This window comes from Alterinioella sp. B-7 (assembly GCF_056857775.1).
The window spans coordinates 527,248-581,326 of sequence record NZ_JBSXNT010000039.1 but is presented as its reverse complement, the minus strand read 5'-3'; the positions used below and the strand labels follow the sequence as shown (position 1 = coordinate 581,326).

Annotated in this window: 61 protein-coding genes (2 of these 61 running past the window's edge); 32 read left to right on the top strand and 29 right to left on the bottom strand. The window is 67.6% G+C overall.

Annotated features, from left to right (window positions below):
- The 5 genes from AC13C7_RS17830 to AC13C7_RS17810 all read right to left on the bottom strand — a co-directional run.
- A protein-coding gene (locus AC13C7_RS17830; RefSeq protein WP_172318046.1) for an efflux RND transporter periplasmic adaptor subunit crosses the window boundary here: on the bottom strand, positions 1-323 show its 5' portion. 1,138 nt of this gene lie to the left of the window's left edge; 323 of the gene's 1,461 nt are visible here — the first part of the coding sequence; its start codon is at positions 321-323; its stop codon lies beyond the left edge, outside the window.
- A gap of 84 nt (positions 324-407) precedes the next feature.
- Entirely contained in the window at positions 408-962 is a 555-nt protein-coding gene (gene moaB, locus AC13C7_RS17825; RefSeq protein ID WP_482868267.1) for a molybdenum cofactor biosynthesis protein B, read from the bottom strand.
- Positions 963-975: 13 nt separating this feature from the next.
- A complete protein-coding gene (locus AC13C7_RS17820; protein ID WP_482868266.1) occupies positions 976-1,509 on the bottom strand; it encodes a hypothetical protein in 534 nt (177 codons plus the stop codon).
- On the bottom strand, positions 1,506-2,105 hold the full coding sequence (locus AC13C7_RS17815) for a metallophosphoesterase family protein (RefSeq protein WP_482868265.1): 600 nt from the start codon (positions 2,103-2,105) through the stop codon (positions 1,506-1,508). Before AC13C7_RS17815 ends, AC13C7_RS17820 begins: the two co-directional genes overlap by 4 nt.
- A complete protein-coding gene (locus AC13C7_RS17810) occupies positions 2,106-2,885 on the bottom strand; it encodes a uracil-DNA glycosylase (RefSeq protein WP_172318054.1) in 780 nt (259 codons plus the stop codon).
- Positions 2,886-2,939: 54 nt separating this feature from the next.
- On the opposite strand from AC13C7_RS17810, the gene AC13C7_RS17805 reads away from it, so the two are divergent.
- Positions 2,940-3,392: a GNAT family N-acetyltransferase gene (locus tag AC13C7_RS17805; protein ID WP_172318056.1), complete on the top strand. Its 453-nt coding sequence runs from the start codon at positions 2,940-2,942 to the stop codon at positions 3,390-3,392.
- Positions 3,389-3,742 carry a VOC family protein gene (locus tag AC13C7_RS17800; protein WP_172318058.1) on the top strand — a complete coding sequence of 118 codons (354 nt, stop codon included), beginning with the start codon at positions 3,389-3,391 and terminating at the stop codon, positions 3,740-3,742. The genes AC13C7_RS17805 and AC13C7_RS17800 overlap by 4 nt, the downstream gene beginning before the upstream one ends.
- A gap of 70 nt (positions 3,743-3,812) precedes the next feature.
- Here the strand turns inward: AC13C7_RS17800 and AC13C7_RS17795 are convergent, their stop codons facing one another.
- Positions 3,813-4,625 carry an alpha/beta fold hydrolase gene (locus AC13C7_RS17795; protein ID WP_172318060.1) on the bottom strand — a complete coding sequence of 271 codons (813 nt, stop codon included), beginning with the start codon at positions 4,623-4,625 and terminating at the stop codon, positions 3,813-3,815.
- A 123-nt stretch (positions 4,626-4,748) separates the two neighbouring features.
- Between AC13C7_RS17795 and AC13C7_RS17790 the strand changes: the two genes are divergently transcribed.
- The 6 genes from AC13C7_RS17790 (at position 4,749) to plsY (ending at position 9,141) form a co-directional block, all read left to right on the top strand.
- Positions 4,749-5,696, top strand: coding sequence for an aspartate carbamoyltransferase catalytic subunit (locus AC13C7_RS17790; RefSeq protein WP_172318062.1), 948 nt, complete (start codon positions 4,749-4,751; stop codon positions 5,694-5,696).
- Complete coding sequence (locus AC13C7_RS17785; RefSeq protein ID WP_172318064.1) at positions 5,689-6,084, top strand: hypothetical protein; 396 nt, start codon at positions 5,689-5,691, stop codon at positions 6,082-6,084. Before AC13C7_RS17790 ends, AC13C7_RS17785 begins: the two co-directional genes overlap by 8 nt.
- 66 nt (positions 6,085-6,150) lie before the next feature.
- Complete coding sequence (locus AC13C7_RS17780; protein ID WP_482868264.1) at positions 6,151-6,696, top strand: hypothetical protein; 546 nt, start codon at positions 6,151-6,153, stop codon at positions 6,694-6,696.
- On the top strand, positions 6,693-7,250 hold the full coding sequence (locus tag AC13C7_RS17775; RefSeq protein WP_446118000.1) for a hypothetical protein: 558 nt from the start codon (positions 6,693-6,695) through the stop codon (positions 7,248-7,250). Before AC13C7_RS17780 ends, AC13C7_RS17775 begins: the two co-directional genes overlap by 4 nt.
- Entirely contained in the window at positions 7,247-8,533 is a 1,287-nt protein-coding gene (gene pyrC / locus AC13C7_RS17770) for a dihydroorotase (RefSeq protein WP_482868263.1), read from the top strand. The genes AC13C7_RS17775 and pyrC overlap by 4 nt, the downstream gene beginning before the upstream one ends.
- On the top strand, positions 8,530-9,141 hold the full coding sequence (gene plsY, locus AC13C7_RS17765) for a glycerol-3-phosphate 1-O-acyltransferase PlsY (RefSeq protein WP_172318072.1): 612 nt from the start codon (positions 8,530-8,532) through the stop codon (positions 9,139-9,141). Before pyrC ends, plsY begins: the two co-directional genes overlap by 4 nt.
- Positions 9,142-9,170: 29 nt before the next feature.
- Here the strand turns inward: plsY and AC13C7_RS17760 are convergent, their stop codons facing one another.
- The 5 genes from AC13C7_RS17760 to AC13C7_RS17740 form a co-directional block, all read right to left on the bottom strand.
- Positions 9,171-9,563 carry a DUF6693 family protein gene (locus AC13C7_RS17760; RefSeq protein ID WP_482868262.1) on the bottom strand — a complete coding sequence of 131 codons (393 nt, stop codon included), beginning with the start codon at positions 9,561-9,563 and terminating at the stop codon, positions 9,171-9,173.
- A gap of 86 nt (positions 9,564-9,649) precedes the next feature.
- Positions 9,650-10,051, bottom strand: a complete 402-nt coding sequence (gene fosX / locus AC13C7_RS17755; RefSeq protein ID WP_482868261.1) for a FosX/FosE/FosI family fosfomycin resistance hydrolase — start codon at positions 10,049-10,051, stop codon at positions 9,650-9,652.
- A 7-nt stretch (positions 10,052-10,058) separates the two neighbouring features.
- Positions 10,059-11,429, bottom strand: a complete 1,371-nt coding sequence (locus AC13C7_RS17750) for a glutamate--cysteine ligase (protein WP_482868260.1) — start codon at positions 11,427-11,429, stop codon at positions 10,059-10,061.
- 62 nt (positions 11,430-11,491) lie between these two features.
- Complete coding sequence (locus tag AC13C7_RS17745; RefSeq protein WP_474887319.1) at positions 11,492-11,998, bottom strand: hypothetical protein; 507 nt, start codon at positions 11,996-11,998, stop codon at positions 11,492-11,494.
- On the bottom strand, positions 11,995-12,753 hold the full coding sequence (locus AC13C7_RS17740; RefSeq protein WP_482868259.1) for a 16S rRNA (uracil(1498)-N(3))-methyltransferase: 759 nt from the start codon (positions 12,751-12,753) through the stop codon (positions 11,995-11,997). Before AC13C7_RS17740 ends, AC13C7_RS17745 begins: the two co-directional genes overlap by 4 nt.
- Before the next feature lie 12 nt (positions 12,754-12,765).
- Between AC13C7_RS17740 and ubiA the strand changes: the two genes are divergently transcribed.
- From ubiA to AC13C7_RS17725, 3 genes are all read left to right on the top strand, one after another.
- Positions 12,766-13,725: a 4-hydroxybenzoate octaprenyltransferase gene (ubiA, locus tag AC13C7_RS17735; RefSeq protein ID WP_482868258.1), complete on the top strand. Its 960-nt coding sequence runs from the start codon at positions 12,766-12,768 to the stop codon at positions 13,723-13,725.
- 63 nt (positions 13,726-13,788) lie between these two features.
- Positions 13,789-15,723 carry an OmpA family protein gene (locus AC13C7_RS17730; protein ID WP_446249194.1) on the top strand — a complete coding sequence of 645 codons (1,935 nt, stop codon included), beginning with the start codon at positions 13,789-13,791 and terminating at the stop codon, positions 15,721-15,723.
- On the top strand, positions 15,720-16,046 hold the full coding sequence (locus tag AC13C7_RS17725; protein ID WP_172318086.1) for a hypothetical protein: 327 nt from the start codon (positions 15,720-15,722) through the stop codon (positions 16,044-16,046). Before AC13C7_RS17730 ends, AC13C7_RS17725 begins: the two co-directional genes overlap by 4 nt.
- Before the next feature lie 296 nt (positions 16,047-16,342).
- Here the strand turns inward: AC13C7_RS17725 and AC13C7_RS17720 are convergent, their stop codons facing one another.
- The 7 genes from AC13C7_RS17720 to AC13C7_RS17690 form a co-directional block, all read right to left on the bottom strand.
- Complete coding sequence (locus AC13C7_RS17720) at positions 16,343-16,810, bottom strand: molybdenum cofactor biosynthesis protein MoaE (RefSeq protein WP_482868257.1); 468 nt, start codon at positions 16,808-16,810, stop codon at positions 16,343-16,345.
- A 5-nt stretch (positions 16,811-16,815) separates the two neighbouring features.
- Complete coding sequence (gene moaD, locus AC13C7_RS17715) at positions 16,816-17,064, bottom strand: molybdopterin converting factor subunit 1 (RefSeq protein ID WP_446169468.1); 249 nt, start codon at positions 17,062-17,064, stop codon at positions 16,816-16,818.
- The gene (gene pgsA, locus AC13C7_RS17710) at positions 17,057-17,728 is read right to left on the bottom strand and encodes a CDP-diacylglycerol--glycerol-3-phosphate 3-phosphatidyltransferase (RefSeq protein ID WP_482868256.1); all 672 of its coding nucleotides are present in this window, start codon (positions 17,726-17,728) and stop codon (positions 17,057-17,059) included. The genes moaD and pgsA overlap by 8 nt, the downstream gene beginning before the upstream one ends.
- A 168-nt stretch (positions 17,729-17,896) precedes the next feature.
- On the bottom strand, positions 17,897-19,765 hold the full coding sequence (gene uvrC / locus AC13C7_RS17705) for an excinuclease ABC subunit UvrC (protein ID WP_172318094.1): 1,869 nt from the start codon (positions 19,763-19,765) through the stop codon (positions 17,897-17,899).
- A gap of 337 nt (positions 19,766-20,102) precedes the next feature.
- Positions 20,103-21,065 carry a calcium/sodium antiporter gene (locus tag AC13C7_RS17700; protein ID WP_172318871.1) on the bottom strand — a complete coding sequence of 321 codons (963 nt, stop codon included), beginning with the start codon at positions 21,063-21,065 and terminating at the stop codon, positions 20,103-20,105.
- Between the two features lie 7 nt (positions 21,066-21,072).
- Positions 21,073-21,258, bottom strand: coding sequence for a hypothetical protein (locus tag AC13C7_RS17695; RefSeq protein ID WP_172318096.1), 186 nt, complete (start codon positions 21,256-21,258; stop codon positions 21,073-21,075).
- A 4-nt stretch (positions 21,259-21,262) separates the two neighbouring features.
- On the bottom strand, positions 21,263-22,060 hold the full coding sequence (locus AC13C7_RS17690; protein WP_482868255.1) for a S49 family peptidase: 798 nt from the start codon (positions 22,058-22,060) through the stop codon (positions 21,263-21,265).
- Positions 22,061-22,180: 120 nt separating this feature from the next.
- On the opposite strand from AC13C7_RS17690, the gene modA reads away from it, so the two are divergent.
- The 3 genes from modA to modC are packed head-to-tail and all read left to right on the top strand — an operon-like array spanning position 22,181 to position 24,680.
- Positions 22,181-22,933: a molybdate ABC transporter substrate-binding protein gene (gene modA, locus AC13C7_RS17685; protein ID WP_482868254.1), complete on the top strand. Its 753-nt coding sequence runs from the start codon at positions 22,181-22,183 to the stop codon at positions 22,931-22,933.
- Positions 22,933-23,622 (top strand): molybdate ABC transporter permease subunit, encoded by a 690-nt coding sequence (modB, locus tag AC13C7_RS17680; RefSeq protein ID WP_172318873.1) that lies wholly within the window; start codon positions 22,933-22,935, stop codon positions 23,620-23,622. The genes modA and modB overlap by 1 nt, the downstream gene beginning before the upstream one ends.
- Positions 23,619-24,680: a molybdenum ABC transporter ATP-binding protein gene (modC, locus tag AC13C7_RS17675; RefSeq protein ID WP_482868253.1), complete on the top strand. Its 1,062-nt coding sequence runs from the start codon at positions 23,619-23,621 to the stop codon at positions 24,678-24,680. Before modB ends, modC begins: the two co-directional genes overlap by 4 nt.
- 170 nt (positions 24,681-24,850) lie before the next feature.
- On the opposite strand, the gene AC13C7_RS17670 is transcribed toward modC, so the two are convergent.
- The 3 genes from AC13C7_RS17670 to AC13C7_RS17660 form a co-directional block, all read right to left on the bottom strand.
- The gene (locus AC13C7_RS17670; protein WP_482868252.1) at positions 24,851-25,654 is read right to left on the bottom strand and encodes a 3-hydroxybutyrate dehydrogenase; all 804 of its coding nucleotides are present in this window, start codon (positions 25,652-25,654) and stop codon (positions 24,851-24,853) included.
- A complete protein-coding gene (locus tag AC13C7_RS17665; protein ID WP_482868251.1) occupies positions 25,651-27,117 on the bottom strand; it encodes a class I adenylate-forming enzyme family protein in 1,467 nt (488 codons plus the stop codon). Before AC13C7_RS17665 ends, AC13C7_RS17670 begins: the two co-directional genes overlap by 4 nt.
- A gap of 85 nt (positions 27,118-27,202) precedes the next feature.
- Positions 27,203-29,242, bottom strand: coding sequence for an oxidoreductase (locus AC13C7_RS17660; protein WP_482868250.1), 2,040 nt, complete (start codon positions 29,240-29,242; stop codon positions 27,203-27,205).
- A 126-nt stretch (positions 29,243-29,368) separates the two neighbouring features.
- Between AC13C7_RS17660 and AC13C7_RS17655 the strand changes: the two genes are divergently transcribed.
- The 5 genes from AC13C7_RS17655 to AC13C7_RS17635 are packed head-to-tail and all read left to right on the top strand — an operon-like array spanning position 29,369 to position 32,884.
- Positions 29,369-29,959: a TetR/AcrR family transcriptional regulator gene (locus AC13C7_RS17655; RefSeq protein WP_482868249.1), complete on the top strand. Its 591-nt coding sequence runs from the start codon at positions 29,369-29,371 to the stop codon at positions 29,957-29,959.
- Positions 29,956-30,708 carry an enoyl-CoA hydratase/isomerase family protein gene (locus AC13C7_RS17650; RefSeq protein WP_482868248.1) on the top strand — a complete coding sequence of 251 codons (753 nt, stop codon included), beginning with the start codon at positions 29,956-29,958 and terminating at the stop codon, positions 30,706-30,708. The genes AC13C7_RS17655 and AC13C7_RS17650 overlap by 4 nt, the downstream gene beginning before the upstream one ends.
- Entirely contained in the window at positions 30,701-32,182 is a 1,482-nt protein-coding gene (locus AC13C7_RS17645) for a class I adenylate-forming enzyme family protein (protein ID WP_482868247.1), read from the top strand. Before AC13C7_RS17650 ends, AC13C7_RS17645 begins: the two co-directional genes overlap by 8 nt.
- Positions 32,175-32,528, top strand: a complete 354-nt coding sequence (locus AC13C7_RS17640) for a MaoC family dehydratase (protein ID WP_172318116.1) — start codon at positions 32,175-32,177, stop codon at positions 32,526-32,528. Before AC13C7_RS17645 ends, AC13C7_RS17640 begins: the two co-directional genes overlap by 8 nt.
- Positions 32,528-32,884 carry a hotdog family protein gene (locus AC13C7_RS17635; RefSeq protein ID WP_214647412.1) on the top strand — a complete coding sequence of 119 codons (357 nt, stop codon included), beginning with the start codon at positions 32,528-32,530 and terminating at the stop codon, positions 32,882-32,884. The genes AC13C7_RS17640 and AC13C7_RS17635 overlap by 1 nt, the downstream gene beginning before the upstream one ends.
- 2 nt (positions 32,885-32,886) lie before the next feature.
- On the opposite strand, the gene AC13C7_RS17630 is transcribed toward AC13C7_RS17635, so the two are convergent.
- Genes AC13C7_RS17630 through AC13C7_RS17605 form a run of 6 tightly spaced genes read right to left on the bottom strand, consistent with a single transcriptional unit; the run spans position 32,887 to position 38,449 of the window.
- A complete protein-coding gene (locus tag AC13C7_RS17630) occupies positions 32,887-33,729 on the bottom strand; it encodes an alpha/beta fold hydrolase (protein WP_482868246.1) in 843 nt (280 codons plus the stop codon).
- Entirely contained in the window at positions 33,651-34,703 is a 1,053-nt protein-coding gene (locus tag AC13C7_RS17625; protein ID WP_482868245.1) for a branched-chain amino acid ABC transporter permease, read from the bottom strand. Before AC13C7_RS17625 ends, AC13C7_RS17630 begins: the two co-directional genes overlap by 79 nt.
- A gap of 1 nt (position 34,704) precedes the next feature.
- Entirely contained in the window at positions 34,705-35,736 is a 1,032-nt protein-coding gene (locus tag AC13C7_RS17620) for a branched-chain amino acid ABC transporter permease (protein ID WP_482868445.1), read from the bottom strand.
- Positions 35,736-36,458: an ABC transporter ATP-binding protein gene (locus AC13C7_RS17615; RefSeq protein ID WP_482868244.1), complete on the bottom strand. Its 723-nt coding sequence runs from the start codon at positions 36,456-36,458 to the stop codon at positions 35,736-35,738. The genes AC13C7_RS17620 and AC13C7_RS17615 overlap by 1 nt, the downstream gene beginning before the upstream one ends.
- On the bottom strand, positions 36,451-37,215 hold the full coding sequence (locus AC13C7_RS17610; RefSeq protein ID WP_482868243.1) for an ABC transporter ATP-binding protein: 765 nt from the start codon (positions 37,213-37,215) through the stop codon (positions 36,451-36,453). Before AC13C7_RS17610 ends, AC13C7_RS17615 begins: the two co-directional genes overlap by 8 nt.
- Before the next feature lie 58 nt (positions 37,216-37,273).
- Positions 37,274-38,449, bottom strand: coding sequence for a substrate-binding domain-containing protein (locus AC13C7_RS17605; RefSeq protein ID WP_482868242.1), 1,176 nt, complete (start codon positions 38,447-38,449; stop codon positions 37,274-37,276).
- A gap of 157 nt (positions 38,450-38,606) precedes the next feature.
- Between AC13C7_RS17605 and AC13C7_RS17600 the strand changes: the two genes are divergently transcribed.
- The 4 genes from AC13C7_RS17600 to AC13C7_RS17585 are packed head-to-tail and all read left to right on the top strand — an operon-like array spanning position 38,607 to position 42,253.
- The gene (locus AC13C7_RS17600; RefSeq protein WP_172318132.1) at positions 38,607-38,987 is read left to right on the top strand and encodes a Rieske 2Fe-2S domain-containing protein; all 381 of its coding nucleotides are present in this window, start codon (positions 38,607-38,609) and stop codon (positions 38,985-38,987) included.
- Entirely contained in the window at positions 38,984-40,204 is a 1,221-nt protein-coding gene (locus AC13C7_RS17595) for an aromatic ring-hydroxylating oxygenase subunit alpha (RefSeq protein WP_482868241.1), read from the top strand. Before AC13C7_RS17600 ends, AC13C7_RS17595 begins: the two co-directional genes overlap by 4 nt.
- Before the next feature lie 9 nt (positions 40,205-40,213).
- Positions 40,214-41,665, top strand: coding sequence for a glutamine synthetase family protein (locus AC13C7_RS17590; RefSeq protein WP_482868240.1), 1,452 nt, complete (start codon positions 40,214-40,216; stop codon positions 41,663-41,665).
- A gap of 3 nt (positions 41,666-41,668) precedes the next feature.
- On the top strand, positions 41,669-42,253 hold the full coding sequence (locus AC13C7_RS17585) for a hypothetical protein (RefSeq protein WP_482868239.1): 585 nt from the start codon (positions 41,669-41,671) through the stop codon (positions 42,251-42,253).
- On the opposite strand, the gene AC13C7_RS17580 is transcribed toward AC13C7_RS17585, so the two are convergent.
- The gene (locus AC13C7_RS17580; protein WP_482868238.1) at positions 42,193-43,074 is read right to left on the bottom strand and encodes a LysR family transcriptional regulator; all 882 of its coding nucleotides are present in this window, start codon (positions 43,072-43,074) and stop codon (positions 42,193-42,195) included. The genes AC13C7_RS17585 and AC13C7_RS17580 overlap by 61 nt on opposite strands.
- A 203-nt stretch (positions 43,075-43,277) precedes the next feature.
- Between AC13C7_RS17580 and AC13C7_RS17575 the strand changes: the two genes are divergently transcribed.
- A complete protein-coding gene (locus AC13C7_RS17575) occupies positions 43,278-44,912 on the top strand; it encodes a hydantoinase/oxoprolinase N-terminal domain-containing protein (RefSeq protein ID WP_482868237.1) in 1,635 nt (544 codons plus the stop codon).
- A complete protein-coding gene (locus AC13C7_RS17570; RefSeq protein ID WP_482868236.1) occupies positions 44,909-46,468 on the top strand; it encodes a hydantoinase B/oxoprolinase family protein in 1,560 nt (519 codons plus the stop codon). Before AC13C7_RS17575 ends, AC13C7_RS17570 begins: the two co-directional genes overlap by 4 nt.
- A 4-nt stretch (positions 46,469-46,472) precedes the next feature.
- Here AC13C7_RS17570 and AC13C7_RS17565 read toward each other — a convergent pair whose 3' ends face one another.
- The gene (locus AC13C7_RS17565; protein WP_482868235.1) at positions 46,473-47,234 is read right to left on the bottom strand and encodes an IclR family transcriptional regulator; all 762 of its coding nucleotides are present in this window, start codon (positions 47,232-47,234) and stop codon (positions 46,473-46,475) included.
- Between the two features lie 130 nt (positions 47,235-47,364).
- Here AC13C7_RS17565 and AC13C7_RS17560 point away from each other — a divergent pair, with 130 nt between their 5' ends.
- The 7 genes in view from AC13C7_RS17560 to AC13C7_RS17530 are tightly spaced (at most 37 nt apart) and all read left to right on the top strand, a layout consistent with a single transcriptional unit that may run on beyond the window.
- A complete protein-coding gene (locus tag AC13C7_RS17560; protein WP_482868234.1) occupies positions 47,365-48,141 on the top strand; it encodes a creatininase family protein in 777 nt (258 codons plus the stop codon).
- Positions 48,138-49,448 carry an amidohydrolase family protein gene (locus AC13C7_RS17555; protein WP_482868233.1) on the top strand — a complete coding sequence of 437 codons (1,311 nt, stop codon included), beginning with the start codon at positions 48,138-48,140 and terminating at the stop codon, positions 49,446-49,448. The genes AC13C7_RS17560 and AC13C7_RS17555 overlap by 4 nt, the downstream gene beginning before the upstream one ends.
- Complete coding sequence (locus AC13C7_RS17550) at positions 49,445-50,842, top strand: FAD-binding oxidoreductase (protein ID WP_482868232.1); 1,398 nt, start codon at positions 49,445-49,447, stop codon at positions 50,840-50,842. Before AC13C7_RS17555 ends, AC13C7_RS17550 begins: the two co-directional genes overlap by 4 nt.
- Before the next feature lie 3 nt (positions 50,843-50,845).
- Entirely contained in the window at positions 50,846-51,427 is a 582-nt protein-coding gene (locus AC13C7_RS17545) for an NAD(P)H-dependent oxidoreductase (RefSeq protein ID WP_172318154.1), read from the top strand.
- The gene (locus AC13C7_RS17540) at positions 51,427-52,257 is read left to right on the top strand and encodes an ABC transporter ATP-binding protein (protein ID WP_482868231.1); all 831 of its coding nucleotides are present in this window, start codon (positions 51,427-51,429) and stop codon (positions 52,255-52,257) included. Before AC13C7_RS17545 ends, AC13C7_RS17540 begins: the two co-directional genes overlap by 1 nt.
- Positions 52,257-53,096 (top strand): ABC transporter permease, encoded by an 840-nt coding sequence (locus tag AC13C7_RS17535; protein WP_482868230.1) that lies wholly within the window; start codon positions 52,257-52,259, stop codon positions 53,094-53,096. Before AC13C7_RS17540 ends, AC13C7_RS17535 begins: the two co-directional genes overlap by 1 nt.
- Positions 53,097-53,133: 37 nt before the next feature.
- A protein-coding gene (locus tag AC13C7_RS17530; protein WP_172318158.1) for a hypothetical protein crosses the window boundary here: on the top strand, positions 53,134-54,079 show its 5' portion. 203 nt of this gene lie beyond the right edge of the window; only the first 946 of its 1,149 coding nucleotides appear in the window; its start codon is at positions 53,134-53,136; its stop codon lies beyond the right edge, outside the window.

Sequence of the window (54,079 nt, the reverse complement as noted above, 5' to 3'; positions counted from 1 at the left end):
AGCAAAAGCTGCCCTGCCTCGACCGCGCCGCCATCCTCGAACCCCTCGGCCAGTTCCAGCACGGTGCCCGCGGCGGGCGCGCGCAGTTCCAGGGTGCGGCGGCTTCGGATCTCGCCAAAGGCGGTCAGGATGGGCACCGTATCCACGGGCTCCAGCGTCACCACCTCCGCCGTGAACACCCGTTCACGGGCCTCTGCCGGGCGCCCCTCCTCGGACCAGCGCGCCTGCAACGCGGTCCATACCGAATTGCCCGCCAGGGCAAGCAGCGCCACTGTCAGCGAAATCAGGAACAGCCCCGCAAGGGAGCGGCGGAAAAAGCGCATCGGCCAGACCTTCGGCAATCGGTTCAGGCTATAGATAGAGTGTGCCCGCGAGAGGGCCAAGTAAAGCTTGCACGATCAGCCGCGTCATTTCCGTCGCTTGTGTTCATCGAGGCGCGGGAAAATCTCGACAAAGTTGCACGGGCTGTGGCGATAATCCAACTGCCAGTGCAGGATCTCGTCCCAGGCGTCCTTGCAGGCCCCGCTGGATCCCGGCAGCGCGAAAAGATAGGTGCCGTTCGCCACGCCGCCGGTGGCACGGGACTGCACCGCGCTGGTGCCGATCTTCTGGTAGGAGACCAGCGAGAAGATGGTGGCGAAGGCCTCGATCTCCTTCTCATAGACATCGCGATGCGCCTCGACCGTCACGTCACGGCCCGTCAGCCCGGTGCCCCCGGTGCTGATCACCACGTCGATCTCGGGGTCGGCGCACCAGGCGCGCAGTTGGTCGGCGATCTCGGCCCGCTCATCGCGCAGGATGGTGCGCGCGGCCAGGATATGGCCGGCCTTCTCGATCCGTCCCTGCAACACGTCGCCGGACTTGTCCTGGTCCAGCCCCCGCGTGTCCGAGACCGCGAGGATGGCGATACGCACGGGGATGAAATCCCGGTCGGGGTTCAGGCGATGCGGCGGGGTGGTCATGGGGCTTTGGCTTTCAGAAACAAGGGTCAGAGACAGGCAGGCGCGGGGTGGCAAGGGCGTTATCCAGCCAGAGCTGCCCTTCCGGCGTTCGGAGGAACTGCCGCAGGAACAGCGCATGTTCGGTCAGCCCGCAGATCAGCACATCGCCCATCCGGGTCCGTACCAGCGCCTCGAACCGTTCGGCGACGGTGGCGACGTCGGTAGGATCGGGCCGGACCCCGGCGGCATAGACGGGGATCAGCCGGGCGATGGCAGTGTCGACGGCATCCGCGCCACCGGGGCTCAGCGCGCCGGGACAGATCCGGGCGGCGGCGCTCAACTCGGCGAGGCCATTGGCAAGACAGCCAAGCGCATCCCCCGGATCGCGGGCGTCGATCAACGCGCCCTCCGCATCGAGGGTCAGCACAACGCCGCCCTCCAGCGTGATCCGCGACGTCTCCGGCCCCCCATCCAGATGCGCCGCGATCACCGCGTCGTAATCGACCAGGCCAAGCGGATCGGCCCCGGCGGGCAGGGTCATCAAGGCAAGCGCGGCAAGCCACCTCATGGGGTGACCTCATACCAATGCACAGTGGGGCCGAGATTGACGACAAGGGTGCCCCCGATCCGCCCCTCCTGCCCCCAGGCCTCGTGGATATGCCCGCAGAGCGCCAGTTTCGGCTGCAAGCGTTCGATCGCGGCGCGGATCGCGGCCGAACCGACGCTGGCCCCGGTCGCGGTGCGGTCGGCCAGCCCCTTGGGCGGCGAATGGGTCAGCAGCAGATCCGCCCCGGTGCAGCGGTCCAGCAGCAGCGTGGCGGCGTCCTCGTCCATCTCGACGGACCAGTCCCCGAAGGGCGATAGCGGGACGCCATAGCCAAGACCAAAGATGCGCAGGCCCTGTTCCTCCAGGCCCTGCCCATGCAGCACCCGCATATTGGCCCGCGCGGCGGCGCGCAGTTCCTCGGCGGTTTCATGGTTGCCCGGCACCATGATCAGCGGCGCGGCGAGGTCCGCCAGCATCTCCATCGCCTCCGCCAGCCCCTCGCGGAAACCGCAGAAATCGCCCGCGCCGAGAACGAGGTCGGCATCGACGCTGGCCGCGACCAGATCGGCGGCACGGGCACGCGACAGGTGCAGGTCGGAGAAGGCGAGGATACGCATCTACCCCTCCAACCGTGCCTTGAGAGCCAAGAGATCGGCCCAGGCCTCGCGCTTCATCAGCGGCTGGCGCAAGAGGAAGGCGGGGTGGAACATCGGCAGCGCGGGACGGCCCTGCACCTCGGTCCAGGTCCCCCGCAGCCTTGTGATGCCGCGCTGGCCGATGAGGGCCTGACACGGGATATTGCCCATCAGCACGACGATTTCCGGTGCGACCAGCTCGATATGGCACTTCACGAAGGGCAGCATCATGTTCATCTCGGGCAGGGTCGGGTCGCGGTTCTGCGGCGGGCGCCAGGGCAGGATATTGGTGATGTAGAGCGCGGTTTCCGCGTCGGGGCTGGCCCGGTTCAACCCGATGGCGTCGAACATCCGGTCCAGCATCTGCCCTGCGCGGCCCACGAAGGGCTTGCCCGCGCGGTCTTCGTCCCGGCCCGGTGCCTCGCCCACGATCATGACGCGCGCGGCGGGGTTGCCATCCGCGAAGACGAGGTTCGTGGCCCCCATGCGCAAGTCGCAATGCGGGAACCCCTCCAGTTCGGCGCGCAGGCTGTTCAGGTCGCCCGCCCGCGCGGCGGCATTGCGCGCCTCGACCACCGGGTCGGGCCCCTCCCGCGGCTCAGGCGCGGCCACGGTCGGCGCGGCTTTGGGCGCGGGTGCGGGGGCCGCTTCGGGCAATTCGTAGCGATTGAGCGGCGCCTCCCCGATCGCCTCATCGGCACCAAGTTCCACCTGCCATTGCAGCAGGGATTTCAGGGCATGAAAGTCGGTCGCGGGGTCCATTGCGCCAAGCTACGCCCGCTTGCGGCCAAGGACAATGGGAGTCAGACTGCCCCGATGACCGATCTCGTGATCCGCCCCGCCAGGCCCGAAGATGCGCCCGCGCTGACGCGCGCCATCGTGGCGGCCTATGCCGTCCATGACGGGCGTGGCCTGACCCTGCCGCCCGTGGCCGACGGCGTGCCCGAGGCCATCGCGGGCACACCGGTTTTCGTGGCGGAAGAGGCGGGAGAGATCCTCGGTGGTATCATCTTGCGGATGGACGAGGGCGCACAGATCGAAAACGTCGCGGTGACGGCGGCGGCGATGGGCAGAGGCGTCGGCAAGGCCCTGATCGCGCGGGCCGAGGAGGCCGCGCGCGCGGCGGGCCATGACAACCTCGCGCTGGCCACGCATGAGGCTTTGACCGAAAACCTCGCCCTCTATGCGCGGCTCGGATGGGCCGAAACCGGCCGCGAGGGGCAGAAGGTTCTGATGCGCAAACCCCTCACGAAAGGCGCACCGACATGACCGTAAGACGCATCGTCACCAATATCGCCGCCGATGACGTGGATGGCGTCGCCGGGTTCTATGCCGCCCTGTTCGGGCTTCGGAAGGTCATGGATCACGGCTGGATCGTGACGCTGGCCGGAGCGGAGGGCGCGCCGGTCCAGCTGAGCATCGCCAGCGAAGGCGGCTCCGGCACGCCGGTGCCTGACGTCTCCATCGAGGTCGAGGATGTCGATGCGCTTCATGCCCGCGCCACCGATATGGGGGCCGAGATCGCCTATCCCCTGACCGACGAGCCCTGGGGCGTGCGCCGCTTCTACCTGCGCGACCCGGCGGGGCGGCTGGTCAACGTGCTGGCGCATCTGGCTTGAGGGGGGAAGCGCCTTCCAAGGCGCTCATGAGCAATTTCGAAATTGCTCGGGCCAGATCGACGGCAGCATGTCACGCCTGCCGCAGCACCGGCCCCACCACTTGCGCGAACCCCGCCGCATCCTCGGCCATCAGGCCATGGCCCACCCCCGGCACCACATGAACGCCGACGCCATGGGCGCGCAACAACGCGGGGTCGGGCGCGTCCGGCATTACCTTTCCGGTCGTGCCCGGAAAACTCCGTTCGCCATAGACGAAATGCCGCTCCAGCCTCAACGCCAGGAACCGCGCCTCGAACCCCTCCTCCAACGCCACCAGCATCACCGAATTGTCATGCAGCGCGCCGGGATCGACCCCGCCCCGCGCGGCTTCCAGGAAATTGGCGAAGACATCGCCCGCCATCACCGCCGCGTGCCGACGCGCCAGCATCTCCGCGTAGCCGCCATTCACGAAATCCTCCCGGTCGAACCCGGCAATGGCCCGTGTCGCGGCGCCCCCGCCCGGTGTCACGTTGCCCTCGCAGACGATGAGCCGCGCCACCAGGTCGGGCCGCGCAAATGCCAGCGCGATCCCCACGGTGCCGCCCATGGAATGACCCAACACGCAGACCGGCCCTGTCCCCGCCGCCTCCAGCACCGCGACGACCGCCTCCACATGCTCGGCCAGCGACGAGCCGAACAGGGCCGAATGCCCGCTGAGGCCCGATCCGACGTAATCCAGCATAAGCGCCCGTCGCCCGCGCAATTCCGGCTGCATCATCATCGGCAGGAAGGTTGGCAGCGCGGCCGAGCTCAATCCCGGCAGGCAGAGGATCGGCCGCCCCTCGCCCGGCAATTCGCTCCAGCGAATGACCGTGTCCCATTTCGGCAGCGCCAGGTTGTGCATGTCGCCCTCCCCCGCCCCACCATCGCGCCGGACTGGCCATCGCGCAAGCGCGCCTTGTCGGCCCCGCGCCTCTTTCCTATAAGCGGCGGGACCGGGCACGCCGGTGGCCAAGGGATCGGGCGCATGACATTTTCCAAACGTCACCTTCTGGGGATCGAGCCGCTGTCGCCGCCCGAGATCACCACCCTCCTCGACCTCGCCGACCGCTACGCCGAGCGGGAGCGCACGACCGACAAGCACGCCACCGCGCTGGCCGGGATGACCCAGATCAACATGTTCTTCGAGAACTCCACCCGCACCCAGGCCAGCTTCGAGATCGCGGGCAAGCGGCTTGGCGCGGATGTGATGAACATGGCGATGCAGACCAGCAGCGTGAAGAAGGGCGAGACCCTGATCGACACCGCGCTGACGCTGAACGCGATGCACCCCGACCTGCTGGTCGTGCGCCACCCGCATTCCGGTGCGGTGAACCTGCTGGCGGAAAAGGTCAATTGCGCGGTGCTGAACGCGGGCGACGGGCGGCATGAGCATCCGACCCAGGCGCTGCTGGACGCGCTGACCATCCGCCGCCGCAAGGGCCGGCTGCACCGCCTCAACATCGCCATCTGCGGCGACATCGCGCATAGCCGCGTGGCGCGGTCCAACATCCTTCTTCTGGGCAAGATGGAGAACCGGGTGAAACTGATCGGCCCGCCCACATTGATGCCCGCGGGCGTCGCCGATTGGGGGGTCGAGGTCTATGACGACATGGCGCGCGGGCTGGAGGGCGCGGATGTGGTGATGATGCTGCGCCTGCAACGTGAGCGCATGGATGGCGGCTTCATCCCGTCGGAGCGCGAATATTACCACCGCTACGGGCTGGATGCCGAGAAGCTGGCCTGCGCCAAGGAGGATGCCATCGTCATGCACCCCGGCCCGATGAACCGGGGGGTGGAGATCGACGGCACCATCGCCGATGACATCAACCGAAGCGTGATCCAGGAGCAGGTGGAAATGGGCGTCGCCGTGCGCATGGCGGCGATGGACCTGCTGGCGCAGAACCTGGCTGCGGAGCGGGCGGCCCATGCCTGACACCACCTTCCACGCCGACCGCATGACCTACTGGCGCGCCCATGCCTGGCTGGCCGCCCTTGCCATGGCCGTGGGCATGGGCGTGCTGTGGCTGATGGACAACCCGCATGTCTGGACCGGGGCCGTGGGCGGCCTCTTTGCCGTCGCCGTGCGCGCCTTCTACCTCGCCTCGGACGAGGCCCGCGCCGAATGGACCCTGACCGGGACCGAGATCATCGGCCCCGAATCCCGCCGCATCCCGCTGGCCGAAATCGCAAAGGTCCGCACCCTTGGCAGCGCGGTGCAGATCATCACCCATGCTGGCGACAAGCACCTGATGAAATACATGGCCAGCCCCCGCGACGTGGCCGCAAGGATCGAGACCGCCGCCCGAGGGAGTGCACCATGAGCATCCGCTTGCCCGCTGCGCCCCCCGAGGCCACACTCGTGACCAGAAGCCAGGAGGTATCCCGCGATGACCGACGATCTTGACGTCCCCACATCCCTGCGCACGGTCTGGGTGTTCCGGGTCGATCTGCCGCAAGAGGCGCTGGAAGGCTTCCAGGAGGAGGGCGAGACCGGCACCACCCCCATCGCCGAGGCCGTGGGCGCGGGCCCGCTCGATCCCGATTACTACGAGCTTTTCGACGCCGCCTCGATCCTCGATTACGGCATGGCGGCCTATCTGACCGAGGCAAACGGCATGAACCCCGACGATGTGGGCCCGGATGCCGAGACGCTGGACGCGCTGACCGGTCCTGTCCTGCTGCTCTTCGATGCCGCCCTGCCCGAAGGGACCGCGCGGATCGCCCCTTCCGCCCCCCTCACCCTTGTCGGCCGCTACGAGGAGAAACCGCGCTTTTCCGTCGCGCCGCCGCTGCAATCCGAGGCCGCCGCAGGCGTCATCGGCGACGCGCCCGCGGATGCCCCGCAACCGGGGCGCCCCGGCTCCATCGCCTCGCTCGTGCTGGTCGCGGTGATCGTGCTGGCGGGGCTGCTGATCTGGGCCGCATTGCGATGATCGAGAACACGCATCCGCAGGGCTGGCAGGGCCTTTTGGCACCGGGCGAGACAATCCTCTGGCAGGGCCAGCCCGGCACCGGCATCCGCTGGCGCAGCCTGGCCTCGCCGCTGACGCTGATGGGGGCGTTTTTTACCGGCTTCTCGCTCTTCTGGATCAGCATGGCCACGTCGATGACCCGCGGCGCGGATGTGCCGTTTCCGTTCCAGATCTTCCCGCTCTTCGGCCTGCCCTTCCTGGCTATCGGTCTCTACATGCTCGGCGGCCACGCGATCTGGGACACGATCAAGCGCGCGGGGACGCATTACACGCTGACCAACCGCACCGCCTTTGTCGGCGTGAACCTGCTGATGCGGCGCACGCTGCTGAGCTACCCGATCGACCGGATGGACCGCGTCCTGCTGGAGGATGGCAGCCCCGGATCGGTGATCTTCTCGGGCGTGCAGGGCCGTGGTGCGACCCGCCCCGGCTTCTACCTGATCGACGACGCGCGCGAGGTCTACCGGATGCTGCGCGACGCCCGCAGCGCGCTGACACAAGGCAACACCGCATGACCACGCTTCTGGAAAACGCCCGCCTGATCGACCCCGAGGCCGACAGCGACACGCGCGGCTGGCTGCTGATTTCGGATGGCGTGATCGCCGGGATCGGCACCGGCAGCCCGGAAGGGATCGAGGCCCGCACGCGCATCGACTGCAACGGCCAGGCCCTGGCCCCCGGCATCATCGACATCGGCGTCAAGACCTGCGAACCGGGCGAACGCCACAAGGAAAGCATCCGCACGGCGGGGCTGGCGGCAGCGGCGGGCGGCGTCACCACCATGGTCACCCGCCCCGACACCACGCCCGCGCTGGACACGCCCGAGGTGCTGGCCTTCGTGCGGCGGCGCGGGGCCGAGGTGGCGCGCGTCCGCATGTTGCCGATGGCCGCCCTGACCAAGGGCCGCGCCGGGGCCGAAATGACCGAGATCGGGTTCCTGATGGACGCGGGCGCCGTCGCCTTCACCGATTGCGACCACGTGGTGCGCAACCCCAAGGTGCTTGCGCGTGCCATGACCTATGCCCGCTCCCTGGGCGCGCTGATCATCGCGCATCCGCAGGATCCCGATCTTTCCGCCGGGGCCGCCGTCACCTCGGGCAAATTCGCGTCTCTGCGCGGCCTGCCCGCCGTCTCGCCAATGGCCGAGCGGATGGGGCTGGAGCGGGATCTCGCGCTGGTCGAGATGACCCGCGCCCGCTACCACGCCGACCAGATCACCGCCGCCGCCAGCCTGCCCGCCCTGACCCGCGCCAAGCAAGCCGGGCTGGACGTAACCGCGGGCGTCTCGATCCATCACCTGACGCTGAACGAGTTCGACGTCGGCGATTACCGCACCTTCTTCAAGGTCAAGCCGCCGCTGCGCCCCGAGGATGACCGCATGGCCATGGTCGAGGCCGTGCACGATGGCCAGATCGACATCATCTCCTCCATGCACACGCCGCAGGACGAGGAAAGCAAGCGCCTGCCTTTCGAGGTCGCGGCCTCGGGCGCCGTCGCGCTGGAAACGCTCTTGCCCGCCGCGATGCGCCTCTACCATGCGGGCCAGCTGACCCTGCCGCAGCTGTTCCGCGCCATGGCGCTGAACCCCGCGCGCCGTCTCGGCCTGCCGTTGGGGCGGCTGGCACAAGGCGCGCCCGCCGATCTGGTCCTTTTCGACCCCGATGCGCCCTTCGTGCTGGACCGCTCCAGGCTGCGCTCGAAATCCAAGAATACGCCCTTTGACGGGATGCGGATGGAAGGGCGCGTGAGCCTCACCGTGGTCGCAGGCGAGACCGTCTATGACCGGAGCGCGCCATGATCCCCGTCTTCGCGACCTCCGCGCCGCTCCTCGCGCTCACCGCGCTCCTCGCCTATCTGCTCGGCTCGGTGCCCTTCGGCCTGGTGATGGCGCGGGTATTCGGGCTTGGCGACATCCGGGCCATCGGGTCGGGCAATATCGGGGCCACCAACGTGCTGCGCACCGGCAACAGGCTGGCCGCCTTCCTCACCCTCATTGGCGACGCGGGCAAGGGCGGCATCGCGGTGTTGCTGGCACGCGCGCTGCTGGCCGAGGACGCGGCGCAACTCGCGGGCCTCTTCGCCTTCCTGGGCCATTGCTTCCCGGTCTTCCTGGGCTTCAAGGGCGGCAAGGGCGTCGCCACTTTCCTCGGAACATTGCTGGCGCTGTTCTGGCCCGCCGGGATCGCCGCCTGCCTGACCTGGGCCGTGACCGCCGCGATCACGCGCATCTCCTCGCTTTCGGCGCTGGTCGCGGCCGTCCTTGCGCCGGTCTGGATCAGCCTCCTGGGCATGCCGCAGGCGGCCCTTGTCACGGCACTTCTGGCGGTGCTGGTCGTGATCCGGCACAAGACCAATATCGGACGGCTCATGCGCGGCGAGGAACCCCGGATCGGATCCAAATCCTGACCGTCAGGCTGCGCGCCAATACCTTCTGCTCAGGCCGGTGCGCCATCCAGCAATTGCGGATCGGGCCGCGCCGGAGACAAGGCCCCCACAGGTCGAATCTCGACCGCGTTCAACAGCCGTTTCACCACCGCCGGGTAGTAGATGAACAACGCAAGCCCTAGGGTGACGATGCCAAGCAGAATCCAGATCACCACATGACCGATGATCGAGGCCAGGTCGACCTCGACATGCAGATTGGCCACCGCGTTGCCTTGTCCGTCCACCAGAGAAGTCCGGTTTATCGGGGCCTTGAGGATGTAATAGGGCATCACGAACAGACCCAGGCCGAAGGTGACGATCGACAGCAATATCCAGATGATGAGCTGCCCGATGGCTTCGGACGGGGTGTAGGTGCAGTGCAACTTGTAGCCGTGCAATGTCATTGGAAAATCCTTAGGAAAATGGCGTATGTCACGTGACTATCGGCAGCCTCCGCCAACGGGTCAAGTCATGACTGCCGCCACCGCCTCTAGCCATCCTCCCGATACCGCTCCAGCCGCGCTTCCAGCGTGCCGGAATGCAGCTCGATCAGATGCCCGTCCGGCCCGTAGAAATAGATCGAATGCCCCTCACCCCGCACCCGCGCGCGCCCCGGCATGACCTCCAGCCCAAGCGCCGCGATCTCGGCGAGCCGTTCCTCCAGCTCTTCCTCGTCGACATAGAAGGCGACGTGGTTGTAGCTGCGTTCCTTCAGCGCCTCGCCGGCCATCACCGCAACCCATACGCCGCCGACATCATAGAACCGCTCACGCGAGAGCGAGAACTTCGTCGCGCCGCTTTCATAGACCTTGCGCGCCTTCAGAACCCGGATCAGCATCTCCTCCATCCGGTCCAGGTCGGCACTGATGAACGTGATGTGGCTGAGTGTCATGGGGCCCCTAGTAACTGTATTCTGCGTAGATGCGCGTCAGGTCGCCATCCCAGTCGCCATGGTAATGCGCCAGCAATTCATCGGCGGGCACCTGGCCGGTCTCCAGGCTCTCCTTCAGCGCGTTCAGGAAATGGGTCTCGTCCGGCACCAGCCCGCCCGCGCCGGGCCGCGCCCGTGTGGCAAGCCCGTGTTCCGCGATTTCGACCACCTGACGGGCGAGGTCACGCATGTGGATACCGTTCGCCTCGGCCTGCAACCCGCCGACCGAGGCCGCGACCCGCAGCCCCTCACGCGTCTCCGCATCCCAATCTTTTACAAGATCCCAGGCCGCATCCAGCGCCGACTGCTCATAGGTCAGCCCGACCCAGAAGGCAGGCAACGCGCAGAGACGCCGCCATGGGCCCCCATCGGCCCCGCGCATCTCCATGTATTTCTTGATCCGCGCCTCGGGGAAGGCCGTGGTCAGGTGGTCAGCCCAGTCGGACAGCGTCGGCGTCTCACCGGGCAGCGCGGGCAGCTTGCCTTGCAGAAAATCCCGAAACGACATGCCGAGCGCGTCAATATACTGCCCGTCGCGATAGACGAAATACATCGGCACATCGAGCGCGTATTGCGCGTAAGCCTCGAACCCGAACCCGTCTTCAAAGACAAAAGGCAGCATCCCCGTCCGCGCCGGGTCCAGGTCGCGCCAGACGCGGGAGCGCCAGGATTTATGCCCGTTCGGCTTGCCCTCGAAAAAGGGCGAATTGGCGAAGAGCGCGGTGGCGACGGGTTGCAGCGCCAGCGCCACGCGCAGTTTCTGCACCATGTCGGCCTCGGAGGCGAAGTCGATATTGACCTGCACCGTGCAGGTGCGCCGCATCATCACCCGGCCCATCGTGCCGACCTTGCCCATATAGGCATCCATCAGCTTGTAGCGCCCCTTGGGCATCAGCGGCATCTGCTCATGCGTCCAGATGGGCGCGGCCCCGAGGCCGATGAAGCCCACCCCGATTTCATCCGCGATGTCTTTCACTTCCCGCAGATGGGTGTTCACCTCGTCGCAGGTGGCGTGGATCGTCTCCAGCGGTGCCCCCGACAATTCCAGCGCGCCGCCGGGTTCCAAGGACACGTTCGCACCGTCCTTCTCCAGCCCGATCAGGTGGCCGCCCTCGCGCACTTCCGTCCAGCCATGCCGGTCCCGCAACCCCTCCAGCACCGCCACGATGGAGCGATCCCCCTCGAACGGCAGCGGCTTCAGCGTGTCCTTGCAATAGCCGAATTTCTCGTGCTCGGTGCCGATGCGCCAGTCTGCCTTGGGTTTGCAGCCCGAGGCCAGGTATTCGGCCAGTTGCTCGTGCCGCTCGATGGGGCCGCCGCCGGATTGGGGGATGGACATGGGGGGTCGGGCCTTTCACGACGGGGCTGATAACGGTCCCAATCCCTGACCCCGGCGGCGGGTCAAGTCAAGGCCACGGGGCGATCCGCCTGCCAAAGCGTGACGGTGCCGGGCGTGGGATCGCCAAGCGCGCGCAACAGATGCGGCATGTTCAGGCCATCGAGCGCCGAGAACGCATCGAACAACTGATCCGCCCCCAGGGCGTTCACGGGGATGGCCAGAACGCCCTCGGGATGGGTCAGCACCCAGGTCTGGCCACCGGGCGCGCGGCGCAACGCCAGCCGCGTCATGTCACGGATCGCAACCGCGCCGCCATAATAGGGCCCGAGATAGGCGATGCGCCCCTCGTCCAGCGTCACCACGCCGGGCCCGTCGCCGGGGCGCGCAAACCGGATACGGCGCAGGGCCAGGATCATCATGAGGACACCGATCAGGGCGAGGACATAGCCCACCCCCTCGACCACCGGGCCGGGGCTGAGCCCGAGCCAGAGGCCAAGCACGATGACACAGCCCGCGATGATCGCCTCGCGCCAGCGCCTCAGGGCGGCAAGGGCGTCGGGGCGGATCATCCCCAATCGCCCCAGGCCAGTTGCACGGCGGTCAGGGCGGCGACGGCGGCGGTATCGGCGCGCAGGATGCGGGGGCCGAGCGCCACCGGAACCGCCTGCGGCATCGACGCCAGCCGCGCGCGTTCCGCATCCGAAAACCCGCCCTCCGGGCCGATCAATATGGCCGCTCCTCCATCCTTGCGGATGTCCTCGCCGCTGGTCCGGGCGAGGAGCGCCGCAAGGGGCGAGGAGCCGCCCGCCAACCCCTCGTCACAGAAGACAAGCGCACGGGTCTCGGGCCAGGCCGCCAGCACCCGGTCGAGTTTCTGCAACCCCTCCACCGGCGGCACGAAGACGCCGCCGCATTGTTCTGCCGCTTCCACCGCATGCGCCTGCAAGCGGTCCTGCCGCACCCTCTCGGCATTGGTGAACTCGGTCTGCACCGGCAGGATGCGCGCGGCCCCCATCTCGGCGGCCTTTTCGACGATGAAATCGGTGCGCGCCTTCTTGATCGGCGCGAAGAGGAGCCAGAGGTCGGGCGGCATCCGTTGCGGCGCGCTCTGTTCCCGGCACAACAGCACGCCGCCACGCTTGCCCGCCTGCACCACCTCGGTCTGCCATTCGCCATCCGCCCCGTTGAAAAGCGCCACCATCGCGCCGGTCTGAAGGCGCATGACGTTGAACAGGTAATTCGCCTGGTCCCGCGACAGAGGAACGCTTTGCCCTTGCCCCAATGGATGCTCTACGTAGAGGCGGATTTTGGCTTTGACCGACATGGGGCGGACCATATGACCGCGAGAAATGAAACGCCAGTGGGGCAAGTTGCCGACGCGGTGACGGGCAATTGGGTGGACCGGCGCGCGCCCGGCTGGTCGCGCCCCTACCTGCGCCTGTCCCGCGCCGACCGGCCCATCGGCACCTGGCTGCTGCTCTTGCCCTGCTGGTGGGGCGTGCTTCTCGCCGCCGCCGCGACCGGCCCGCGGCTCTTCGATCTGTGGATCATCGCAGGCTGCGGCATCGGCGCGGTGCTGATGCGCGGGGCGGGCTGCACCTGGAACGACATCACCGATCGCGGTATCGACGGCTCGGTCGCGCGCACCCGGTCGCGGCCGATCCCCTCGGGCGCGGTCACGGTCACCCAGGCGCTGATCTGGATGGCGCTGCAATGCCTGGTCGCGCTGGCGATCCTGCTGAGTTTCAACCTGCCCGCGATCCTGCTTGGCTTTGCCGCGCTGATCCCCGTCGCGATCTATCCCTTCGCCAAGCGCTTCACCTGGTGGCCACAGGTGTTTCTCGGCCTCGCCTTCAACTGGGGCGCGCTGCTGGCCTGGACGGCGCATACCGGCAGCCTCGGGCTTGCGCCCTTCATGCTCTACCTCGCGGGCATCGCCTGGACGCTGTTCTACGACACGATCTATGCGCATCAGGATGTCGAGGATGACGCGCTGATCGGCGTGAAATCGACCGCGCGCCTCTTTGGCGAAAACAGCAAGCCCTGGCTGCGCGGCTTCCTGATCGCCTCGGTCGTGCTGATGGCCGTCGCGATCATCCTGGCGCTGCCACCCGAGGCCGGGATCCTCGCCATGGTGCTGGCCATCGCGGGCGCCTGGGGGTTCGGCTGGCACTTGGTCTGGCAGCTTGGCCAGCTGGACACCGGGGATAATGCCACCTGCCTGCGGCTTTTCCGCTCGAACCGCGATGCGGGGCTGATCGCTGCGCTGTTTCTTGCCCTTGCCGCGCTGGTGTGATTGAACACGCCCCGCCAAGCGGATAAGCCTTGGCGGAACAAGAGCAGAGGCACGACCCACCCGATGCGTATCAGCTTTACATTCGCGGCGATCGCGAGTTTCGCCCTGGCGGCGGGCATCAGCCTTGGCCTGGCCGTGATCGGGGCCCAGACGGTCGAGCGGCAATCGGTCGAGGATGTCTCCTTCGCGATGCGCGAGGACGGGCTGGACTGGGTCGAGATCGACGCCGACGGCTTGCAGGTCTTCCTGATGGGCGAGGCCCCGGACGAGGCCACGCGCTTTCGCGCCCTGCGCCGGGCGGGCACCGTGGTGGACAACGACCGGGTCGTCGATCAGATGACGGTGCTGGACCCCGAGGGCATCACCGCGCCGACCTTCTCGATCGAGATGCTGCGCAACGGCACCGGCGTGTCGCTGATCGGTCTCATTCCGGGCGCGGAAGGCGCCGACCGGCTGACCGATGGCATCTCCGACATCACCGCCGGGCTGGACGTGGCCAACATGGTCGAAACCGCCGATTTCGCGGCACCCGAAGGATGGGACGCCGCGGTGCGCTACGGCCTCTTGGCGCTGACCGAATTGCCGCGCTCGAAAGTGTCGATCTTCGCGGGCCGGGTCGAGGTCGAGGCGGTCTCGAACAGCCCCGCCGAGCGCGCCGACTGGGTCGCATTCCTGGAGGACAATCTGCCCGACGGCATCGACCTGGTGATGGACATCTCGGCCCCGCGCCCCGTCATCACCCCCTTCACCCTGCGCTACGTGGTCGAAGACGGCACCCCCCGGTTCGAAGCCTGCTCTGCCGGCACCGAAGCCGACCGCGACCGCATCCTGGAGACCGCCATCGAGTTGGGCGTCGCCGAGAACGCAAGCTGCGTCATCGGCCTCGGCGTGCCCTCGCCCCGTTGGGCCGAGGCGGTCGAGACCGCGATCACCGCCGCCAGCCGGTTCGAGGGGGCCACGCTGACTTTCTCGGATGCCGACCTGTCGCTGGTCGCCGCCGAGGGCACGCCGGGCAGCCTCTTCGATACCGTGATCGGCGAGCTGGACGCGGCGCTGCCGGATGTCTTCTCGCTCCATGCCGTGCTGCCCGCCGCGCCCGCGGAAGGCTCGGAACCCGATGGCCCGCCCCGCTTCACCGCGACGCGCAGCCCGGAAGGCTATGTGCAACTGCGCGGCCGCCTGCCCGATGACCGCGTCTCGGCCGCCGTGCTGGCCTATGCCAATGCGCTTTTCGGGCGCCGCAACACCTACCTGGCCACCCGCACCGATCCCGACCTGCCCGAAGGCTGGCCGCTGCGCGTGCTGGCCGGGCTTGAAGCGCTGTCGCGGCTGCCCAACGGCTCGCTCACGGTCGAACCCGACCACCTGATCCTGCGCGGCAATTCCGGCAGCGAGGACGCCACGTCGGACCTGTCGCGCCTGCTGGCGCAACAGCTGGGTGACGCCGCCAGTTTCGAGATCGACGTGACCTACATGGCCAGCCTCGACCCGATCACCGGAGAGCTGACCGACCAGCAATGCCTCGACCGCGTCAACACAGTGCTGGACCGGCGCAAGATCACCTTCGATCCCGGTTCGGTCGAGATCAACGAGGCGGCGGGCGAGGTGCTGGACGACCTGGCCGAGATCCTGCGCGACTGCTCGCATGTCGAGATGCAGATCGGCGGCCACACGGACACGCAGGGCCGCGAGGAACTGAACCTCAATATCAGCCAGGCCCGCGCCGATGCGGTGCTGAACGGATTGCTGGCGCGCCGGGTGCTGACCAGCAATCTCAGCGCGCAGGGCTATGGCGAGACACGCCCCGTGGCCGATAACGACACCGCAGAGGGCCGCGAGGCCAACCGCCGCATCGAGTTCATGCTGCTGACGGAAATCCGTGAGCGTGAACTGCGCGAGGCGGCCGAGGAACGCGCGGCCATCCTGGCCAATGCCCCCCGGCCCGTGATGCGGCCCGAGGGGCTTGCGCCCGATCACGAAGAGGAAGAGACCGAATGAACCGCACCGAATTCATCGTGGTGATCGCGATCATCCTCTTTGTGGCTTTCGCGCTTGGCTGGTTCGCCAACTGGCTGATCCATCGCCTGACACGGGTGTCGGGCGTCGACATGAACGAGCTGGAGGAGATGGCCAAGGCGCTGCACGACGCCGAGGAGACGCGCGACCAGGCGATCACCTACCTGCAACACCGCGAGGCGGAACTGACCAACCAGATCGCCCAGACCGAGGCCGAGCTGCGCGCCGCGATGGAAGGGCTGCGCGAGGCACGGCGCGAGGCGGAAGAGCTGCGCATCTATGTCGAACAGGAGAGCCAGGGGTAGGGTGTCGGATTGCTGCGCAATCCGACCGGTTGGGGGCGCTGCCCCCAAACCCCCCGGGATATTTCCGGAACAAAGAAGGGGTGGGCGGTTTTTTTTGGCAGCGTTAGGGCGGTGTTAACGGTCTTGCGGCAGGCTGCATCGCAGGTACCTTTGGAAATCAGGTTTTCGCGGTCTGCCGAAGACAGCCCCCGACAGGGCCAAGGCAGATCGGTCGGACCACCGCGCGCCGGGTGTGACGCCCCGGCGTTCACGAACCGCTTTTCGCCCTTGCGGGCCCGCAAGTTTCCAAGCCCCCTTTACGAGCCCCTTTCGTCCGGATCGGACCAGCGGCTGAGGGCATCCTCATCGGCCGCCTTCGCCTGCACCCATTCCGCGCCGCCTTGGGTGATTTCCTTCTTCCAGAACGGAGCGCGGGATTTCAGGTAATCCATCAGGAATTCCGCCGCCGCGAAGGCATCGCCGCGATGACGGGCGGCGGTCGCCACCATCATGATCGGATCGGCAGGGGTCAGCGGCCCGTAGCGGTGGAGGATCAGGCTGCCCGAAAGCTGCCAGCGCGCCCCGGCCTCTGCCGCGATCTTTGCCAGCGCCTTTTCGGTCATGCCGGGATAATGCTCGATCTCCATCCGTTCCAGCCCGCCCTGGGCAAGGTCACGGGTGATGCCGGTGAAGCTGACCACCGCGCCCGCGCCGGATTGCGCGGCAGCGAAGCTGTTCAGCTCGGCCCCCATGTCGAAGGCCCCGGCCTGCACCCGGATATCCATTACCCCTAGCCCCCCGTCATCGGCGGGAAGAACGCAACCTCCCGCGCGCCCTGGATCGGGGCGTCCAGATCGGCCAGTTCCTGATCAACGGCGGCGCGGATCGTGGAGGGGTCGGAGAAGGCCAGCGCATAGCCCTCGTCGCGGGCGGCCAGTTCCGACATCAGCTCGGCCACCGTGCGGGCATCCGTCTCGATCCGTTCATGGCCGGTGCCTACGCGCTCGCGCAGCCAGGCGAAATATCGAAGGTCAATCATTCGGGTCATCCCTCAGGTGCGGCATGGCCTTCATCAGGTAGTCGGCCCCGGTCAAGAGCGTCAGCGCGGCGGCGAACCAGAGCAATCCGGTGCCACCCCAATAAGCCAGGGCCGCGCCATTGCTGAGCCAGACCAGGCCGAATTCATCCTCGATCTCGCCTGCAAATATGCCCGCCACGATCTCGGCATCCATGCCGATGATGTTCATGCCGAAATTATGTTCGAAAATGCCGAAGGAAAACAGCACCGCGATGGCGATCATCTGCGCGGTGGTCTTCCATTTGGCCAGCCTGGTGACCTTGAGCGACCCCGCCGCATGGCCGAGATATTCGCGCAGACCGGACACGAAAACCTCGCGGAACAGGATCGCCGAGACCGGGATGATCAGCCAGGTGTTGAAGCCGAAAAGCCCCATCAGGGTGGCGAGCGCAATGACCACCATGGCCTTGTCGGCGATCGGGTCCAGCATCGCGCCGAAGCGGCTGTGCTGTTTCCAGAGCCGCGCCAGGTAGCCGTCGATCCAGTCGGTGATCGCCGCGCTGACAAAGAGGATCAGCGCCACCCAATCGGCGTAGGGACGGGGCAATATCAGGAAGATCACCGCCACGCCGGGGGCGGCGATCATCCGCGAAACGGTCAGCAGGTTCGGCAAGGTCCAGCGCATGGCACAGGCTTAACGCGTCGGGGCGGGACAGGGAAGCAACCTTATGCCGCAGCGGGCAGAATCCCGCTTCAAGCACTTTGCGTTTTATCTGGTCCAGACTGCATAGAAAGGCGCGTTCGACCGCAGGGAGAGGGAGCGTCTTTCCAGTCAATTCAAACGCAAAGTGCTTCATCCGCGCTCGTGGAAATAGTCGTAGATGGTCTCGGCCAGCGCGCCTGAAATGCCCTCGACCGCCTTGAGATCGGCGAGGTCTGCGCGGGAAACGGCCTTCGCGCTGCCGAAATGCGACAAGAGCGCGCGCTTGCGGGTGGCACCCACGCCCGGCACGTCGTCAAGCGGCGTCGCGGCGACCGATTTGGCGCGTTTGGCGCGATGCGTGCCGATGGCGAAACGGTGCGCCTCGTCACGCAGGCGCTGGATGAAATAGAGCACGGGGTCGTTGCGTTTCAGGGCAAAGGGGCGCTGGCCGGGGCGATGGAACTCCTCCTTGCCCGCGTCGCGGTCGATGCCCTTGGCGACACCGATGAAGGGCACGCCCTCGACACCCAGATCGGCCATGATCTCGGCCACCGCGCTGACCTGCCCCGCGCCGCCGTCGATCAGCAGAAGGTCGGGCCAGGTATCGCCCTGCCGGTCGGGGTCTTCCTTGAGCAGGCGCTTGAAACGGCGGCTCAAGACCTCCTTCATCATGCCGAAATCGTCGCCCGGTGTCAGGCTGTCGCCCTTGATGTTGAACTTGCGATACTGGCTTTTCAGGAACCCTTCGGGGCCCGCCACGATCATGCCGCCGACGGCGTTGGTGCCCTGGATGTGGCTGTTGTCGTAAACCTCGATGCGCTGCGGCACGGTCTCCAGCCCGAAGGCGTCGGCCAGACCTTTGAGCAGCTTTCCTTGCGTTGCCGCCTCGCTCATCTTGCGGGCGAGGCTTTCACGGGCGTTTCTTGCGGCGCCCGCGACAAGCTCCATCTTCTCGCCCCTCAAGGGCACCACGATCTCGACCTTGCGGCCCAGTTTCTCGCCGAGCGCGTCGGCCATCAGGTCATCGTTTTCGATCGCGTGAGACAGGATCACCTGACGGGGCGGAATTTTCGTATCGTAGAACTGGCCGAGAAACGCCTCGAGCACCTCGGCCTCACCCGCGCCCGAGCCGGTGCGGGGGTAGAAATCGCGGTTGCCCCAGTTCTGGTTGGCGCGGATGAAGAAGACCTGAACGCAGGCTTGCCCGCCCTCCATATGCAGCGCGATCACGTCGGCCTCGGCCACCCCGCGCGGGTTGATGCCTTGCGCGCCCTGCACCACGGTCAGCGCGCGGATGCGGTCGCGCAGGGCGGCGGCGCGCTCGAACTCCATCGCTTCGGAGGCGTCCTGCATCTCGCTGGCCAGCACCTCCTGAATCTTGGCGGATTTGCCGGAAAGGAAATTCTCGGCATCCTTGACCGAGGCGAGGTAATCGTCACGCGAAATCAGCCCGACGCAAGGCCCCGAGCAGCGCTTGATCTGGTAGAGCAGGCAGGGGCGCGTGCGGCTGTCGAAGGTCGCGTCCGAGCAGTTGCGCAGCAGGAACACCTTTTGCAGCTGGTTGAGCGTGCGGTTGACCGCGTCGGCGCTGGCGAAGGGGCCGAAATAGCTGCCCTTTTCCTTGCGCGCGCCGCGATGTTTCTTGATCTGCGGATAGTCGTGCGAGCGGCTGACGAGGATATTCGGAAAGCTCTTGTCGTCGCGCAACAGCACGTTGTAGCGCGGCTTGAGCTGCTTGATGAGGTTCTGTTCCAAGAGCAGCGCCTCGGTCTCGGTGCGCGTGGTCAGCACCATCATCTCGACCGTTTCCGAGATCATCCGGGCGATGCGGGGGGAATGACCCGAGGGCTTGGCGTAGTTCGAGACGCGCTTTTTCAGGTTGCGCGCCTTGCCGACATAAAGCACCCGCGCCTCGGCATCGAGCATCCGGTAGACGCCGGGGGAATTGTCCAGCGTGCGGGCGAAGGCGGCGATGGCCTCATGGCCGGAAAGGCGCGGTTCTGGGTCGGTTTCGGGCATTGTTACCAATCTGAATCGATTCCCTTGCGGGCTGCAACGCCCGGCAATCCTGATCAAGTTAAATAGTATCAACGGTTTCTGTGGATAACCTTTAGGATAAATCTTGGGCAGGCAGAAAAAATCGTTGTTTTCGGCAGCTTTCCGTGATTTGCCTAATTTTTGAGCATATTTTTAACGCGCTGATTTTATTGTGGAATTTTCTTTGCCGCACCCTGTGGGGCGTTGCAGTCATGGAACTGTCACAGGACTGTTACCCCATGTTAACCGGTGGACAAGTGGACCGGAGGCCCCGAAAAAAGGACCGGACTCCGCCCTGTTAACCCCGTTCTGCCGGTGATCAGGTGAAGACCATCACCACATAGGTGACATAGAGCGCCGACAGCACCAGGCCCACGGCCCGACCCATGACCCATTTCATGTAGACGAACGGGATCAGCAGCAGCGAGGCGGCCAGCATCACCCAGAGGTCATAGCGCAGGATGCCGCTATCGACCGGGATCGGCCCGACCAGCGCGGCAACGCCGATGATGCCCAGAAGGTTGAAGATGTTCGAGCCGATCACATTGCCAAGCGCCACCTCGGCATGGCGGCGGATCGCGGCCATCACGGTGGTCGCAAGCTCGGGCAGCGAGGTGCCGGCGGCCACCAGCGTCAGGCCGATGGCGGTCTCGCTGACGCCGAAGCTGCGCGCGATGGTGACGGAGGCATCGACCAGGATATCCGCCCCAAGCGGCAGGCCGACCAGGCCGAGCACGAGGTAGAGCGCGATCTTCCACCAGGGCATGTCGGGGTCGGCGCCCTCGACCTCCTCCAGGTCTTCGGCCTGCGCCGCGGCGCGTTTCCCGGCGCGCTTGTGGTTGCGCGCGGACAGGAAGGCGCGGGACAGCATCAGGGCCAGCCCGGCCAGCAGGATCAGACCGTGCCACCATGTGAAGGGCCCCGCGAAGGCCAGCGCGATGAAGAGGAAGGTCGCCGCGATCATGATCTGGAAATCGTGCCGCGTGTCGCAATCGCGCGTATCGAGCCCCGAGATCAGCGCAGGGATCCCCAGGACCAGCAGGATATTGGCGGTGTTCGACCCCACCACGTTGCCAAGCGCCAGCCCCGGCACCCCGTCGAGGATGGCATTGACCGAGATCAGAAGCTCGGGCGCGGAGGTGCCGAAGGCGACGATGGTGAGGCTGACGATCATCGCGGGGATGCCGAGGCGCAGGGACAGGTTGACCGCGCCGCGCACCAGCGTGTCGCCCGCAAGCAACAGGATCACCAGGCCGAGGCCCGCCAGCAGAAACTCGGTGATCAGCAATTCAGCCGCGTCCTTCGTCGCAGGTCGGGCAGCGCCCGCCGGTCAGGTTGATCTGGCCACAGCGGGCGCAGGTGGTGGGTTTCGGCAGGTCGCGGCGGCGACGCGCGCCACCGGGCCAGCGCAATCGTCCGAACATGGCCAGCACGGCCATGCCGATGAGGAAGAATGTGGCGATCTTGATGATCATCGCGTCACAGCCCGAACCGCGCCCATTGGGCGCGATCCTCGACCTGGGCCAGCGCATCGCCGACGATCTGCGCGCCGAAGCGGGCGAAGAGGCCCCGTTTGGGGCCATAGCGGCTGAACCTCACGTCGTCCCCGAAGATCTCCTTCATCTTGGGCTGCACATGCGCGATGCCATCGGCCAGCCCAAGGTCGACCGCGCCCTGCCCGACCCAGATCTCGCCGGTAAAGAGGTCGTCGCCGGTCAGGCGCGATCCGCGCCGGGCCTTCACATGGGCGATGAAACTGTCGTGGATCTGGCGTTGCAGATCCTTCAGGCGGGTCACGTCCTCCTCGCGCTCGGGGCGGAAGGGGTCGAGCATGGACTTGTCCTTGCCGGCGGTATGCACGCGCCGGTCGATGCCGTGATGCGCCATCAGCTTGTCGAAGCCGAAGCTGGCCGAGATCACGCCGATCGACCCGGTGATCGAGCTGTCATCGAGCCAGATATGATCGCCCGCGCAGGCCAGCCAGTAGCCGCCCGAGGCCGCCACATCCTCGACGAAGGCATGGACGGGAATGTCATGTTCCTCGGCCAGCCCGCGGATGCGCGCGGCAATCAGCGAGGACTGCACCGGCGAGCCACCGGGCGAGTTGATCAGGAGCGCCACCGCCTTGGGCTTGCCCTTGCGGAACGCCTTTTCGATCAGCGGGGCCAGCGTCGCGTCATTGAGCGTGCCGGGTTTCGCGCCCGAGGCGATCACGCCATGCAGGCGGATCACGGCGACGAGGGGCGGGCCGGAGACAAAGGGGATAAAGCGCTTCATGGGATGCGATGTAGAGTGCGAGGGGGGGCCGAACAAGGCAGAGGGCCGGGGAATTCGCGCTTTGTGGCGCGGATGCACGTCACGCTTGCGTGCGGGGACCGCCTCATGGATTGTGCCGCCATGGACCTGACCCGCCGCACGATGCTTGGCCTGCTGGCCGCGCCGCTTTTTGTCCGCCCCGCGGCGGCCTCGGAGGCGATCCTGGTCTTTGCCGCGTCCAGCCTGCGGCAGGGGCTGGAGGCGGCGTTGCAGGGATGGCAGGGCGCGCCGGTCACGGTCTCCTATGCGGGCACCGCGACACTGGCCCGCCAGATCGAGGCGGGCGCAAGGGCGGATCTGTTCTTCGGCGCGAATGCGGACTGGGCCGCCTATCTGGAAGCGCGCGAGTTGCTGGACGGCGCGGCGCGGGTGGTGCTGTCCAATACGCTGGTGCTGGCGGGCCGGGAGGGGGAGATCTCGCCCGGCGGGATCGAGGCGGCGCTGGCGGCATTGCCCGAGGATGCCCGCATCGCTACCGGCTTCGTCGAAGCGGTGCCGGTCGGCATCTACGGGCGGCAGGCGTTGCAGGCGTTGGGGCAATGGGACCGGTTCTTGCCGCATCTGGTGCAGACCGAGAACACGCGGGTGGCGGCGGCACTCGCCGCACGGGGCGAGGTCGCGCGGGCGTTGATCTATGCCACCGATGTGGCCGCTGATCCCGGTTTGGCGGTAGAAGCGGAGGTGCCTGCCGACCTGCATGATCCCATCGCCTACCCGCTGGCGATGGTGGCACGGGGGCCGCATCCGGGGCGCGCGGCTTTGTTCGACTACCTGTCCGGCCCGGAGGCGCTGGAGGCGTTCCGGGCGCAGGGCTTTTCCGGGGTCACGCCGTGATGCTTGGCCTGGGCGAGGCGGAATGGGGCGCGGTGGCGCTGTCGCTGAAAGTGTCGTTCTGGGCCACGGTGCTGAGCCTGCCGCTGGCGCTGATCACCGCGCAGGCGCTGGCGCGGGGGCGGTTCTGGGGCAAGTCGGCGCTGAACCTGGCGGTTCACCTGCCGCTCCTCATGCCGCCCGTCGTCACCGGCTACCTGCTGCTGGTGCTTTTCGGCACCCAAGGCCCGTTGGGCCGGTTCTTCGCCCTCTTCGGGGTGGAGTTCGCCTTTCGCTGGACCGGCGCGGCGCTGGCGGGCGCGATCATGGGCTTTCCGCTGATGGTGCGCGCGGTGCGGCTGGCGCTGGAGGCGGTGGATGGGCGGCTTGAGGATGCGGCGGGCACGCTCGGGGCGTCCCGCGCGCGCGTCTACCTGACCATCACCCTGCCCCTGATGGCCCCCGGCATCGCTGCGGGCGCTATCCTCGGGTTCGCCAAGGCGATGGGCGAGTTTGGCGCGACGATCACCTTCGTCTCGAACATCCCCGGCCAGACCCAGACCGTGCCGACCGCGATCTACACCTTCCTGCAAGTGCCGGGACAGGAGGGCGCGGCGCTGCGGCTGATCGTGGTCTCGATCCTGCTGTCGGCGGGGGCGTTGATTGCCTCGGAGCTTCTGGCCGCGCGGATGCGCCGGAGGCTGGGGCGGTGAGCGTGGAGATCGACATCACGCATGGCTTCGACGGGCTGACCCTGCGGGTGGAGGCCGCGTTGCAGGGCGGGCTGACCGCCGTGTTCGGGCCGTCCGGGGCGGGCAAGACGACCGTGCTGAACATCGTTGCGGGGCTGATCCGGCCCGATGCGGGGCGGGTTTGCGTCAATGGGCGCGTGTTGGTGGATACCGGGGCGGGTGTCTTCCTGCCCCCCGCCAAGCGCCGTGTCGCGGTGGTGTTCCAGGAGGCGCGCCTGTTCCCGCATCTGAGCGTGGAGCGGAACCTGCTTTACGGCGCGAAGTCCCGCGACGCGCTGGCCGATATGGTCGATCTCCTGGGGCTTGGCGCGCTGATGGCCCGCGCGCCAGCCACCCTCTCGGGCGGCGAGGCGCAGCGGGTCGCACTTGGCCGGGCGCTGCTGGCCGACCCCGAGTTGCTCTTGATGGATGAGCCGCTTTCGGCGCTGGACCGGGCGCGCAAGCAGGAGTTGATGCCCTATTTCGAGCGCCTGCGCGACGAGGCCCGCCTGCCCATCCTCTATGTCAGTCACGATGTCGAGGAGGTCGCGCAACTGGCCGACCAGGTGATGCTGCTGCGCGGGGGGCAGATGCAGGCGCTCGGGCCGGTGGCGCAGGTCTTTGCCGGTGAAGGCATTGCCCCCGAGGTCAGCCGCGACATGGCGGCCGCCGTGCTGGAGGTGGGTGTCGCGGGCTATGACGCGCGCGACGGGCTGACCGAGTTGCGGCTTGGGGAGACGCCCCTGTGGCTCCCCGGTGAGGCGGGCGATGTGGGCCACCGGCTGCGCCTGCGCATCGACGCGCGTGACGTGATGTTGAGCGAGGTTGAGCCGCAGGGCATCTCGGCGCTGAACATCCTGCCGGTGACGGTGCGCGAGGTGCGGGCGGGGCCGGGATCGGGCGCACTGGTGGCGCTGGATCATGACGGGCACAGGTTGATGGCGCGGATCACCAAGCGGTCGGTCAGGCGGCTGGGGCTGGAACCGGGGAAACGGCTGTTCGCGGTGCTGAAGACGATGGCGGTGGCGGCGCGGGGTTAATCTGTCCCGGCGCGGAATCAAGGCGAAGCCGCCGCGCCATCGACGGGCCGTCCGGCGGCCTGTCGATTGGGTGAGGCCAGCGCGCGGTATCGGGGTCGGACGGGTTTGGCTGAGATAAAGCGCGAAACACTGATGTCGGATCGACAGTCCCCGGCCCGTCAATGGCGCGGCTACTGCACCGTCCATCCCCCATCCACCGGGATCGCGGTGCCGGTGACGTTATGGGCCACGGGATCGCAGAGCCAGAGCGCCAGCGCGCCGATCTCGGACGGGTCGGACATGCGGCGCGAGGGTTGTTTCTCGGAGAGAAGATCGGCGATGCCCTTGTCTCGGTCGCCGCCGAGGGCCTCGGCGCGGGCCTCGATCTGCGGGGTGATCAGCGTGGTCTCGGTCCAGCCGGGGCAGATGCAGTTGACGGTGACGCCACCCGTGTGCGCCGACCCAACGGCGGCATATTCCAGCGCCGCCACCTTGGAGAGGCCCACGAGCCCGTGTTTCGCGGCCACATACGGCCCCTTGTGGATCGAGCCGACCAGCCCCTGCACAGAGGCGATGTTGACGACCCGCCCATAGCCGCGATCCGCCATGACGGGCAGTGCCGCCTGCATGGTGTGGAAGGCGGCGGAGAGGTTGACGGCCAGGATCGCGTCCCAGGCGTCGCGGGGCATGTCGGCCAGCGGCCCGGTCTGCTGGATGCCTGCGTTGTTGATCAGGATGTCGGCCCCGCCCCAGGCACCCACCGCCTCCATCAGCGCGTCGATGCGGTCGGGCTGGCGCAGGTCGCCCGCGAAGAACTCGGCCTGCGGGCTGCCGGCGGCGCGCAACCCTTCGCACACCTCGTGGATCTGCGCGTCGCCGCCGATCCCGTGCACGGCGATGCGCGCGCCCGCGCCTGCAAGCGCCGTGGCGATGGCCAGCCCGATGCCTTGCAGCGAGCCGGTGACAAGGGCGGTCTTTCCGGTGAGGTCGGTCATGGGTCTGTCTCCCTCCATGTGCGCAGCTCGGTTTTCAGCACCTTGCCATAGTTGTTCTTGGGCAGGCCAGCGACATGGCGATAGCGCTTGGGGCGTTTGAAGCGGGCGATTTGCGACAGGCAGAGCTGGTCCAGCTCCTGCGCCGTCGCGTCGCCCACGATGAAGGCCACCACCTCCTCGCCCCAGTCGGGGTGGGGCAGGCCGATGACGGCGGCTTCGGTGACGCGGGCGTGTTGCAGCAGCACCTCCTCGACCTCGCGCGGGTAGATGTTGGAGCCGCCCGAGATGATCATGTCCTTCGAGCGGTCTTGCAAGGTCAGGTAGCCGTCGGCATCCAGGAACCCCATATCGCCGGTATGCAGCCAGCCGTCTTGCAGCGTCTTCGCCGTGGCCTGCGCGTTTTTCCAATAACCGGGCATGACGGGGCTGCCGCGCACAAGGATCTCGCCGGTCTCGCCGGGGGGTGCATCGACGCGGACCTGCACGCCGGTCTGCGCGCGTCCGACCGAGGCGAGGCGCTGGCGCCAGCGCGGATGGCTGCGGTCGGCAACATCGTGACGCGACAGCGCGGTGATCGCCATGGGACATTCGCCCTGGCCGTAGATCTGGATGAAGATGTCCCCGAAGTGATCCGTCGCGGCGATGATATCGGCCAGATACATCGGCCCGCCCGCATAGATCACGCTGCGCAAGCCCGTGCCGGGGTCATTCGCCGCGCGGGCGTGGTCGGTCAGGCGCTTGACCATGGTGGGGGCGGCGAACATGTGGGTGGACCCATGGTGGCGCGCGAGCGAGAGGATCTCGGCCGGGTCGAAGCCCGCGGAGGGTGGGAAGACATGGCGGGCGCCCGCGCGCACATGCAGCATCGAGTAGAGCCCCGCGCCATGGCTGAGGGGGGCGGCATAGAGCGCGGCGTCCTGCGCGCGGACCTGGTCGACATCCGTCAGGTAGCTGTCGCTCATCGCGGTGAGCATGTGATGCGTGATGATCACCCCCTTGGGCCGCCCGGTGGTGCCGGAGGTGTAGAAGAGCCAGGCCAGATCGTCGGGCGCACGCGGGACCGGCGCGGCGAGGGGCGCGGCTTGCGGCACCTCGGTGAGGATCTGCGCGTCGGTCAGGGCGGGCAGGCCACGGGCCAGATCGGGCGAGGCGAAACAGAGACGCGCGCCGGCATTGGAGAGGATCCAGGCGACCTCTGCGGGGTGCAACTTGGCGTTGACGGGAACCACGGCGGCCCCGGCAAACCAGGCCCCGAAAAGCGCGATCAGGTAGTCGGGCGTGTTTTTAAGGAACAGCGCGACCCGGTCGCCGGGGGTGACGCCCATCCCGACCAGCGCGGCGGCGACACGGGCAGCAGCGGCGTGAAAGCCTGCATAATCTTCTATAAGATCATGACCCAGATAGAGGGCGGGGCGCGCGGGGTGGGCCTCGGCGGTGGCCTGGAGCCATTGGGCGATGGTCATGGGATGCGCGGCGCCTGTTCCGGGTGGGGGAAAATCCTTCGTCAGGGATTTTGGCCCGGAGCCTGCGGGATGTGCAAGGCCCGCGTTACCAGCGCACGCCCATCCGCATCGCCTCGTAGATCGCGGCGTGCGTGTTGCGCGCCGAGACGGCATCGCCGATGCGGTAGAGGGTGAACGCGCCCTCGGGGTTCCGGTCGGGGAAGAGCGCGCCCTGCCCCGAGACCAGCGCGCCGTGATCCACCGCGCCGAGGTTGCGGGAGAGCGGTTTCAGGTCAAAATAGAGATCGGCGAGCGGCGTGGTGCCCTGGTTGACGATGACCTGGTCGTAATCGCGCATGTCCTCATGATCCGAATAATCGGTGCCGATCCGGGCAGACAGGCGGTTGCCATTGCGCGTTATCCCCTTGAGGCGACGGGTGACGGTGAAGCCCACGTCCTGCGCCTGGAGCGTCCGCATATAGGGGACCAGGTTCATGCCCATCACCTCGGGCGAGAAACTGCGGTCACGGGTCATGATCTCGACCCGTGCCCCGGTCGCGGCGATCAGTTCGGCGGCTTGCAGGGAGACATGATCGCCCGCCTCGTCATAGATCAGCACATCCGCGCCTGGCTTCACATCGCCCGCGAGGATATCCCAGCCGGTCGCGGCGAGGTCGTTGCCTTCCTCCAGCACGCTCACTTCGGGCATGCCGCCGGTGGCGATCACCACCATGTCGGGGGCGAGGTCGGTTACGTCGTCGGCTTCGGCGAAACTGTTGAAGCGGAAGGTGACGTCGCGGGCGGCGCATTGCGCCATGCGCCAGTCGATGATGCCAATCATCTCGGCCCGGCGCGGGGTTTGCGCGGTCAGGCGGATCTGCCCGCCGGGGTCGCTGGCGGCCTCGAACACCGTCACGTCATGGCCGCGCTCGGCGGCGACGCGGGCGGCCTCCAACCCGCCGGGGCCCGCGCCGACGATGACCGCCTTCTGCCGCGTCCCGGCGGGCGGGATGACATGCGGCAGGGACAGTTCGCGGCCCGTAGACGGGTTGTGGATGCAGAGCGCCTCGCCGCCCTGGTAGATGCGGTCGAGGCAATAGGTGGCCCCGACGCAGGGGCGGATGTCATCCTCGCGCCCCTCCATCACCTTTTGTACGATATGCGGGTCGGCCATATGGGCGCGGGTCATGCCGACCATGTCGAGCAGCCCTGAGGAGATCGCGTGGCGGGCGGTGGCCACATCGGGGATGCGCGCGGCGTGGAAGGTGGGCAGGCCCAGTTCGGCCCGCACGTGACCGGCGAAATCCAGATGCGGGGCCGATCGCATGCCCTGCACCGGGATCACATCGGTCAGCGCGGGGTCGGTGTGGACGCGGCCCCGGATGATGTTGAGGAAATCGACCTGGCCGGTGGCCTTGAGGCGATGGCCGATCTGCAAGCCTTCCTCGACCGTGATGCCGCCCGCCTGCGCCTCATCCGCCGCGTAGCGGATGCCGACGATGAACTCGGGGCCTACGCGGGCGCGGATGGCAGAGAGAACCTCCAACCCGAAGCGCATCCGGTTCTCCAGCGAGCCGCCATAGGGTGGGTCAAGCTCGTTGGTCAGCGGCGACCAGACCTGGTCCATCAGGTGGCCGTAAGCCTCAAGCTCGATCCCGTCCAACCCCGCCGCCTGCATCCGTTCGGCGGCGTCGGCGTAATCGGTGATGATGCGCGCGATGTCCCACTCCTCCAGCAGTTTGGGAGAGGCCCGGTGCGCCGGTTCGCGGTCCTGCGCGGCGGCGAGGGACGGCAGCCAGTCGCCCTTGTCCCACCGCGTGCGGCGGCCCAGATGGGTGAGCTGGATCATCACCGCGCAGCCATGTTCGTGGCAGGCATCGGTCAGCTTCGCCATCCACGGCACGACTTCGTCCTTGTAGGCCAGCACATTGGTGAAGGCGGGCGGGCTGTCGCGGCTGACGATGGCCGACCCGGCGGTCATGGTCAGCGCCACACCCGCGCGGGCGCGTTCGGCGTGATAGGCGCGGTAGCGGTCCTTGGGCATCCCGTCCTCGGGATAGGCGGGCTCATGGCTTGTGGTCATCACCCGGTTCTTCAGGGTCAGGTGCTTGAGCGTGTAGGGGTGCAGCAGGGGATCGCGGGACATCGGGGGCCACTCTTTGCTTCGGTTCCGCGTCCAGCCAGCCATGCAAGGCGCGGGGCGGTCTTGCCTCTTTGCGACACGCGCCGTGACGGCTTGCCAAATGAAACATGAATCAGTATTCATGTATCCATGGACAAACCCACCCTTCCCAAGACCAAGCGGGGTCAGGCCCGGCGGGCGCAGATCCTGGACGCGGCCGAGCAGGTGATCGGCGCGCGCGGGTTCTCTGCCGCCTCCATCGCCGACATTACGCGCGGGGCGGAGACGGCGCTTGGCACATTCTATATCTATTTCGCCAGCAAGGAAGAGTTGTTCCGCGAACTGGTGCAGGAGATGGGCCATGCCACGAGGGCGCAGGTGGCCGGGGCCATCGCCAAGGCGCCCGACCGGCTGTCGGCGGAACGCGCGGGGCTGGAGGCGTTCCTGCGCTTCGTCGCCGCGCGCCCGGCGCTTTACCGCATCGTCGAGGAGGCGCGCTTTGCCGACCCGGAGGCCTATCAGGATTATTTCTCGGGCTTCGCGGAAGGCTACGCCACCGGCCTGCGCGAGGCCGAGACGCGCGGCGAGGTCAGCCCCGGCGATGCCGAGGTCCGGGCCTGGGCGCTGATGGGCATGGCCAAGGCGCTTGGCGACCGGTTCGTGTTATGGGACGACGCCCCCGATATCGAGCATGTCGTCGAGGAGGCGCATCGCATGATCTGCCGGGGCCTCGCGCCATGAAGGTGCGGGCCGAGGCCGGGGCGGAGGGCGTCTTTCGCCTGACCCTGTGCGGGCCGCGCGCCAATGCGCTTGAGCCGGGGATATTGCGCGAGTTTCATGCGGGGCTGGATGCGCTGGACGCCTCCGACGCGGATCGGGCGGTGATCGCGGGCGGGCGGAACTTCTGTTCGGGCGGCGATGTGGCGGCGTTCTTCCGGGCGGCAAACCCCGAGGCCCATGCCGACGCGGTGGTGCCGCTGTTGCAGGATGCGCTGCGGCGGATGGTCGAGATGCCGGTGATCTTCGCCGTCGCCGCGCGGGGGGCGATCACGGGCGGCGGCGCGGGGCTGCTCTTTGCCAGCGACCTGGCCGTGTTGGCGCCGGATGCCTTCGTGCAGCCCTATTACGCGCAGGTGGGCTTTGCCCCCGATGGCGGCTGGACCGCGCTGCTGCCCGAGCGGATCGGCGCGGGCGCGGCGCAAGATTGGCTCCTGTCCGATGCACGGGCTTCGGCGGCGGATCTGGTGCAGGCGGGGCTGGCGCGCGAGGTGCATGAGGCGCCCGAGGAGCGCGCGGCGGAGATGCTGGCCGGGATGAGGATTGCGCCCGCACTGGCGGCAAAGCGGCTGATCTGGGACGGTGCGCGGATGGCGGCGTTAACGGCGCGGCTAGAGGCGGAAACGCGGGCCTTTCGTGCCTTGATCGGACGACCCGAGACACGCGAGGGCATGGCGCGGTTCCTGGGCGAAGGGGCGCGGACGGATGCTTGACCACATCCCCGACATGGCCCTGAAACGGGCCGAGATCGCGCCGGATGCGCTGGCCTTCCACGACCAGGGCCGGGACTGGAGCTTCGCAGAGGTCAACGCCGCCGCCGATGCGATTGCCGAGGGGCTGCAGGTGCAGGGGATCACGGCGGGCGACCGGCTGGCGATCCTGTGCCTCAATCGGGTCGAGGTCTTCCTGACGCTCTTTGCCTGCCAGAAGGCGGGCGTGATCCTCTGCCCGCTGAACTGGCGCCAACCCGCGCCGGAACTGGCCGACACGCTTGGGCCCATCGGGGTCAAGGCGATCTTGCATGACGCGGACCATGCGGCGCTGGCGGGTGAGGTTGCCGGGGCCATCGGCGCGCAGACCATCGGCATCGAGGACGGGCTGGCAGACTGGATCGACGCGGGCGGGCCTGCGTTGCGGGACCAGATCCCGGCGACACGGCCCTGGTATCTGCTGTTTTCCTCCGGCACCACGGGGCGGCCCAAGGCGGTGATCCAGACGGCGCGCATGGCCTGGGCCAATGCGATCAATATCGGCCAGGCGATCGGGCTGACCGGGGCCGACCGCTCGGTGAATTTCCTGCCGCTTTTTCATACCGCGGGGATCAACCTCTACACGCTGCCGGTGTTCCTCAATGGTGCTTCCTCGACCATCCTGCCGAGGTTCGAGCCCGCCACCCTGCTGGACCTGATCGGCCAGGGCGCGGTGACGCAGTTCTTCGGCGTGCCCGCGATCTACCAGGCGTTTTCGCTGACCGAGGGCATCGACCGCATCGACTGGCGCGGCGTGCGCTGTGGCTGCGGCGGAGCGCCCCTGTCCGAGCCGCTGATCCGGTTCTTCGCCGAACGCGGCCTCGACGTGCTGAACGGGATGGGCATGACCGAGACCGGGCCGACCGTGTTCCTGATGGACCCGGACCATGCCTCGGAGAAGATCGGCTCGGTCGGCAAGGCGCAGGTCTTGACTGAGGTGCGGCTGGCGGGGGTCGCGGAGGGCAGCCCCGGCGAGGGCGAATTGCAGCTGCGCGGGCCGAACATCACGCCCGGCTACTACGAGAACCCGGAGGCGACGGCGGCGGCCTCTACCGAGGATGGCTGGCTGGCCACCGGCGATGTCGGGCGGCGCGACGCGGAGGGATATTACTACATCGTCGACCGGATCAAGGACATGTTCATCTCGGGCGGCGAAAACGTCTATCCGGCGGAGGTCGAGCGGGTGCTGGACACGCATCCCGCGATCCTGGAGGTTGCCGTGATCGGCGTGCCGGACAAGAAATGGGGCGAGACCGGCGCCGCCTTCGTCCTGCTGCGCCCCGGCGCGGAACTGGAGGCGGAGGCTTTGCGTTCCTGGTGCCGGGAGAGGCTGGCGGGTTACAAGGTGCCTGCCCATCTGCGGCTGGTCGGGGACTTCCCCCGCACCGCCGCCGGAAAAATCCGCAAGCCCGAGTTGAGGAGGCTTTTCGATGCTTGATCTGACGGAAACCTGGCTGCCGACGCAGGCCGAGTTCGACGCCTTCGCGGCGGTCTCGGGCGATGACAATGCGATCCATGTCGATGAGGATTTCGCGGCACGCACGGGCTTTGGCCGCACCGTCAGCCACGGCATGCTGATCTACGCGAAATTCTGGGGCATGGTGCAGCGCCACACCCCCGGCCTGCGGCAGATCAACCAGGCGATGATGTTCCCCAACCCCTGCTACGCGGGCGAGGAGGTGGTGCTGCGCGTGACCGGCGATGTGCCCGGCACGCTGACCTTGCGCGCCTTCCGCCGCGCCGACGATGCCGAGCTCTTGCTGGCCGAAACGGAGGTGGCGTGATGCAGGTGGGCGATCGCGCCGAGGTGACGCGCAGCTACACGGAGGCCGACCTGACGGAGTTCGCCGATCTGGCCGGGGCCGCGCCGGGGCCACATGTGCCCGAGCCGCTGATCGCGGCGCTGTTCTCCTACCTTCTGGGGGTGCGCCTGCCGGGGTCGGGGACCAACTACCTCAAACAGGAGCTGGATTTCCGCGCCCCCGCGCCGCTGAACACGGACCTGACCGCGACGGTCGAGGTGACGAAGGTAAGGCCCGATAAGCACCTGGTCGACCTCTGGGCAAGCTGCACCGCGCCCGACAGCACCGTCATCTGCGCGGGCCGCGCGCTGGTGAAGGTCAAGGATGTGGGGGCCTGAGGTCAGGCCGGGATCAGGGTGGCGAAGTCCTGAACGGTTCGGGCGAAGGTCTCGGGTTCCTCCAGATGCGGGGAATGGCCGGAATGGGCAAAGACGTGGCGGCGCGCGTGCGGGGCGGCTTCGGCGATCCAGTCGGCGGCGCTGCCGGGATAGACGCGGCTTTTCGCGCCCGAGGCGACGAGGTAGGGGCGGTCGATCTGCCCGATCACGCCACGCAGGTCCATTGTCACCATATCCTGCCACAGCCGCCGCATCTGGCCGGGATCCTGCGTCAGGATCACCTGGCGCGCCTCCTCACGCGTGAGGGTCGGCGCGCCGTCCGAGCTTGCGAACATGGTGGCGGCGATGCCGTGGGTGGCCCCCTCCCAATCCTCGGCGAAGCGGGCCGTGGTGGCGGCGATGCTGGCCGCGTTCTGGCCGATCAGCCCGTGCGGCCAGTCGGGGGCGGGCTGCATCCGGGGGCTCATGTCGATCGTCATCAGCGCGCCGATCCTGCCCGTTCCGCGCCGGGCGATGTAGCGCCAGGCCGCCGCCGCCCCCATCGACCAGCCCACGACCAGCGGGCGCTGCCCCGGCCAGCGCGCGAGGCTATGCGCAACCAGGGTGGCGCAGGCGTCCAGCGTGGCGGGGCGCGTGGCGGCACAGCCATGGCCGGGCAGGTCGGGGGCGGCGCAGTCGAAACCGGGGCCGAGCCGCGCGATCACGTCATCGAAGATCGCCCCCCGCATCGTCCAGCCATGCAGGAACAGGATGGGTTGGGGGGGGCTCAGCGCCCTGCCCTCAGCCGCCCGACAATGCCGGAGGGAAAGAAATAGACGCTGAGCACGAAGAGGATACCGAGCCACATCAGCCAGCGGTTCGGGTCGATCAGGTCGGGAATGAGCGGCAGGTTTGCGGTGGCCTCGGCCGCCACGCCCATCAGGTTTTGCAGGTAGTTCTGCGCCAGCACGAAAATCGTGGCCCCGATGACCGCGCCATACATCGTGCCCATGCCGCCGATCACCACCATCAAAAGCACGTCGATCATGATCTCGAAGCTCAGCGTCGTGTCGGGGCCGACATAGCGCAGCCAGATCGCGTAGAGACTGCCCGCGAGTGCGGCGATGGCCGCCGACATGCAGGTCGCGGCGGTGCGGTAATGCACGACACGATAGCCGATGGCCTCGGCGCGGAAATCGTTCTCGCGGATGGATTGCAGCACCCGTCCGAAGGGCGAATTGACCAGCCGCAGGAGCAGCAGGAACAGGGCGAGGCAGGCGAAGAACACCAGGTAATAGTTCAGGAGCCGCCCGTTGAGGTTGGTGCCGAAGACCTCTCCGAACCGGAAGGCGGGGGTCAGTTCGCGCGGGATCTGGTAGGTCAGACCATCCTCGCCGCCTGTCAGCTGGAACAGCTGGCTGACCAGCACCGCCACGGCGGAGGCGACCGCCAGCGTGATCATGGCGAAGAAGATCGCGCGCACGCGCAGCGAGAAGAGGCCGATCACATAGGCCAGCACCGTCGCGGCCAGCGCGCCCGACAGCGTGCCGACCAGCAGCGCGTCCCACCCCCGGCCCATATGGATCGAGGCCAGCGCCACGCCATAGGCCCCGAGGCCGAAGAACATCGTGTGCGCGAAGCTGACGATGCCGGAATAGCCCAAGAGCAGGTCATAGGAGGCGACCAGCAGGATGAAGACGCAGATCGTCGCCGCCGTGTGCAACGCGCGCACCCCCGGAAAGAGGAACGGCGCGAGGGCGAGGCCCAGGAACACCACGATCAGCAGCAGGGACAGGATGCCTGAACGGGGCGCATCGCCCGAGAGAAGCCGGAGACCCATATCAGTGTCCTTTCGCTACGCGCATCATGCCCTCGGGCCGCCAGAGCAGGATCGCGGTCATCAGGGCGATGTTGGAAATGAGCGCCAGTTTCGGCTCAAGAAACGCGACGTAGTTCTGCAGGAGGCCGACCAGCAGCGCGCCGACAAAGGCCCCCTCGACCGAGCCGAGGCCGCCGATGATGACGACGATGAAGATCAGCACCATCATATTCTCGCCCATGCCGGCGGTGATGACCTGTTCGTAGAGCGCCCACATCACCCCGCCGAGCCCTGCCAGCGCGGACCCCGCGATGAAGACGCCGATGAAGACAAGCTTCAGCCGATAGCCGAGCGCCTCGACCATGTCGGGGTTTTCCACGCCCGCGCGCACGATGAGGCCGATCTTGGTGCGGCGCAGGACCATGCGCAGGGCGAAGAAGATGGCGAGGCCGAGGACCACAGCGAGGATGCGGTATTTCTCCAGCGCGGCCCCGGCGAAGGTGATCGCGCCGCGCAGTTCACTGGGGCGGATCATGAAGATCTCCTCGCCGCCCCAGATGACGTGGATCGCCTCCTCCAGCACGATGAGCGCGCCGACGGTGATCAGGATCTGTTTCAGGTGCGAGCCGTAGACCGGGCGGATGATCACCCGCTCGAACACCCAGGACAGCGCACCGGTCAGGACCATCGCGGCGAGGATCGCCAGCAGGATCGCGGCGATGTTGAGGGGCAGCGAGGCGGCATCGGTCCAGCCCGGCAGCGCGAAGAGGACCGAGACCCCGACGAAGGCGCCCAGAGAGATGAACGCGCCATGGCCGAAATTGATGATGTCCATGAGGCCGAAGACCAGCGTGAGGCCGGAGGCCATGATGAAGATCATCATCCCCATGGCGAGGCCCGAGACCGTCAGCGTCAGCCAGCTTGTCGGCGCGCCGATGGCGACGAAGCCAAGCACGACCAGCACCGGCACCAGGAGATAGGGCGCGGCGCGGCCAAGCCGGTCGATGAGCGTGAGGCGCGCGAATGTGGGGGTGTGATCGGGGGCGGCTGACATCATCCGGCCTCCATGCTGAGGCCCATCAGGCGTTCCTGAAGGCCGGTATCGGTTGCAAGCTCGCCCATGTCGCCTTCCCATGTGACATGGCCGTCATCCATCACGACAACCTTGTCGCCAAGCGCGCGGGCGACGGCGAAATTCTGTTCGACCAGCAGGATGGATGCGCCCTGGCGTTTGAGGTCGCGCAGGGCACCGACCATGGTGGCGACAATGGCGGGCGCGAGGCCCTTGGTCGGCTCGTCGATCAGGTAGAGGCGACGCTCCTCTATCATGGCGCGGGCGATGGAGAGCATCTGTTTCTGCCCGCCCGAGAGGTTGCCCGCAGAGGTGCGCCAGAAGGTCTTGAGCGGCGGGAAGACGGAGAAGAGCCAATCCAGACGGGCCTGATCGGGGGGGCCGGAGGCGGCGGCGAGTGCCATGTTTTCCTCGACCGTCAGATCGGTGAAGATGCCCATATCCTCGGGCACATAGCCGATGCCAGCCCGCGCCCGCGCCGAGGCGGGCAGCGCACCGATCTCCTGCCCGTCGAACCGGATCTGGCCGGATTTGTTGCGCAGCAGGCCCATGATCGTGCGCATGGTGGTGGTCTTGCCGACCCCGTTGCGCCCCAGAAGCATGGTGACCTGCCCGCGCGGCACCCGAAAACCGACACCTTTCAGGATGTGGTATTGCGCAATGTCGGTGGCGATAGCGTCGAGCGTCAGGATGGGGTCAGACATCGGCCAGTTCCTTGCCCATATAGGCCTCCTGCACCACGTCCGAGGCCATGACCTCGGCCGGCGGGCCATCGGCAACCAGCGCGCCGTTATGCAGCACGATGATGCGGTCGGCGAGGCTGCGGATCACGTCCATCTTGTGTTCGACCAGCAGAATCGTGCGGTCCCGGTCCTGTTTCAGCTCGGCGATCAGGTCGAGGACCACGGGGGCCTCATCGACGCTCATCCCCGCCGTGGGTTCGTCGAACATGTAGACATCCGGGTCTAGCGCGATCAGCATCGCCACCTCCAGCTTGCGCTGGTTGCCGTGGCTGAGTTCCGAGACCTTCTGATCGCGCAACCCGTCGAGGCGCACGCGGGACAGCACCGCCATCGCGGCCTCGGTGATCTCGGTATGGCTGGCCGCCGTGGTGAAGAGGTTGAACCCCTTGCCCATGCGCGACTGCATCACGAGGCGGACGTTTTCCAGCACGTTGAGCGCGGGGAAAAGGTTGGTCAGCTGGAAGGCGCGGCCAAGGCCCATCTTGCAGCGGCGCGAGACGTTGAACCGCGTCACGTCCTGGCCCTTCAGCTTCACCCGGCCCGCGCTGACGCCGATCTGACCCGAGATGAGGTTGAAATAGGTCGTCTTGCCCGCGCCGTTCGGCCCGACGATGGCGGTCAGTTCGCCCGCGTGAAAGGCGCAGGTGACGCGATCGACCGCCACATGGCCGCCGAACCGAACCGTGAGGTCGGTGGTTTCCAGAAGTGTCCGGGTCATGTCGGGAAGATCCTGGTAAGGCGGCCCGGCAGGGAGGCTCCCCGCCGGGCCAATAGGGTCAGTTGCGGATCGGCACATCCATGTCGCCCGCTTCGATCTCGCGCACCAGGACCGGCACGCCCCAATCGACGCCCTCCTGCACCTCGATGCGGAAGTGATACATGGATTGCATCGCCTGGTGATCCTCGGGGCGGAAGGTCATCGGGCCCTTGGGGGTTTCCCAGGTCATGCCTTCCATCGCCGCGATCAGCGCCTCGGTATCCTCATACGTGCCCGCGGCCTCGATCGCCTCGACGATGGCGATGCCCGCCGCCATGCCGCCCGCTGTGAAGAAATCGGGCGGGGTGCCGAAGCGTTCGAAATGCGTCTCGACCAGCCAGTCATTCACCTCGTTTTGCGGGATCTCGTAATAGTAATAGGTCGCGCCCTCCAGCCCCGGCAGGTCGCGGTAGGCCACCAGCGCGGGCAGGATGTTGCCGCCGGTGGCGATCTCGACCCCGAAGCGCGAGGGGTCCATGGCGTTCAAGGCGCCCATCGGGTTGCCGCCGCCCGCCCAGATGATGAAGAGCACGCGGCGTTCGGCCTCGACATCCGCCATGGCCTGGAAGATGCGTTCGGCGGCGGCGGTGAAATCGGTGGTGTCGGTCGGCACAAACTCCTGGTGCACGATCTCGGCCCCGGTGCCCTCCAGCGCCTCGGCAAAGGCCGAAACGCCGTCGCGGCCAAAGGCGTAGTCCTGCGCCAGCGTGGCGATGGCGACGCCCTCTTCGCCCAGGGCGATGGCGTTGGAAATGGCGTCCTGCGAGGAGTTCCGCGAGGTGCGGAAGATATAGCGGTTCCAGTTCGCGCCGGTGATCGAATCGGCGACCGCCGGTTCCACGATCAGGATCTGTTCGTATTCCTCGGCCACGGGCAGCATGGCCAGCGCCACGCCAGAAGACACCGGGCCGACCGCGATATGCACCTCGTCATCGCCATAGGCCTCGGCCAGCAACGCGCGAGCGCGGGCGGGGTCAAGCTGCGTGTCGTATTCCAGCACGCTGATCGGCTCGCCGTTCACCTCCATCGTGCCGCCGGTGGCATATTCCAGCCCCAGCATCAGCCCGGTGTGGCTTTGGGCGGCATAGGCCTCCAGCGCGCCGGTCTGGCCGTAGATATGGCCGATGCGGATCTCGGCGGCGAGCGGAGTCGCCACGACCGAGGCCAGCAGCGCGGCCGAAAATGTCCGTTTCATGTCTTGAGTTCCTCTCCCTTGGGTCTCCTCCACGTTTATGAAACATGAATCATTATTCATGTCAAGAAATGGCGCGGCGTTGACCTGTCGTGCAACCTGGCCTACCGTCCTATTGCGAACAAATCTTCGGATATAGAAACACCCCCCGAGGCACCCCATGACATCGCATCCCGAAACGCAAACCGTCCGCTGGACCCGGATCGCCAGCAGCTCTGAACTGGACACGGGCCGCGCGGTGATGCCGGTGACGCTGGCGGGGCAGCGCTATGTGCTTTTCCGCGACGACGAAGGCCAGCTTGGCCTGATCGGGCGCAACTGCCCGCATCGCGGTGCCGATCTGTGTTTCGGGCGGCTTGAGGATAACGGCTTGCGCTGTCCGTTCCATGGCTGGCATTTTGATCGCACCGGGCAATGTGTCGAACAGCCTGCGGAACCCGAGGGCTCGACCATGCACACCCAGATCAAGGTGCCGATGGTGCCGGTGCGCGAAGAGGGCGGCGTCATTTTCGCCCAGGTCTCGGAAGGGGAACGCAGATGATCAGCCAGGAGCTTAACGACCAGATCACCCGGATCGGCCCGGAAACCCAGGCGGGCGCCGTGCTGCGGCGCTATTGGCAGCCCGCCGCGCTGAGCGACGAGGTGCAGGGCGATGTCCCGGTGCCGGTGAACCTGATGGGCGAACGGCTGGCGCTGATCCGCGAAAATGGCGGGCTTACGCTCATCACGCGGCAGGCCGACCCGTCCGAGGCCCCGACGCACCACCCCGCCAGCGGCGACATCCGCGAGGTGCAGGGCGGCCCGCGCTACCCGGCGGTCGAACGCGCGGGTGTGGTCTTTGCCTATCTCGGACCCGGTGACCCACCGGCCTTCCCGAATTTCGACTGCTTCCGCGCGCCCGAGGATCACGTCTTCGCCTTCAAGGGGCTGTGGCATTGCAACTGGCTGCAGGCGCTGGAAATCGGGATCGACCCGGCGCATGCCTCCTACCTGCACCGGTTCCTGGAGGATGCCGACCCCGAGGAGGGATACGGCCAGCAGTTCCGCGACAAGGCGGCCCATACCGACATGCCGATGACGCAGGTTCTGCGCGAATACCCGCGCCCCGACATCCAGGTCGACGAGACCGATTACGGCCTCAGGATCACCGCGCTGCGCCACATGGCGAACGACCTGACCCATGTGCGCGTGACCAACCAGATCTTCCCCGAGGCGATCTGCATCCCGATGTCGCGCGAGATGACGATCACGCAATGGCATGTGCCGGTCGATGACGAGAATTGCTATTGGTACACCGTCTTCACCAGCTTCAAGAATCCCGTCAACAAGGAGGTGATGCGCGCGCAGCGCCTGAAGGAACACCGCCTGCCGGATTATGCGCCCTTGAAGAACCGCGAGAACAACTATCACTACGACCCGGCGGAGCAGGAGCGGCTGACCTATACCGGCATGGGGCTGGACATCAACGTGCATGACCAATGGGCAGTGGAAGGCATGGGCGCGATCCAGGACCGCACGCAGGAACACCTGGGCCGCAGCGACGTGGCGATCATCCGGTATCGCCGGATGCTGCGGCAGGCGATCAAGGCGGTCGAGGAGGGCGACGAGGGTGCTTTGCCGATGCGCGGCGCTGACGTGACGCGCCTGGTCGGGCCGCTGTCGAACGATTCCATCGCCGCGACGGATGACTGGAAATCGGCCAGCCGCGCGGCCGATCTGGCGCGTCGGGCAGAGTGCCCCTGGGACGCCACGGTCTGAGGGGCTGTTATGGATTCGGATGATTTCACGGCGGCCCTGACCCGCGCGGGCCGCTACGATGGGGCCGCGATTGCGGCGGCTGAGGCGTTGCTGGCGCAGGTCGAGGAGACCGGGCTGGAGACCATCCGCATGGTCTTTGCCGACCAGCACGGCATCCTGCGCGGCAAGACCATCGTGGCCCGCGCGCTGGCCTCGGCCTTCACTTCCGGCATCGGCGTGCCCTCGACGCTGCTTCTGAAAGACACCTCGCACCGCACCGTGTTCCCGGTCTGGAGCGCGGGTGTCTCGGTCGCCGATCAGCCCTTTGGCGGCGCGGGCGACGTGATCTTGTGGCCCGACCCCGCGCGCTTCTTTCCGCTGCCCTGGTCGCCACATTCCGCGATCCTGCTCTGCGATGTCTGCCACCGGTCGGGCGCGCCGGTCTCGTTTTCCTCGGGCGCGGTTCTGGCCGATGCCGTGGGCAAGCTGGAGGGCGCAGGGTATCGCGCGCTTTTCGGGTTGGAGGTGGAGTTCCAGGTGTTCGAGCGGCTGGACCCCGCGCTGACCCATGCGCAGGCCACCATGCCCGGTGCGCCGGTTCAGACGCGCAACCTGACGCAGGGCTACCAATACCTGACCGAGACCCGCTACGCCGAGGTCGAGGGGCTGCTGGATCATCTGCGGCGGATGGCCGAGGGGCTTGGGCTGCGCCCCCGCTCGATGGAGATCGAGATGGGGCCGAGCCAGTTCGAGTTCACCTTCGACCCGTCGGACCCGCAGGTGCAGGCGGATCGCTTCGTCCTCTTCCGCACCATGGTGAAGGAGGTCTGCCACACACGCGGGCTGCATGCCAGTTTCATGGCCAAGCCGAACCTGCCCAATGCCGCCGCGAATGGCTGGCATATTCATCAATCCTTGCAGGACGCGGGGACCGGCAAGCCGATGTTTATGCCGGGGCCGGACGGCGCGCTGACACAAGCCGCCAGCGGCTGGATCGCGGGGCTGTTGAAACATGCCGCCGAGTCCTGCCTGCTGACCAATCCGACGGTGAACGGCTACAAGCGCTTTGCGCCGTTCCAGCTGGCCCCCAACTCGGTGCAATGGGGCGCGGATAACCGCGGCGCGATGCTGCGCGCGCTGCTGGCCCCCGGCGACGATGCCTCGCGCGTGGAAAACCGTGTCGCCGATACCACCGCGAACCCGCATTACGCCTTTGCCGCGCAGATCCTCTCAGGGCTCTCGGGGATCGAGGCGGGTGAGCCCGCGCCCCGCCCGAGCGAGACGCCCTATACCGAGGCCGGCACCCCCCTGCCCCGCAGCCTGATCGCGGCGGTCGAGGCGTTCGAGGGATCAGCGTTCTACCGCAAGGCGCTTGGCGAGGGTGTGGTCGATTACCTCGTGACGCTGAAACGCGCGGAATGGGATCGCTACCTGATGACCGTCTCGGACTGGGAGCATCAGGAATATTTCGGACTGTTCTGAGCCATGCCCCCAACCGACGCCCGCATCTTCGAGGACACGATCGACGGCTATTTCCCGCTGCGCGTGTCGCTGGCGCAGATGATGGCCCGAAACGGGTTCGACGCGGCGCTGGTCTCGCTGACGCAGGCGCCGGTCGCGGCGTTTCCGGGCCTGCCCGAGGATGCGCCGGTGCCGCTGACCATCCGCGCGGGGCGGGCGGGGCTGATTGATTGGTTGATGCTCTGGCTCTGGCACGATGGCGAGGGGATGCGGATGCGCGCGCAGGGCCAATGGCGCTGGCTGGCGGGTGGATCGGATGGCGCAAGGCTGGACCCGATGACGCGGCTGGCGGAACCGGCGTTCCTGCACGGCGTCGGCTGGCCGGGGGCGGGGAACGGGGCCTGCAAACCGGCCGAGGTTGATTTGACGGCGGGCGCGGAGGCGGGATCAGGGGCGTCGCTCTGGGGGCCTTTGCCCGAGGCGGAGGGGATCGTTTGGGCGGATCGGCTTGCTGTCTTCGGGGCGCCTCGTGCGCCGATACCGGGGCGCTATCTGGTCACCTCCAGCCGTGTCGCCCCCATCGGCGGCGCGGACACCGCGATCTCCTGAAAGGCGCGCGCGGCGGGGGAAAGCGCGTGGTCGCGGCGCAGGTAGATCATGAACTCCTGCGTGACGGCGGGATCGGGGAAATCGTGAAAGGCGATGTCGAACTGCTCCGCGAAACCGGCGGCATAGGAGGGCGCGGCGGTCACGTAGCGCCCCCGTCCGATCATCGCCAGCGCCGGGATCAGGCTGCGCACCCGGATCGCGCTGCCCCCCTCCTCGTGCAACTGGTGGGCCTGTTCCAGCAGGACGCGGAACTCGTCGGAATAGTGGATCCACTGCCGCCCTTCCTGCCCTGTGCCCTGCCCGCGCGGCGTCACCAGCCGGATCGGCACCCGCCAGAGCGGGATCGAGACCATTTCGGGCCCGTGGCTGCGCGCGGGGCCGATGCCGATCTCGGCCTCGTCGCGCGCGATGGCCTGCACGATCCGGTCGCCGGTAATGTCGGCGATCTCCAGCGCGACGCCGGGATGGTCGCGGCTGAACCGGTCTAGGACACCCGGCAACCATGTCGCCGCCAGAACCTGCGTCAGCGCCAGCCGCAAGGTGCCCCGGCTGAGCGCCCTGAGCCCCTGCGCCGCGTCCTGCACGCCCTCTAGATCGGCCATGACACGGGCAAAGACCGGGCGGGCCTGGTCGCCGAACTCGGTCAGCATCACGCCGTGCCCGGTGCGGATGAACAATTCAAGCCCGAGGATCTCCTCCAATTGCCGCACCAGCATGCTGACCGCCGATTGCGTCAGGTTCAGCCGCTCGGCCGCCGTGGTGAAGCCCTGGGTTTCGGCAACGGCGGCAAAGGCGCGGATCTGGCGCAGGGTGATCTTCATCAGATTTTCTTATGCGAAGGTGAGGTATATTCGTTTGCATTTTGACAGGCGGGACCGAACAATCAAGCCATCCGAGAAGAGGCAAGGGATGGCATGCGCGCCGGGACCGATCCGCCACCGATCCTGTTGACCGCCGCGCCGCTGATGTTTCGCGGCGGGGGCACGCGGGATACCGCGTCGCGGCCCGTGCGGATCGAGGTCGCATGACGCGGCTCGGTGTGGATGTCGGCGCGCGGTTCATCGACATGCTGGCCTGGGGGGATGGCGGCGTGATCGGTCACGCCAAGGAGCCGGTGGGCGGCGATCTGTCCGAGGATGTGGTGGCGGGGCTGCGGGGCCTGGGTATCGCGCCGGGGGCGCTTGCCGAAATTCGCATCGCCTCGACCGGGTTTCTCAATTGCCTGCATGACGCGCAGGGTGGCGGCCTGCCGCAGATCGGGCTGATCGCCAGTGCCGGGTTCGAGGATGTCGCCGTTTTGGGCCGGCAGGACCGCCTGTCGCTCTACGATCCGGTGACGCGGGTGGCAACGCCCGACCACCTCATCGACTGTGTCGAGGGGGTCTCGGCCCGGATGGATGCCGGGGGCGGGGAGCTGTCGCCGGTCGATCAAGGCCAGGTCGCGCGGATCGCCGAGGGCTTCGCCGCGCGGGGGATCACGGCGGTAGCGGTCTGCCTGCTGCATGCCCATGTCGATGGCCGCCATGAACGCGCCGTGGCCGAGGCGCTGATCGCGGCGGCCCCCGGCCTGACCGTCAGCCTGTCGCACCGGATCGACCCTGAGCCGCGCGAGTTCGAACGCACGGTCTCGACCGTTCTGGACGCCTGGCTGCGGATCACGGCCTTGCCCGCGCTGGACGCGCTTCGGGCGCGGCTGCGGGGGGCGGGGTTTGCGGGCCGATGGGTCTGGGGCGACGGGCGCGGCGTGTTGACGGCGGCGCCAACGTCGCTGGTGCCGCTGATCGCGGGCGGGCCTGCGGCGTCGCTCCGGGCGGCGGCGCTGGCGGCGGAGGGTGACGCGGTCGCGCTCGATATCGGGTCACGCACCACGGACATCGCGCTGGTGCGCGGCGGTGCCCCTGCCCTGACCGAAGGGGGCGTGCTGGCGGGGCTGCCGATCCGGGGGGGCCGCGTCGATCTGGAAAGCCTTGCGATCGGCGGTGCGCAAGCCGTGGCCGGGTCACGCTACACGCTGGATGACGCGCTGATCGCGGCCGGGTTGATGCCGGGGCAGAGCGATTGCTCAGCGTCGGAGGCGGCACAGCTGCTTGGCGTGGCGTCTCAGGCGCTGGCCGAGGCGATCACCCGTCACGCCACCCGTCGCAATACCGACCCGACCCGCGCGGGCCTGGTGCTGACCGGCGGGGCCGGGGCGTTGATGGGGCCGGGGATCGTCGAGGTGCTTGGGCTGTCCCAGGTCGTGCTGCCGCATCTGCCCGCCATCGCCGGGGCGGTGGGGCTGGCGCAGGCCCCGAGGCGCCGCGAGACTGTCACCCGGATCGACGCGGCGCTGGACGACGTGACGGGAAATGTGCTGAGAGCGGAGGGCGAAGGCACCGTCCACGCCCGCATCGCGCCGCGCCCAAGGATGCCGGAGCTTGAGGTGGCCGTCGATCCCGAGCGACCCGAGGGGTTGGCCGAGGATTATCACGCCGCCTATCGCGCCCGTTACGGGATCGCGCCGCAGGGGCCGGGGCATGTGACGCAGCTTTGCACGCGGACGGACGATCTGACCGGCGCGTTCGCGCGGGACATGGGCGAGGACGAGGTGGTGGCCCCGAAGGGCTGGCGCGCCATTGCGATCCCCGGCGGCACGCGGCTGGAAAGGGTAGGCGGATGACGCAGGCGGGCCGGATCTTGCAGATGCGGTTGGATGGGCTGGCCGAAGCCATGCAGCGGATGCTGCTGGACACGGCGGTCTCTCCGGTCGCGCGGGAGGCGGCGGATTGCGCCTCGGCGCTGTTCACCGCGGGCGGCGAGTTGCTGGCGATGTCGGAGGCGATCCCGCTGCTTCTGGGCGCGCTGCCGGGACAGGTTCAGGCGCTTTTCGCGCGTTACCCGGCGGAGGGGATGCGCGAGGGGGATATCTTCCTGGCGAACGATCCCTATTCGGGCGGCACGCATCTGCCCGATATCGCGGTGATGCTGCCGGTCTTTGCGCAAGGGCGGTTGATCGGTGTCGCGGCCAGCCTGCTGCACCATCAGGATATCGGCGGCACGCGCCCCGGATCGGTGCCGCCCGATGCGACCGAGATCGCGCAGGAGGGGCTGCGCCTGCCGGTGATGCGGGCGGGCGCGGACCATCGCCTGTCCGGGGAAATGCGCGGGCTGATCGCGGCCAACAGCCGGGTGCCGCAGACGGTGCTGGCCGATCTGGACGCGCAGATCGCAGCGGCGCTGACGGCGGTGACGGGTCTGCGGCGGATCGTGGGTGACCTCGGCGTGGATGGGTTTCTGCGTGCGGCGGGCGAGTTGCTGGACAGAGGCGAGGCCGAGACGCTGGCCGCGCTCGCGGGGCTGGCAAGGGCCGAGGCAAGCGCGACGGATGGGCTGGACCCCGACGCCGCCCTTGGCACCTCAAGCGTGTCGGTGCGCCTGACGGTGGCACCCGACGGGCTGATCGCCGACTTCACCGGATCCTCGCCGCAGGTTCCCGCGCCGATCAATTGCGTCGCGTCGGGGCCGCTCTCCGCCCTGCTCTACGCGATGCTGACGCTGCTGCCAGAGGGTGCCCCGCGCAATGGCGGCTTGTTGCGTTGCCTGCGCCTGGTCCTGCCCGAGGCGAGCGTCGTGAACGCCGCGCCGCCCGCCCCGGTCAACGCGCGCACCAACATGGTCCGGGCGATCACCTCGACCGTGCTGGCGGCATTGGCGGGCATGGACCCCAAGCGCCGTCCGGCGGCCAATTGCGGCATGGCCTATGTGATCGCGTTTTCGGGACAGGGGCCGGATGGCGCGCGCTTTCTGGCGACCGAGATCGTCGCGGGCGGGGCGGGCGGGGGCCCGGACGCACCCGGCGCGCATGGCACCTCGACCGATGTGGGCAATGCGCGCAACACGCCAGTGGAGATCATCGAGGCGGAACTGCCGATCCGCATGATCAGCGCCGAGCGGCGGCGCGGCTCGGGCGGGGCGGGGCGCTTTCCCGGCGGCGACGGGGTGCGGCGGGTCTATGAGGCGCTGTCGGACGGCATCGCGGTCTCGATCCGGGGCGAGCGGTTCCAGCGGGTGCCGGAAGGGTCCGCGGGGGGCGGCGCGCCGAAACCGGCTGCGGCGCAGATCCGGCGGGCGGGCGGCGCGGTCGAGATCCTGGGCCCGCGTTCGGCGGTGGTGCTGGACCGGGGCGACCGACTGATCGTGGAAAGCTGTGGCGGGGCGGGGTATGGCGCCGCCTGACGGATCAGCGCGTGGTGCCGATGTCGATGGCGCATTGGCGCATCTCGTCGATGATCGGCTGCGGCGTCTGGTCAGGGGTGTAGCGCCCGGTCGGAAACAGCATCGAGATCGCCCCCGTGACCTGCCGCGCGGCGGAAAAGACCGGCACCGCAATCGAGGTCACGCCGGTCACCAGCCCGGAATCGAGAAAGGCGAAGCCGCGCTGGCGGGTGCTGTCCAGCGAGGGCGCGAGCGCGTCGGCATCGCAGCCCTCGGGCCAGTCGGCGGGGTCCAGATGCGCCAGGATCGCGTGGCCCGTCGCGGTGCGGTCCAGCGGCACATGGGTGCCGACCGAGATCATGTTCAGCGTGAACTGGCCGGGCAGATAGGCATGGGCGACATAGATCGCCTCGGGCCCATCCCTGAGCGCAAAGGAGATGTTCTCGCCGATCTTGGCGGCGGATTTGCGCAGGATCGGCTGGATCACCTGCGCGACGCCGTGACCGTCGAGAAACCCGCGCGCCAGCCGCATCACGCCGACCGTCATCTCGTAACGCTGGCCCTTCTCGATCAGCATTCCGTTCTGCAACAGCGTGCGCACCAACCGGCGGGTGACGGCGGGGTTCAGACCGGCCTTGCGGGCGATCTCGGCGAGGCTCATCAACCGGTCCTTGCCGTCGAAGGCCTGCATCACCTGCATCCCCTTGCGAAAGGTCAGCGAAATCTCGGAATCCTCGGCGATTCGCTGGCCTGCCTCGGGCGGGGGGGGTGTTGCGGAATTGGTCATTTCGCCCGATCCTTTGCCCGTTTCCTGCGCATTTGCAAGACATTCGAGCCGCCGCGCGCGCGACGGGTTGCCTTGGCGGGCAAGCTGCGCGATGCTGATACCGAATGAAACTTCGATAAACGAATACTCCATGAACCTGTATCGCTGGTCCCGCCTACGCAGTTCAGATTTCCCCGCCCCGCCCGATGCGGTCGCGGTGGTGCCTGTGGGGGCGGTGGAGCAGCACGGGCCGCACCTGCCGCTCGGCACCGACCACCTGCTGGCCGAGGCGCTGGCCGAACGCGGCGCGGCCAAGGCGCAAACGGCGCGGGTCTACCTGATGCCAACCCTCTCCCTCGGGGTGTCGGAGGAACATCACGACTGGCCCGGAACGCTGACCCTTGAGACGGAACAGATGATCGCCGCGCTGATGGCCGTGGCGCGGGGCGTCGCCGGGGCGGGTATCGCCAAGCTGGTCTTCATCAACGGCCATGGCGGCAATCTCCCGGCGCTGCACACCGCCATACGCCGCGCGCGGATCAGGCATGACCTCTTCGCTTCGACGCTTGGCTGGATGGCGCTTGGCATCGGCGACCACCCCGAAGGCGCGCGGATCGACGACATTCACGGCGGCTTTATGGAGACGGCGGCGATGCTGCATCTGCATCCCGATCTGGTCGATATGGAGAAGGCCCGCGATTTCGCCTCGGCCAACCGGATCATGGCCGAGACCTACACGCATCTGCGGTTCCTCGGCGCGGTCTCGACCGGCTGGACCGCGCGCGATCTGCATGCCGAGGGGGTCGCGGGCAATGCCGCCGCTGCCAGCGCCGAGGCGGGCAAGGTCATCGTCGAGACCGCCGCCGCGCGGCTTGGCGCGCTGTTCGATGAAATCGCAGCGCATCAGCCGGATTGGAGCGCCCCGTGAGCGCGCCTCTGCCCCTTCCGCAGGCCCCGCAACCCTACATCCTGCACGACATCGCCGTGCCGCAGGCGCTGCTGCGCGACCTGCCCGGTATCGCGATGACCGGCGGGATGGAGGGGGGCCTCGTGCGGACCAGCCTGGGGGTCGCCGCCGGTCGCATCTGCGCCCCTGGCGAAATCGCGGAGGCGTTGCAGGTGCCCGCCGGGGGCTGGACCGCGCTGCCGCGCCTCATCGAACCGCATGTCCACCTCGACAAATCCGACACGATCGCGGAGACCGGCGCGGGCGACGGCACCTTGATGGGCGCGATCGGCACCATGGGCGCGGCGATGCGCGATTGGGACGATGCGCATTACGCGGCCCGGATGTCCCGCGCGGTCAAGGAGGCGCTGACGGCAGGCGTCGGCGCGATGCGGACCCATATCGACTGCATGGACCTGCCCGAGGAGCAACCGGGCTGGCGCGCGATTTCCGAAGTGGCGGAGGCGTTCGCGGGCCGGATGCAGATCACGCCGGTCGCGCTGGCGGCCCTTGACCGCACCAGGGCGGATGATTTCGACACGCGCTGCGCGCAGGTGGCGCGCGCGGGCGGCGTTCTGGGGGCGTTCATTGGCCCGGCCGGGGCCGATCCTGACCTGCTGGATGCGTTCCTGACGGGGGCAGAACGGCACGGGCTGGACGTGGATTTCCACGTCGATGAGCATTTGCGCGCAGTGCCCTCGGCCACGGTCGCGCTGGCCGAGTCGGTGTTGCGTACCGGGTTCGCCGGCCGCGTCCTGGCGGGCCATACCTGTCGGCTTGGCCTGATGGACGCGGAGGAGCTTGACCGCGCGGTGGATGTGATCGCCCGCTCCGGCATCGCTGTGGCGTCACTGCCGCGCACAAACCTCTATTTGCAGGACCGGCAGGCGGGGCGCACGCCCACGCGGCGCGGCATGGCGCCGATCCACGAGCTTGCCGCGCGCGGCGTGCCGGTCGTCTTCGGCACCGACAATGTGCGCGACGCCTTCTTTCCCTTCGGCGGCTACGACTTGCTGAACCTCTTCGCCGACGCCGCCTATTCGCTGCATCTGGATGACGATCTCGGCGGCTGGCTCCGCGCCGTTACCGATGTGGCCGCCGACATGCTCGGCCTCGGCGGGGCGGGCAGTGTCCGGGCCGGGGCTGCCGCCGACCTGGTCCTGCTACCGGCCCGCAACTGGAGCGGCATCCTGACCACCCGGCCCGAGGATCGGACCATCCTGATCGGGGGCCGCGAGAGCGCGCAGAGCACGCTGCGCGACCTGCCCCGCAAGGAGGCCGCATCATGACCGCGCGGATCCCGGACTGTATCGACGCGCTGACGGCGCAGGGTATCGCGGTCGAGACCGCCACGGGGCCGGTCGAGCGCAAGAGCCGGGATTTCTATTGGTATTCCCCGATCCTGAAACGGCAACTGGCCGATGTGCGGGCCGATTTCCTGGCCACGCCCGAGAGCGAGGGTGAGCTGCGCGCCATCCTCGCCACCTGTTTCCGCTTTGACGTGCCGGTGACGGTGCGCGGCGCGGGGACCGGGAATTACGGGCAGGCCATGCCGCTGAAGGGCGGCTGCGTGTTGCTGACCGAACGGCTGAACCGGATCGAGATCGGCACGGGGCGCGTCATTGCCGGGCCCGGCGCGATCATTGCCGAGATCGAGACCGAGGCGCGCGCGACGGGGCAGGAGATCCGCCTCTTTCCCTCGACCGTGGCGACCGCGACCATCGGCGGCTTCATCGCGGGCGGCTCCAGCGGGGTGGGCGCGATCCGGTGGGGCGGCTTGCGCAACCCGGCCAATATCCACCGCCTGCGCCTCTTGACCATGGAGGCCGAACCGCAGGTGATCGAGCTGACCGGCGCCGATGTTCACAAGGCCGCCCATGCCTATGGCGTCAACGGCGTGATCACCGAGGTGGAGCTGCCGATCGACCCCGCGACGGCGTGGCACGAGGTTCTGGTGGGGCTGCCCGATACGCAGGCGGCGCTGGCCTTTGCGTTTGCCTGCGGCGATGACCCGGACATCCTGAACCGCATGATCTCGCTCTTCGAGCCCGGTATCGCCGAGGCGTATTTCCTGCGCCACCGCAAGCTGACCGACCCCGGCGAGGCGCTGGTGGCGGTCTATGTCTCGGCGCAGACCCTGCCGGCGTTCGAGGCGCTGGTGGGAAAAATGGGCGGAACCGTACGCTACCGCGACGGCGCGCAGGAGGGCCGGTTTCCCGAGCTGTACGAGATCGGCTGGAACCACACCACGCTTCGCGCCCTCAAGGTCGATCCCTCCATCACCTATCTGCAAATGATGTTCGGCGAAGATGTCAGCGGCCAGGTCGCCGCGATCAAGAACCGCTTCGCCGACGAGGTGATGATCCATATCGAGTTCACCCGCATCGAAGGAAAGGTCCGCGCCGTCGCCCTGCCCCTGGTCCGCTACACCGACGAGGCGCGGCTGGAGCGGATCGTCACCATCCTGGAGGAGGAGCTTGGCCTGACCGTCTTCAACCCGCACCGCGTCACGCTGGAGGAAGGCGGTATGAAGGAGACCGACCCCGCGCAGCTGGAATTCAAGCGCCGGACCGATCCCAAGGGGCTGCTCAACCCCGGCAAGATGATCGCCTGGGACAACCCCGATTGGGTGCCTGAGGCGGGGCGGAGCTATCTTTTCGGCGCGACGGCGGGTGAGGATTGAGCGATGCGTGTCCATGTCATCTATGCCCATCCGCTTGAGACCAGCCTGGCCGCGACACTGCATCAAACCGTCATCGAGAACCTGACCGAGGCGGGGCACGAGGTCGACGATCTCGACCTCTACAAGGCCGGGTTCGATCCGGTGCTGTCGGCCGAGGGGCGCAGCCTCTACCATGATGTTCCGACCAACCGCGCGCCGGTGCAGCCTTACGTCGAGCGCCTGGAAGCCGCCGATGCGCTGGTTTTCTGCCATCCGGTCTGGAATTTCGGTTGGCCCGCCATGCTGAAAGGGTATATCGACCGCGTCTTCCTGCCCGAGGTGTCCTTCGTGTTCGAGAAAAACCGGCTTGGTCCGGGATTGACCAATATCAGGAAACTGGCGACCGTCACGACCTACGGGTCCAAGCGCTGGCGGGCCGCGGTTCTGGGCGATCCGCCCCGCAAGAACGCGACCCGGTTCCTGCGCGCCATCTGTCATCCGCGTGTCAAGGTGTCCTACCATGCGCTCTACAATATCGACCGCCTGCCCCGGCAAGACGTCGATGCGTTCATCGAGAAGGTCGGCAAATCCATGAGGAAGTTCTGATGTTGAACCAGACGTCTACCGGTTCCGCGCCCGCATACGGGGTCCGCCAGATCGCGCATGACCCCGCGACGCGCGCCGACCGCGCGACGGCGGTGGCGTTCGACAATCTGTCGATGACCTACCCGGACGGCACCGAGGCGTTGCAGGACATCACCCTGACCATCCGCGAGGGGGAATTCGTCTCGTTCATCGGGCCGTCGGGCTGCGGGAAATCCACGCTGGCACGCATCGCCTCGGGGCTGTTGCAGCATACCGGCGGCACCGTGCGCATCGACCGCGAGCATCTGGCCTTTGTCTTTCAGGAGGCGACGCTCTTGCCCTGGCGCAAGACCTTGCAGAATGTCGAGCTGATGATGGAGCTGCGCGGCGTGCGCGCGTCCGAACGGCGGCGCAAGGCGCTGGAGCAGATGGAGGCGGTGGGGCTGAAAGGTTTCGAGGATCGGTTCCCGCGCGCCCTGTCGGGCGGCATGAAGATGCGCGCGTCATTGGCGCGGTCGCTGACGCTGAACCCCACGGTGTTCCTGTTCGACGAGCCTTTCGGCGCGCTCGATGAGATCACCCGAGAGAGGTTGATCGAAGACCTGTCGGCGCTGCACCGCGAGAAGGGATTTACCGGCTTTTTCATCACCCATTCCATCCCCGAGGCGGTCTACCTGTCCGACCGCGTCGTGGTGATGAGTGCGCGACCGGGCCGCATCCATGCCGAGTTCGAGGTGAACCTGCCAAGCCCGCGCACCCACGCGATGCGATTTGAGGCGCCCTTTACCGATGGCTGCGCGCTGGTATCCGAGTCGCTTCAGGCCACCATGCATGACACAGGAGAGGATTGATGTCCGACGCCGCCGCCCTTCGCGCGCACAAGCCCGTTCCCAATGTCGCCCCGCCGCCGCCCGCGCTGCGCTTTGTCTACACCGTGCTGCCGCCGATCCTGCTGGGGCTGGCACTGCTTGGTCTTTACGCCTGGGTCCGCTCGGGCCTGCCGGATCATCGCCTGTTCCTGATGCCAAGCGCCTCGGGCCTGTGGGAGATGGCCTTTTCCCGCCCCGAGGTCTGGGCCGAGCTTGGCACCCGCACGCTGGTGACACTGTCGATAGCCGCCACCGGTCTGGCCTGTTCGATCCCCATCGGCATCATCCTGGCCATCATCATGTTCCGCCTGACGGTGATGGAACGCGCGATCTTTCCCTATCTGGTGGCGCTGCAATCCATCCCGATTCTGGCGATCATCCCGCTGATCCAGGCCGCGCTCGGCTTCGGCTTCCTGCCGAAGGTTCTGATTGTCGCGCTGTTCACCTTCTTTTCGATCCCCACCACGCTGCTTCTGGGCCTGAAAAGCCTCGACCGGGGCGTCATCGACCTCTTCCGCCTCGCCAATGCAAGCTGGTGGGTGACGCTGTGGAAGGCGGGCTTTCCGTCCGCCGCGCCTGCCCTCTTCGCCGGTCTGCGCATCTCGGCGGGGCTGGCCGTCATTGGGGCCATCGTGTCCGAGCTGTTCTTCCTGGCCGGCGCGGGCGGGCTTGGCCAGATGCTCATCAACTCGAAGATCGAGTTCAAGTACGAGGAGATGTACGCGGCGCTGATCGCCTCCTCGGCCCTGTCGATCTCTGTCTATTTGTTCTTCCAGTTTGTCGGAAACGTGCTGTTCGGGGAATGGCACGGACGTGTATGAACCTGATCAAAACAACGCCAACAGAGAGGAAACGACCATGACTGCGAAACATCTGACAAGCGTTCTTGGCGCGCTGGCCGTATCGGCCACGGCTGCCGGAGCCGGAGAGTTTGCCGAGGCGAACTACACCACCGACCTGAGCGGGGTCTGCCCCAACCCGCTGATCATCCAGAAGGACTGGCTGATGCAGGCCGAACACGGGCCGATCCTGCAAATGATCGGCTCGGGCGGGGTGATGGAACAGGGCGCCTATCGCGGGCCGCTCGGCTCTACCGGTATCGAACTGGTCGTGCTTGAGGGGGGCGGCGGCATTGGCCTGGCCGATGGCGAAACCGCCTATTCGGCGCTGTTCCTGGGCAATAACCGCGCGGGGCTGGTGCCGCATCTGGCCTATCATGAGCTGGACAACGCCTTCATCTTCTCGGAGCGCTTCCCCGCCGTGGGTGTGTTCACCCCGCTCGAACTGGCCCCGCAGGCGCTGATCTGGGACGCGGGCACATACCCGGACGGGTTCGGTTCGGTCGAGGACCTGATCGCCTTCGCCGAATCCGAACAGGGCATGATCTATGTCTCGACCATCAACCGCACCTTCGGGCGCTACCTGGTCGAGGCGGGCGTGCCCGAAAGCGTCTTCGTCGAGGGCTATCGTGGCGATGCGGAAAACTTCGTGGTCAATAACGGCACCTGGCTGAACCAGGGCTTCATCACCAGCGAGGTCTACAAGTTCGAGAACGGCAACAACTGGGGCCGCCCGATGGATTACGTGCTGGTCAACGACCTGGGCTATCCGAACTATACCGGCATGGTCTCGGTCAGCCGCGACCGGATGGAGGAGCTTGCCCCCTGCCTCGAAGCGCTGGTGCCGATCATGCAGCAGGCCGCCGTCGATTACATCACCGACCCCGAAGAGGTGAACGAGGTCGTCGTCGCCTTCAACGAGGGGGATTATGCCGTCGGCTGGTGGAACACGCCCGCGGACGAGG

Coding starts and splice junctions, on each gene's coding strand:
- AC13C7_RS17790 (WP_172318062.1), top strand. CDS start 4,749: ATGACATTTTCCAAACGTCACCTTCTGGGGATCGAGCCGCTGTCGCCG.
- AC13C7_RS17565 (WP_482868235.1), bottom strand. CDS start 47,234: ATGACCAATTCCGCAACACCCCCCCCGCCCGAGGCAGGCCAGCGAATC.
- AC13C7_RS17615 (WP_482868244.1), bottom strand. CDS start 36,458: ATGTCTGACCCCATCCTGACGCTCGACGCTATCGCCACCGACATTGCG.
- pyrC (WP_482868263.1), top strand. CDS start 7,247: ATGACCACGCTTCTGGAAAACGCCCGCCTGATCGACCCCGAGGCCGAC.
- AC13C7_RS17655 (WP_482868249.1), top strand. CDS start 29,369: ATGGACAAACCCACCCTTCCCAAGACCAAGCGGGGTCAGGCCCGGCGG.
- uvrC (WP_172318094.1), bottom strand. CDS start 19,765: ATGCCCGAAACCGACCCAGAACCGCGCCTTTCCGGCCATGAGGCCATC.
- AC13C7_RS17760 (WP_482868262.1), bottom strand. CDS start 9,563: ATGACATTGCACGGCTACAAGTTGCACTGCACCTACACCCCGTCCGAA.
- ubiA (WP_482868258.1), top strand. CDS start 12,766: ATGACCGCGAGAAATGAAACGCCAGTGGGGCAAGTTGCCGACGCGGTG.
- AC13C7_RS17545 (WP_172318154.1), top strand. CDS start 50,846: ATGCGTGTCCATGTCATCTATGCCCATCCGCTTGAGACCAGCCTGGCC.
- AC13C7_RS17750 (WP_482868260.1), bottom strand. CDS start 11,429: ATGTCCATCCCCCAATCCGGCGGCGGCCCCATCGAGCGGCACGAGCAA.
- AC13C7_RS17535 (WP_482868230.1), top strand. CDS start 52,257: ATGTCCGACGCCGCCGCCCTTCGCGCGCACAAGCCCGTTCCCAATGTC.
- AC13C7_RS17625 (WP_482868245.1), bottom strand. CDS start 34,703: ATGGGTCTCCGGCTTCTCTCGGGCGATGCGCCCCGTTCAGGCATCCTG.
- AC13C7_RS17640 (WP_172318116.1), top strand. CDS start 32,175: ATGCTTGATCTGACGGAAACCTGGCTGCCGACGCAGGCCGAGTTCGAC.
- AC13C7_RS17645 (WP_482868247.1), top strand. CDS start 30,701: ATGCTTGACCACATCCCCGACATGGCCCTGAAACGGGCCGAGATCGCG.
- AC13C7_RS17660 (WP_482868250.1), bottom strand. CDS start 29,242: ATGTCCCGCGATCCCCTGCTGCACCCCTACACGCTCAAGCACCTGACC.
- AC13C7_RS17600 (WP_172318132.1), top strand. CDS start 38,607: ATGACATCGCATCCCGAAACGCAAACCGTCCGCTGGACCCGGATCGCC.
- AC13C7_RS17580 (WP_482868238.1), bottom strand. CDS start 43,074: ATGAAGATCACCCTGCGCCAGATCCGCGCCTTTGCCGCCGTTGCCGAA.
- AC13C7_RS17820 (WP_482868266.1), bottom strand. CDS start 1,509: ATGAGGTGGCTTGCCGCGCTTGCCTTGATGACCCTGCCCGCCGGGGCC.
- AC13C7_RS17635 (WP_214647412.1), top strand. CDS start 32,528: ATGCAGGTGGGCGATCGCGCCGAGGTGACGCGCAGCTACACGGAGGCC.
- modA (WP_482868254.1), top strand. CDS start 22,181: ATGGACCTGACCCGCCGCACGATGCTTGGCCTGCTGGCCGCGCCGCTT.
- AC13C7_RS17650 (WP_482868248.1), top strand. CDS start 29,956: ATGAAGGTGCGGGCCGAGGCCGGGGCGGAGGGCGTCTTTCGCCTGACC.
- AC13C7_RS17560 (WP_482868234.1), top strand. CDS start 47,365: ATGAACCTGTATCGCTGGTCCCGCCTACGCAGTTCAGATTTCCCCGCC.
- moaB (WP_482868267.1), bottom strand. CDS start 962: ATGACCACCCCGCCGCATCGCCTGAACCCCGACCGGGATTTCATCCCC.
- AC13C7_RS17815 (WP_482868265.1), bottom strand. CDS start 2,105: ATGCGTATCCTCGCCTTCTCCGACCTGCACCTGTCGCGTGCCCGTGCC.
- AC13C7_RS17585 (WP_482868239.1), top strand. CDS start 41,669: ATGCCCCCAACCGACGCCCGCATCTTCGAGGACACGATCGACGGCTAT.
- AC13C7_RS17610 (WP_482868243.1), bottom strand. CDS start 37,215: ATGACCCGGACACTTCTGGAAACCACCGACCTCACGGTTCGGTTCGGC.
- AC13C7_RS17795 (WP_172318060.1), bottom strand. CDS start 4,625: ATGCACAACCTGGCGCTGCCGAAATGGGACACGGTCATTCGCTGGAGC.
- AC13C7_RS17725 (WP_172318086.1), top strand. CDS start 15,720: ATGAACCGCACCGAATTCATCGTGGTGATCGCGATCATCCTCTTTGTG.
- AC13C7_RS17605 (WP_482868242.1), bottom strand. CDS start 38,449: ATGAAACGGACATTTTCGGCCGCGCTGCTGGCCTCGGTCGTGGCGACT.
- AC13C7_RS17720 (WP_482868257.1), bottom strand. CDS start 16,810: ATGGATATCCGGGTGCAGGCCGGGGCCTTCGACATGGGGGCCGAGCTG.
- AC13C7_RS17805 (WP_172318056.1), top strand. CDS start 2,940: ATGACCGATCTCGTGATCCGCCCCGCCAGGCCCGAAGATGCGCCCGCG.
- AC13C7_RS17695 (WP_172318096.1), bottom strand. CDS start 21,258: ATGATCATCAAGATCGCCACATTCTTCCTCATCGGCATGGCCGTGCTG.
- AC13C7_RS17775 (WP_446118000.1), top strand. CDS start 6,693: ATGATCGAGAACACGCATCCGCAGGGCTGGCAGGGCCTTTTGGCACCG.
- AC13C7_RS17785 (WP_172318064.1), top strand. CDS start 5,689: ATGCCTGACACCACCTTCCACGCCGACCGCATGACCTACTGGCGCGCC.
- AC13C7_RS17590 (WP_482868240.1), top strand. CDS start 40,214: ATGGATTCGGATGATTTCACGGCGGCCCTGACCCGCGCGGGCCGCTAC.
- fosX (WP_482868261.1), bottom strand. CDS start 10,051: ATGACACTCAGCCACATCACGTTCATCAGTGCCGACCTGGACCGGATG.
- AC13C7_RS17595 (WP_482868241.1), top strand. CDS start 38,984: ATGATCAGCCAGGAGCTTAACGACCAGATCACCCGGATCGGCCCGGAA.
- AC13C7_RS17550 (WP_482868232.1), top strand. CDS start 49,445: ATGACCGCGCGGATCCCGGACTGTATCGACGCGCTGACGGCGCAGGGT.
- AC13C7_RS17620 (WP_482868445.1), bottom strand. CDS start 35,736: ATGTCAGCCGCCCCCGATCACACCCCCACATTCGCGCGCCTCACGCTC.
- AC13C7_RS17800 (WP_172318058.1), top strand. CDS start 3,389: ATGACCGTAAGACGCATCGTCACCAATATCGCCGCCGATGACGTGGAT.
- AC13C7_RS17540 (WP_482868231.1), top strand. CDS start 51,427: ATGTTGAACCAGACGTCTACCGGTTCCGCGCCCGCATACGGGGTCCGC.
- AC13C7_RS17670 (WP_482868252.1), bottom strand. CDS start 25,654: ATGACCGACCTCACCGGAAAGACCGCCCTTGTCACCGGCTCGCTGCAA.
- AC13C7_RS17810 (WP_172318054.1), bottom strand. CDS start 2,885: ATGGACCCCGCGACCGACTTTCATGCCCTGAAATCCCTGCTGCAATGG.
- AC13C7_RS17780 (WP_482868264.1), top strand. CDS start 6,151: ATGACCGACGATCTTGACGTCCCCACATCCCTGCGCACGGTCTGGGTG.
- AC13C7_RS17745 (WP_474887319.1), bottom strand. CDS start 11,998: ATGATCCGCCCCGACGCCCTTGCCGCCCTGAGGCGCTGGCGCGAGGCG.
- AC13C7_RS17665 (WP_482868251.1), bottom strand. CDS start 27,117: ATGACCATCGCCCAATGGCTCCAGGCCACCGCCGAGGCCCACCCCGCG.
- AC13C7_RS17575 (WP_482868237.1), top strand. CDS start 43,278: ATGACGCGGCTCGGTGTGGATGTCGGCGCGCGGTTCATCGACATGCTG.
- AC13C7_RS17570 (WP_482868236.1), top strand. CDS start 44,909: ATGACGCAGGCGGGCCGGATCTTGCAGATGCGGTTGGATGGGCTGGCC.
- AC13C7_RS17730 (WP_446249194.1), top strand. CDS start 13,789: ATGCGTATCAGCTTTACATTCGCGGCGATCGCGAGTTTCGCCCTGGCG.
- AC13C7_RS17690 (WP_482868255.1), bottom strand. CDS start 22,060: ATGAAGCGCTTTATCCCCTTTGTCTCCGGCCCGCCCCTCGTCGCCGTG.
- modB (WP_172318873.1), top strand. CDS start 22,933: ATGCTTGGCCTGGGCGAGGCGGAATGGGGCGCGGTGGCGCTGTCGCTG.
- AC13C7_RS17740 (WP_482868259.1), bottom strand. CDS start 12,753: ATGTCGGTCAAAGCCAAAATCCGCCTCTACGTAGAGCATCCATTGGGG.
- pgsA (WP_482868256.1), bottom strand. CDS start 17,728: ATGCGCTGGACCTTGCCGAACCTGCTGACCGTTTCGCGGATGATCGCC.
- plsY (WP_172318072.1), top strand. CDS start 8,530: ATGATCCCCGTCTTCGCGACCTCCGCGCCGCTCCTCGCGCTCACCGCG.
- moaD (WP_446169468.1), bottom strand. CDS start 17,064: ATGATTGACCTTCGATATTTCGCCTGGCTGCGCGAGCGCGTAGGCACC.